Raw genomic sequence first — 55,218 nt, 5'->3', positions numbered from 1 at the left:
CCCAGATCCGCAGCGTAGGGGGACGGGTGCCGTCGGCGACCTCGCGCCCGATGATCTCGTCGAGGGCGACGTGCATCGCCGGGTCCATCACGGCCGGGCCGATGACGTCGAACGTGTGGTCGTGCCAGCCCGTCGCCTTGCCGAGCGCCCGCCGCACCGCGATCCCGACGGCCTCGGGCGTGAAGCCGATGAACGCCGTGTCGCGAGCGACCGCCGCGTCGATCGCCGACGCGAGCTGCTCGACCGACGCGTCGACGGACAGTCCGGTCAGGGCGGCGTTGACGTCGAACAGCGCCTCCTCGGGCTCGAGGAAGAAGTCGCCCGAGACGCTGACGTCGGCCAGCCTCCCGTTCTCGACCTCCAGATCAACCGCGACGAGCTTGCCTCCGAGGACCTTGTATTCACCACGCATGTCAGGGTCAACACCCGCCGGCGGCAGATGCTTCCGTGATCGGGCGCGGGCTCAGTGGCGGCGGGTCGCCCTGACGACCACGTCGTGGACGGTGGTCCCGTGTCCGGGCATGGATCGCTGTGACTCCTGGGCGGTCACGACCTCCCACTGGTCCGGGTCCAGGCGCGCGGTGATGGTGGCAGCCGTCGCCGATGCGGAGGCAGGCGGCTCCACGGACTCGTGCTCGTGGTCGCCGGGTGTCCCGTCATGGTGGAGATGGCCGACGAGCAGGAGGGTCCCGCCCGGCGCGACCCAGGACGCGAGCCGGTCGTAGAAGTCCAGCTGCGGCATCGCCGGGTGTGCGTAGTGGGTGGTCACCAGGTCGTAGCGGCTGTCCGGCTCCCACGTCGACAGGTCGGCCGGCGTCCACGTCACGTTCGCGGAGACGCCTGCGGCCGCGGCGCGCTCGGCGGCACGTTCGAGTGCCTCCGTCGCGATGTCGGCTCCGGTGACGCGCCACCCGCGCGTGGCCAGCCAGACAGCCTCGGCGCCGGCCCCGCAGCCGGCGTCCAGCGCCGTGCCGGGCGTCAGCTCCGCCACCTCGCGGACGAGATGCGGGTTGGGCTCGCCGGCTCCCATGGCCGCGGCCCGGTCGCCCTGCCAGATCCCGTCCCAGTACTCCTGGTCGAACGTGTGCTCCATGTGCGCCTCTCCTCGGGCGGCCGTGCGCCACCCTCACCTCGAGCGTGACGATCGGACGCCCTGAACGCAATCCTTGTTGCCGAATGGCAAAATACTCGGCATGACCGATTCCACGGATCGCACCCTCGACGCCGTGGGGCCGCGGCTCAAGCGACTGCGTCAGCGCCGGGACATCACCCTGGCGGACCTCGCGGACGAGACCGGCATCTCGACCAGCACCCTGTCCCGGCTCGAGGCGGGTCTGCGCCGGCCCACCCTCGAGCAGCTGCTGCCCCTCGCCCGCGCCCACGGCGTCACGCTCGACGAGCTCGTGGACGCCCCGCCGACCGGCGACCCACGTGTCAACCTGCGGCCGATCCCGTCGGGCGACGGCGGCACCGTCGTGCCGTTGAGCCGCCGGGCCGGCGGCATCCAGGCCTACAAGTTCATCCTGCCCGCGGGGCGCGATGACGCCGAGCCCGAGCTGCGCACCCATGAGGGTCACGACTGGGCGTTCGTGCTCAACGGTCGGCTCAGGCTCGTCCTGGGCGAGCACGACCTCACCCTCGAGCCGGGTGAGGCCGTCGAGTTCGACACCAGGACGCCGCACTGGTTCGGTGCCACCAGCTCAGGTCCGGTGGAGTTCCTCAGCCTCGTCGGCAAGCAGGGCGAACGTGCACACGTGCGCGCCGCACCGGTGCGACAGGCCGGGCGCTAGCGGCGGGCTTGCCGATCGGACCCGCTCGTCACTCCTGCACTGTCACCGCGAATCGGCGACGGTACGAGGTGGGCGTCGTGCCGTAGGCACTCACGAAGCGCTGTCGGAAGGTCACCACGCTGCCGAAGCCGCTGCGCGTGGCCACGGCGTCGATGGGCAGGTCCGAGCGCTCCAGGAGTCGGCGGGACTCGTCGAGGCGCCGCGCCAGCAGCCACCGGGCGGGACTGGAGCCCGTGGTTTCGGTGAAGCGGCGGCTGAAGTTGCGCTTGCTCATCCGGGCGTGGGTCGCCATGGCCTCGACGTCGGTGCGCTGGTCCAGGTTCCCCAGGGCCCACTCGATCGTGGCACCGAGCTGCCCGGTGCCGTCGGGCTCGGGCATCGGCCGGCTGATGTACTGCGCCTGGCCGCCGTCTCGGTGCGGTGCCACGACCAGGTGCCTCGCCAGGGTGGCCGCCGCCTCCGAGCCCAGCTCCCGGCGGACGATGTGCAGGCACGCGTCGAGGGCCGACGCGGTCCCGGCGGAGGTCAGCACGTCATCGTGGTCCACGTAGATCGCGTCCGCGTTCACCACGACCGAGGGGTACCGCGTCGACATCCGGTCGGCGGCGCCCCAGTGCGTGACCACGGCCCTGCCGTCGAGCAGTCCGGAGTCGACCAGGGGGAAGGCGCCCAGGCACAGGCCGGCCAGCTGCGCGCCGCGTCCTGCCGCCTCCCGGATCGCTGTCGCCACCTCGTCGCCGGGTGGGCGCAGGTCGGCGTGCCACGACGGGAAGACGAGCAGGTCGGCATCGCGGGCGGCGTCGGGGCCGCTCAGGTCGGCCAGGGTCATCCCCTCGGCCGTCGTCACCCGCGGCTCGGCGCTCCACACGGTGGTCTGCCACGAGTCATCGAGCCCCAGTGACCGGACCTCGGCGAACACGGTCGTCGGCACCGAGAGGTGGAACATGCTGATGCCGTCGAAGGCATGGACGGCGATCTTCATTGTCCTGAATCCATCGGTAGTCGGCATTCGTGCCACTCACGGTACTCCCCGTGGCGAGCGAGGATCGAGTTCCACCCCCGAACACAGGAGATTGCCAGTGACTTCCCAGCGCCGCGCCCTCGTCGTCGTCGACGTCCAGAACGAGTACTTCGACGGCATCCTGCAGATCCAGTACCCGCCGCGCGACGAGACCCTCGCCAACATCACGCGGGCCATGGACGTCGCCACCGAGCTCGCGATGCCCGTGCTCGTGCTCCAGCACGAGATGCCCGAGGGAGCGCCCGTCTTCGCTGTCGGCTCCACCAGCTGGTCGCTGCATCCCGAGATCGAGAGCCGCATGAAGCCCGAGTTCAAGCTGGCCTCGAAGGTGTACGGCAGCGCCTTCACCGGAGAGGGGGTCGCCCAGTGGCTGCAGGAGCAGCAGGTCGACACGATCACGATCGTCGGGTACATGACCAACAACTGCGACATCGCGACGGCCGTCGATGCCGAGGCCCGTGGCATCACCGCCGAGGTCCTCTCCGACGCGTCGGGCGCCATCCATCTCGCGAACGAGGCCGGGAGTGTCTCGGCCGAGCAGCTCCACACGACGCTGATGGTGTTGTTGAACTCCAACTTCGCGGCCGTCGGCGACACCGACTCGTGGATCCAGGCCGCCCGCGCGGGCACGGCCCTGCCCAAGAGCGACCTCGGCACCTCGGCCACCCAGGGAAGCGCCCAGTTCGGCGGGTGAGCTCGCCGGCGGTCATGGTGCGGGATCGCCTTCGCAGCCGTGAAAACGAAGGAACCAGCGGCGTCGCGATGGTGCGACTGCCCGCTGGTTCCGTCGTTGCTGGCGGAGGATAGGGGATTCGAACCCCTGAGAGCTTTCACTCAACCCGCTTTCCAAGCGAGCGCACTAGGCCACTATGCGAATCCTCCGCCGAGGAGTCTACGTGGCGACCGCGACGGCGGGCCAGTCGGGATGGACCCGGCGCCGGGTCAGTCGTCGGTCTGGCCCGGGCACGCCTGCTCGTAGTCCGTCTTCGTGCTCGTCTCGAGGCCGATGTCCTCGGCGCGATCGCGGCCCAGGTTCCACCCGAACAGGCTCGCGTCGTCTCGGCGATCGGGCGACAACGCGCACGCCTGGTCGGCTCCGAGCCGCTCACTCAGGGTCGGGACGGCGTCGTCCGACAGCTGTGAGAGGAAGTACCAGTCGACCTTGCCAGTGGACTCGTAGCGATCGAGGTTGTGGTCGGCGATCCACGCGTCCGGATTGATGGCCGCGATCCCCAGCAGCAGGACCGCGCCGCTGAGCACGCCGAACCGCGGGAGCCACGCGCCGCGCAGGCGCCAGCCCGCGACGAGCGTCGCCAGCACCAGCAGGCCCAGCCAGCCCTCGAAGACGTCGACGAGCAATCGCAGCTGGGTGAAGCCGTAGGCCTCCTGGTAGAGCGCCATCCGGTTCAGCGCCGACGCCACCACCAGCAGCGTCATGACGCACAGTAGTCCGAGCGCTCCGCGCAGCCAGGCGCGGTCGGCCACCGTCTCGCGCGGGGCCTTGCGCGACGCGGCCCAGACGACGAACAGCGTGAGCGCGGTGGCGACCGTGAGCTGGCCGAAGCCCTGGTGGACGTACTCGGCGTAGGTCAGGCCGGTGGTGCGCTCGAAGTAGTCACGCCCGCCGAAGATCGCGGCGGCCTGTGCCACGAGGAACGCGATGAACACGGCGTCGACGACCAGGACCGGGACGAGCCACTCGAACCGCTTCGCCACCGGGCGGTCGTCCCATCGGACCGTGTCGACCTCCGGCGGGTTCAGTGCGAGGTAGGCGCCGGCCAGGGCGATGCCACCGATCGCGATCGCGACGAACAGCCGGACCGCGAAGTCCGCCGAGCCGAGGTCGGGGACGAGCGCGCCGAACCACTGCGCGAACAGGGCGTCGGCCGACATGAACAGGAAGGTGAACACCGTGACTCCCAGCGCCGACCACAGCGCGGTCCGCAGGACGGCGATGCCGTGTCCGGCGCCGGTCAGCATCCGGATCGTCCGCCCGAGCCACGGGATGCCCCGCAGCCCGGCCACCGGCCACGACATGGCCGAGATCACGAACGACGGGACGTTGCGTGCGTCGGTGAGCGCCATCGTGCTGATCGCCCCGCCGGCCATCAGGCACAGGATCACGATCCACTCGGCGTCGCGCAGCAGCGCCGTGGAGGCCAGGGCCGTGCACAGCAGCGCGCAGGCGATCGTGAACGGCTCCCGCCGACGAGGACTCGCCGTCAGCAACAGCAGGCCCGCCGCCATCAGGACCAGGAACACACCCAGCCCGAGGTCGTGGAACGGCAACGCGACACCGGCCAGCACACCGACGCCGATCGCCCAGCCGAGCAGGAGCGGCCGTCCGGGGACACCGCGGTCGGGCCAGAACCCGCCGAACAGCGAGTCCGTCATGGACGGCACGGGCGGCGCGGTGTTCGCCGGCGGATGGGCCGGGAGCGGTGCGGGGGCGGGAGTCTGGGGCACGGGTGTCTCCTTCGGAAGGTCCTCGACGAAGTTCGAGGGATGAGTCGGGAGGGCGACCTGGACGCGGGCGCCGGAGCGGCCCGGCTCGGGGTCGACGAAGCGGATCGATCCGCCATGCAGGTCGGTGACCCAGCGGGCGATCGCCAGGCCCAGGCCGGTGCCGCCGCCGCCCTCGGTCTCGGTCAAGGTGCCGAAGCGCTCGAACGCGCGCTCACGGTCGGCGGGAACAACGCCGGGGCCCTCGTCGGTGACCTCGAGGGTCCAGTCGGTGTCGTCCGCCGTCGCGCGGAGCGACACCGTCCCGCCCGCCGGGCTGTGTCGCACGGCGTTGTCGACGAGATTGGCCACGAGCTGGCCCAGCCTGGCCGCGTCGGCCTCGACGTTCAGTCGTGCCGGCTGGACGTCCACGGCGACCTCGACGTCGCGGTCGCCGTACTGGAACTCCGCGGCCGCCGAGGTGAGCAGCTCGCGCACGTGGACGGTCTCGAGCGTCATCGGTGCGGCGCCGGAGTCGAGGCGCGACAGGTCCAGCAGGTCCGAGACGAGGGCCGACAGCCGCTCCGCCTGCGCCAGCGCGGTCTGCAGTGCGGCCGGATCAGGCTCGCTGACCCCGTCCGCGAGGTTCTCCAGCAGCGCGCACATCGCCGTCAGCGGGGTGCGCAGCTCATGGCTCACGTTGGCGATCAGGTCGCGTCGCTGGCGGTCGACCTGCTCGAGGTCGGCGGCCATCCGATTGAACGCGCGGGCCAGCTCGCCGATCTCGTCGCGGGACGTGTCGGTGATGCGCGTGCGGTGGTCTCCGCGCGCCATCCGGGCGGCGGCGACGGTCATCTGCCGCAGCGGCGACGTCATGCCCGTCGCGAGCAGCTGGGTCACCGCCAGGGCGAGTGCGATCGTGACCGGGATGCTGAGCCAGATCGGCACGCCGCCGGCGGATCCGAACGTGGCCACGAGCGAGGCCACCGTGACGCTGATCGCCACCAGCAGTCCCAGCTTGACCTTGACCGAGTTGATCGGGTCCAGGGGGCGGTTCATCGGTCGCCACCGACCTCGAGCGCGTAGCCGACGCCGTGCACGGTGCGGATCCGCTCGGTGCCGATCTTCGCGCGGAGCCCCTTCACGTGGCTGTCGACCGTGCGCGTCCCGGACGCGTCGGCCCAGCCCCACACGTCGGCCAGCAGGCGCTCGCGCGACAGCACGTCGCCGGGCGTCTCGGCGAGGCAGACCAGGAGGTCGAACTCGGTGGGCGTCAGATGGATCTCGGAGCCGTCCACCCAGACCCGCCGGGCGCCGACGTCCAAACGCAGGCCCTCCCATTCGCGGACCGATCCCTGCGCGGAGGCCGCCAGCTCGGCGGCACGATCGACCCGCCGCAGCAGGGCCGAGACCCGCGCGACCAGTTCGCGCATCCGGAACGGCTTGGTCAGGTAGTCGTCCGCGCCGACCGCCAGACCCACCAGCACGTCGGCCTCGTCGTCGCGCGCGGTGAGCATCAGGACCGGGACGGGCCGCACGGCCTGGATCCGGCGACAGACCTCGTGCCCGTCGAACCCGGGGAGCATCACGTCCAGCACGACGAGGTCGGGATCGTGCTCCTTGAAAGCAGCCACCGCACCGGGACCGTCCCAGGCGCGCGCCACCTCGTACCCCTGCGAGGTCAGCCGCTCGGTGACGGCGGCGCCGATGGTGGGCTCGTCCTCGACGAGCAGGATGCGGCGTGCGGTCATGACGCCACCTCCGAAGGAAGGGCAGAGTACGTCGGCGCCGTCATGCTCCCAACCTAGGAGGCCGGGTCGTCGGGATGCGGGGACGAATCGTGAAGATCCTGTGCAGGTCGCCGACGACGAGGGCCCGAGGCGGCGCGGCGGGGTCGTTCACCCGGCTGGAACCGAACCCGTATGCTGGGAGCAGCCCCTCGCGTGGCGGCACATCACCCAACTCCCCCAGGGCAGGAATGCAGCAAGGGTCAGTGGTCCCTGCCGGGTACGCGAGGGGTCCTTTCGTCTCCGGAGCTCAGCGGTGGACGCGCGCGGCCCGCAGGATCCCGTGGGCGGCCTTGTACGTCCTGAACGCCTTCGACGGCGTGGCGCCGTACTCGATCGTGATCGCCGTGCCGGCCTTGCCGTGGTAGCGGTTGTACCACCCGGTGAGCGTGGGCGAGGTGCCCTTGCCCTGCACGACACCGAAGTGCTTGCGCTGGAGTCCCAGCTGCTTCGCCAGCCGCTTCTCGAACGCGACGTCCTTGTCGGACTTGCCGATGCCGTTGAGCGGTTGGTGGATCGAGGCGATGTAGTCGGGGCGATGCTTCTTCAAGAAGCGCATCATCGCCCGGGTCTCGCGCTCGCTGCCCTTCTTGCTGCCGCCGTACGTGCGTGACCCCTTGGTGCCCCTGATCCAGCCGCTGGTGGGCCAGTTGCGGTTGAGGTCGACGCCGCGGGCGTTGGTGCGGGTGCCGTTCGACCGCCCGTCCGGGTTCATCGAGGGGATGATCCACACGCCGGTCCCGGCTCGCGGCCGCAGTCGCCTGGCCGCGTGCAGCGCGGTGTCGCGCCCGGCGGGCTCGTCGCCGTGCATCTGGCCCAGCACCAGCAGGGTGCGCTTGGCGTTCGGGTCGCCGCGGTACAGCGCGACGATCTTGCGTCCCTCGTGCGTCGTGCCGACCACGACCCGCTTCTTGACGTAGCTGGGCGCGGCCTCGGCCGTCGAGCTGATCAGCACGGGCGCGACCAGACCGGCCGCCAGCACGAGCCCGGCGACGACTGCATGGATCCTCGGGCGCATCGTGCTCACCTTTTCTTCCTCGTGAAGATCGCCTTCACGATCTCGCGGGCCGCGGTGCGGCTGGCCTCGCCGATCGCCTTCTCCATCGGCGACATCCGCCGGGTGGTCCGTCCGCGGGACCGCGTGGTGCTGCGGCCGAGGTCCTTCTCGAGCCTCGCGGACTCCTCGGCGGCGCGCTTGCGCTCGGCCTCGGCGGCGACCACCTCGGCCTCGGCCGCCGCGGCGGTGGCCGAGCGTTCGGCCAGGACCGAGGCGGCACCGCCGCCGGCTGCTCTGGCGGCGTACTTGGTCGTCAGGGGCGACGCCGCGACAGCCGCCTCGAGCACGTCGGGGGCACTGGGATCCATCGATCCCTGGGGCGCCCGGACCCGTGTCCACGCCACCGGCGACGGCGCGCCCTTCTCGTTCATCACCGTGACGATCGCCTCGCCCGTCGCCAGTTGGGTCAGCACCTCCTCGAGGTCGTAGTCCGAGTGTGGATACGTCGACACCGTGGCGCGCAGTGCCTTGGCGTCCTGCGGGGTGTGGGCCCGGAGCTGGTGCTGGACGCGCGAGCCCAGCTGGGCCAGCACGTCGTCGGGCACGTCCTTGGGAGTCTGGGTCACGAAGAAGACGCCGACCCCCTTCGAGCGGATCAGCCGCACGGTCTGCACGACGATCTCGAGGAAGTCCTTGGACGCGTCCTTGAACAGCAGGTGCGCCTCGTCGAAGAAGAAGACGAGCTTCGGCTTGTCCGTGTCGCCGACCTCGGGCAGCGTCGAGAACAGCTCGCGCAGCAGGAACATGAGGAAGGTCGAGAACAGCCGCGGCTGGTCCTGGACGCCCGGCACCTCGAGCAGCGAGACGATCCCGCGGCCGTCGGCGGCGGTGCGCAGGATGTCGGCGACGTCGAACGACGGCTCGCCGAAGAACGCGTCCGCGCCGGTGTCCGCGAAGGTGACGAGCTCGCGCAGGATCACCCCGACGGTGGCGCTCGACAGGCCGCCGATCGCCTTCAGCTCGGGCTTGCCCTCGTCGCTGTCGAGGAACGCCACGACCGCGCGCAGGTCCTCGAGGGTGACGAGCCGCAGCTCGGCCTTGCGCGCGTAATGGAAGACCAGGGCCAGGGACGACTCCTGCGTGGCGTTGAGGTCGAGCACCTTGGCCAGCAGGACCGGCCCGAACGCGTCGACCGTCGCGCGGATCGGCGTGCCCGTGCCACGCCCGCCCAGGGTGAGGAACTCGGTGGCCGAGGCGGTGGGCTGCCAGTCCTGGCCGATGCTGCGGGTGCGCTCGAGCAGCGGCTCGCTGGCGGTGCCCGCCGTGGCGATGCCGGACAGGTCTCCCTTGATGTCGGCGGCGAAGACGGGGACCCCACCGGCGGCGATCTGCTCGGCCAGCACCTGCAGCGTCTTGGTCTTGCCCGTGCCGGTGGCGCCGGCGACGAGCCCGTGCCGGTTCAGCATCCGGAAGGGGATGCGCACGGGCACGTCCGCACGCGGTTCGCCGTCGACGACGAGCGCGCCGATCTCGAGTGCCGCGCCCTTGAAGGCGTACCCCGTGCGGATCTGCTCGATCTGGTCGGACGGAGCTGCTGCCGGTTCGGTCATGGGCTCAGGCTAATCGCGTCCGCGGACAGCGACCCGGTTCCGCGGCGCCGCTCCCTGCGTCGAGACTGCACGTCGGCGCAGGGTGGGCCCCTTAGACTGACCGGGTGATCTTTCGCCGCGTGGGGGACGGGCGTCCGTACCCCGACCATGGACTGAGCCAGGCTCAGTGGGCCGCCATCGCGCCCACCCAGGTCCGCCTCGACGATCTCACCACGACCAAGACCACGCTCGACCTCGAGACCCTCCTCGACGACGACTCGACGTATTTCGGCGATCTGTTCGCCCACGTCGTCGGCTGGAAGGGCGAGCTCTTCCTCGAGGACGGACTGCACCGCGCCCTGCGTGCCGCGCTGCAGCAGCGAACCATGATGCACGCGCGCGTCCACACGATCGGCAAGCAGGCATGAGCAAGTCCATGGAGCGACTCGTCGTCGCCGGAGCCGTCGGCGTCTTCATCGGCGGCGCGTTCCTGGGGGTCAACCTCGCGTTCAGCGAGCCCGAGTCGGTCGCCGAGGAACCCGCCTGCGAGGTCCGCGAGATCGCCCCGGGCGAGGTGCTCAGCAGCAACCTGGTGATGGTCGACGTCTACAACGCCAGCAAGCGCGCCGGTCTGGCCAACCGGGTCAAGATCAACCTCGAGCGTCGCGGCTTCCTCGGCGGCGTCACGAAGAACAACCCCGGCAAGCTGTCGCCGAAGAACGTCGCCGTCCTGTCCGCCGACCCGCAGGACCCCCGCGCCAAGCTGGTCGCGGCCCAGTTCAAGGGCAAGGTCCAGCGCATCAAGCCCGACTTCGTCGTGGACAACGACATCTCGGTGCTGGTGGGGCCGGACTACAGCGGCTTCAGGGACGCGCGCACCAAGCTGCGCACCGACACCGCGGTCACCGTCTGCGTCCCGGCCATCACGCTGCCCTGATCAGCCCTCGAGGCGGGCGATGAGCTGCTCGGTCGCGGTTCCGTAGCCCGCCACGCCCTGACCGATCACGTGCACGTCCGCGACGTCGGCGACGTACGAGTGGTGACGGAACGGCTCGCGCGCCATGACGTCGCTGATGTGCACCTCGGCGACCGGCAGGGCCACCCCCGACAGCGCGTCGCGCAGCACCACCGACGTGTGGGTCAGGCCGCCGGGGTTGATCACGATGCCCGCGCAGTCGTGGCGCGCCTCGTGGATCGCGTCGATCAGGACGCCCTCGTGGTTGCTCTGGACCGCTCGCACCTCGTACCCGTGGGCGACGGCCGCCGCCGTGACGATCGCCTCGACGTCGGCGAGGGTCTCGGATCCGTAGATCGTGGGCTCGCGGGTGCCGAGCAGGTTCAGGTTGGGTCCGTTGACGAGCAGCAGGCGGCGCGTGGTCACGCCGCTCAACCTACCGGCGCCCGCGGTGACGGTTTCCCCGGTTAACCGGGGAAGCCGTCACTTCACGAGGGTTGCGATCCTCGAGAAGTGCCAGAGAACCTCGTGAAGTTGCCGGACGGACGCCGCCGGATGACCCCGGTCCCGTCCTAGCCTCGAGGCATGACCCTCGTCGTCCACGCCTCGAAGTACGGATCAGCCCAGCGGTACGCGGAGTGGATCGCCGAGTCCATCGAAGCCCCGGTGACATCCTCCGACGAGGTCGACGCGCAGCGGCTCGCCGACGAGGACCTCGTCGTGTTCTGCGCGTCCATCTACGGGCCCAAGCTGCGCGACTGCTCGATCCTGCGCGACGCGATGGGTCGGGGGAGCCGCACACGATGGGTCCTCGTGACGGTCGGGTTGAGCGACCCGGCGCTGTCCACGAAGCGCGACGAGCTCGTCGCGGCCAAGTTCGACGAGGACCTGCGCCAGCGGCTCGAGGTCGTGCACCTGCGCGGCGCGATGGATCGCGACCGGCTCTCGCTCGTCGAGAAGTCGATGATGGCCGGGATCCGTACCGCCCTGGCCGCCAAGCGGGACCGGACCGCCGAGGACCAGGCGATGCTCGACGTCCTGGAGCCCGTGCGGGTCGACCTCACCGACCGCGCAGCGATAGCGCCGGTCGTCGAGGCGTGCCTACGCTGAGGAATGCGATTCAGCGTCCACGTCTACAACTTCACGATCCCCGGCGAGCCGGCCTCGCTCGCCCCGACCCTGGCCGAGACGGCACGCCTGGCCGAACAGTCCGGTGCCGACGCCGTCACCTTGATGGACCACTACTTCCAGATGGAGACCGTCGGGAGGTCCGAGGACCCGATGCTCGAGGGCTACACGGGGCTGGGCTATCTCGCCGGCGTCACCGAGCGGGTCAAGCTCGGCCTGCTGGTCACGGGCGTCACCTACCGGCACCCGGGCCTGCTGGCCAAGATCGTCACGACGCTCGACGTCCTGTCGGGCGGCCGGGCCATCCTCGGCCTCGGCGCCGCCTGGTACGAGCGTGAGCACCTCGGGCTCGGCGTCCCGTACCCCTCGATGAAGGAGCGGTTCGAGCGGCTCGAGGAGACATTGCAGATCGTCCATCAGATGTGGAGCGACAACGACGGCGCGTACGAGGGCAAGCACTACCAGCTGGCCGAGACGATCTGCCATCCAGCGCCGATCCAGCGTCCGCACCCGCCGATCATGCTCGGCGGCATGGGTGAGAAGAAGACGCTGCGGTTCGTCGCCGAGTACGGCGACGCGTGCAACCTGTTCCCGGCCGGCACCGACGTCATCCGTCACAAGCTCGAGGTCCTGGACCGGCACTGCGCCGACGTGGGCCGTGACCCCGCCGACATCCTGCGCACCCTGCAGGGTCCGGGGGACGCCGTGAAGGAGCCCGAGAAGTTCCTCGAGGAGATCGCCGCGTACGCCGAGCTGGGCATCCAGTCGGTCTCGGTCTCCCCGCACGGGCCCGACCCGGTGGGCTGGGTGAGCGAGTTCGCCGAGAAGGTCGCGCCGCGACTGGCCGAGATCGGCCGCTGAGCCCGGCCGCCTCACCCGCACCAGCGGTGTGAGGCGGTTTTCGGGGGTACGTTCGTGCCATGGTGGTCCTCGAGGTCGCCCAGGCGCTGGCCGGAGAGGATCCGGCCGGACTCCTGCCTGCGCGACAGCAGATGGCGCTCTCCCTCGGGTGGCACATCGTGCTGGCGTCCTTCGGCGTCGCGTTCCCGGCGATGATCCTCGTCGCGCACTGGCGCGGCGTGTACCGCGACGACCCCGTTGCCTTGACCCTCGCCCGTCGCTGGGCGAAGGTGTCGGCCGTCCTGTTCGCGATCGGAGCGGTGTCCGGGACGGTCCTGAGCTTCGAGATGGGTCTGCTCTGGCCCGGGCTGATGGGTCCCTTCGGGGACGTTCTCGGACTGCCGTTCGCCTTCGAGGGGCTGTCCTTCTTCGTCGAGGCGATCTTCCTCGGCATATACCTGTACGGCTGGGGACGGCTGCGTCCGCGGCTGCACCTGCTGATGATCGTCCCGATGGCCGTCGCGGGGGTCGTGGGCACCTACTGCGTCATCTCGGTCAACGCCTGGATGAACATGCCCGTGGGCTTTCGCATCGAGGGCGGCGAGGTGGTCGACGTCGACCCGTGGGCGGTGCTGTTCAATCCCGGAGCGGTCCTGCAGTTCGCGCACATGTGGGTCGCGGCCTACATGGTCGCTGGATTCCTCGTCGCGGGCGTCTACGCGGCCGGCATGCTCCGGGGGCGCCGCGACCGTCATCACCGGTTGGGCTTCACGGTGCCGTTCGCGTTCGCCAGCGTGGGCGCCGTCGTGCAGCCGTTCGTCGGTCACCTGCTGGGACTGCGCATCGCCGAGGCGCAACCGGCGAAGCTCGCGGCGTTCGAGCTGGCGACCGAGACGGAGAGTCCTTCGCCGCTGCGCCTCGGCGGCCTGCTGATCGACGGGGAGGTTCGGTACTCGCTGGACATTCCCGGCCTGGGCTCGATCATCGCCCGGAACTCCTTCACCGAGCCCGTCGTCGGCCTGAACTCGATCCCGGCCTCCGACCATCCGCCGGTCAACATCACCCACGTCGCGTTCCAGACGATGGTCGGGATCGGGACGCTCCTGGTCGTGGTCGTCTTGGTGTACTGGCTCGCCCGCTGGCGTGGCCACGACCTCACCGCGAACCGGTGGGCGCTGCGCCTGGCCGTCGTCGCCGGCCCGCTGGCCGTCGTCGCGCTCGAGGCGGGCTGGATCGCCACCGAGGTGGGCCGTCAGCCGTGGGTGGTCTACGGCGTGCTCCGGACCCCCGACGCGGCGGGCGACAACCCCGACATCTGGATGCTGCTCGTCGCCACCGCGATCCTCTACACGGCACTGACCGTGGGAGCGGTCACCGTGCTGCGCTCCATGGCCCGGCGGTGGCGTGCGGGTGAGGAGGACCTCCCGAGCCCGTACGGCCCGCAGGACGAGAGCCCGGTGCCGCGGTGAGTCTCGCGGTGGCCGTGGCCGTGGCCCTCTTCGTCGGCGTCATCGCCTACGCACTCTTCGGCGGAGCCGACTTCGGCACCGGCTTCTACGACCTCACCGCCGGTGGGTCCCGGAGCGGGGCCGAGTTGCGGACGCTCGTGGACCACAGCATCGGGCCGGTCTGGGAGGCGAACCACGTGTGGCTGATCTACGTGCTCGTCATGTGGTGGACGGGGTTCCCGGAGTCCTTCGCGGCCGCGATGGACACGCTGATCCTGCCGATGCTCCTCGCGTTGCTGGGCATCGTGCTGCGCGGCGCCGCCTTCGCCTTCCGCAAGTTCGCGGCCACGCTGGGCCAGGCCCGGCTGTACGGGGCGGTGTTCGCCGGGTCGTCGCTCATCACGCCGTTCTTCCTCGGGACCGTGGCCGGCGCGATCGCCTCGGGGCGGGTGCCGATGGACGGAACGGGCGACCGATGGTCCTCGTGGTTGAACCCGACGTCGGTCTTCGGCGGGTTGATCGCGGTGGGGACCTGCGCCTTCCTCGCCGGCGTGTTCCTGACAGCCGACGCGAGCCGCGCCGGCCACTCGGACCTCGCCGAGTCGTTGCGCCGCCGCACGCTGGGTGTGGGGGTCTGCACGGGAGCGGTGGTGTTCGCCGCGCTGGTGCCGATCACACGGGACGCTCCCACCCTCGCCGACGGGCTCGAGGGGCGGGCCGCGCCCCTCATCGTGGCCTCGGCGGTGGCGGGAGCCGCCACGCTGGTGCTGCTGCTGCGCCGGCTCCACCGGCCTGCACGCGTGACCGCGGTGCTCGCCGTCGGATCAGTCGTCGCCGGGTGGGGCGTGGCGCAGTACCCGTGGCTCCTCGTGGACGAGGTCCTGATCGTCGACGCGGCCGGCGCGGACGCGACCCTCGTCGGCCTGCTCGTCGTCGTCGGGCTGGCAGCGCTCGTCGTGCTGCCTCCGCTGGCCTACCTGTTCTGGCTCACCCAGTCGCAGGAGTGGACCGAGCACTGACACGGTCGGGCCCCGGGGAGGGATTCCCCGGGGCCCGATCGCTTCTGCAGGGTCAGCGCTTGACGCGCAGCGTGACCCTCGCGCTGTCACCGCGGACCTGGTCGTTGCCGAGGTAGCGGATCACGAGGCGGTGCTTGCCCACCGCGAGCCGCGGCAGGCGCACCTTGACCTTGCCGTTGCGGACGATCCCGTCGGCCACGACGCGGCCCCGGAGCTTGACCAGGACGCGGCCGTTCGCGGTGGCCGGTGCCGCGACGCGGATCGCGACCTTCGCGCGCTGCTTCGCCTTGATCCGCTTCTTCGCCACCTTCGCGCGGACGGTCGACGCGGCCTTCGCGACCCGCGAGGCCGTGGAGGTCGCCGAGACGGGCTGGTTGCCCGCGGTCGACGCGGTGACCCGGACGCTGATCGCGCGCCCGATGTCGGCCGTCGTGAGCCGGTAGCCGCCACCGGTCGCCCCGCGGATCGGCTGGCCGTCCCGCAGCCACTGGGCCTCGAACGTCGCGGTGTCGTCGTTGCGCCAGGTGCCGCGGTCCACGCTCAGCACCGAGCCGACCGACATCGGGCCGGTCACCTTCGGCCGGGCCGTGTTGACCGGGGCCTTGACGCCCTCGACCTCGACGATCCGGGTGGCCATCGTCTGGTTGCCGTTCGCGTCCGCGACCGAGTAGGTCAGGGCGTACGTCCCGGGCTGCGTGGTGTCGACCTCGCCGACGACCTGGACGTTCTCGGTGACGTCACCGTCCACGGCGTCCGTGGCCTTCACGCCCGTCATCGGGTCGAAGACGGAGCCGAGCTCGACGCTCCCGTTCTCGGGGACGGTCAGCTCGGGCGCGGCGGTGTCCGTCCCGGCCGATCCGGCGGTGAACAGCGAGATCTGGCTGACCTCGCCGGGCAGCTCGTCACCCGAGGCGGCGTCGACGCTCGTGGCGTGCCACGCGTACGTCCGGCCGGCCTCCAATCCGTCCCACGTCACCGTCGCGGGCCAGCCGGACCGCACCGTCTCCTCGCCGATCACGCGGTCCGTCGGGTCGACGACCACGAGGCCGTCGGAGCTGAAGCTCGTCGTGCGCGTCGTGAGGTTGATCGGCAGCCGCGTGTCGTCCTCCGTGCCGTTGTAGCGGAAGCGGTCGTCGTACTCGGTGGCGCCGAAGTTGTCGAGCAGGGCCGAGTAGGTGTCGACGGCGACCTCGCCGGCGTCCAGGTCGAACTGCAGCAGGCGGAAGAACGACGAGCCGAACTGCAGGGGGGTGTTGGTCGGGTAGCCGACCCCCGTGAGCCCCAGCTCGTCCGAGTCCACCTTGTAGAACTGGTAGTCCGCGAGCAGCTCGACGACGTGGTGACCCTTGCGTGCCACGTCGCGACGCAGCTCGATGCTGACGCCGTGCTCGTGACCCGACAGGACGAGCGCGACGTTCGGGTTCTTGCGGATCACGCCGTCCAGGACGTTCCGGCCGTCGTACGAGAAGCCGCTGCCCCGGCCGTCGGGGTTCACGCTGGGCGTCAGGTACGCGTGGGTCAGCACGATCGCGTTGCGGTCGGCGAACTGCTTGAGCACGCCGTCCGCCCAGGCGGCCTCCTCGGCGTCCACGCCGAAGCCGAGCGAGACGACCACGAAGTCCATGTCGCCCTCGCTGAACAGCACGTAGTTGTTGCTGCTGTCGCCGGCCTTCCACGGCTCGTACGTGGCCTTTGCCTCCTGCCAGGCGCTGCTCTGCTCGAGCGCGGCGTAGCGGTCCGGGCCGAAGTAGTCGTTGTAGAGCGCCTCCGGGCCCGTGTCCGAGCCGTAGAGGTTGTCGTGGTTGCCCGGGAGGACCGTGTTGACCATGCCGGCGTCGTCGAGCACCTTCTGCGCCGCGGACGCGACCTCGTACTCGGCGCGCGCGTTCGGCTCGTCCGAGCCGACGTTGTGCCAGTTCTCGATGACGTCGCCGGTGTGAGCCGTGAACGCGATCTTGCGCTCGTCGGCGTTCTCGGCGATCCACTCGGTGGCCTTGCGGTAGGCGTCGCGCCAGACCTGGCGCTCCTCCGGTGTCTCCTGCTCGACGGCGCCCTCCGACAGGTACTGCGTGTCGGTGATGTGCGCGATCGAGAAGTCGTAGTCGCCCGGCTTCTCGAAGGCGTCACGGACCTCGTTCGGCAGGTCGTCCGCGAACGGGTCCTCACCCGTCACGAGCACCGGGACGGTGCCGTCGTGACGGTGCCGGGAGCGCAGCTGACCGGTGAGCTGGACCTGGCCCTCCGCGTTGCCGCGCGAGCGAGCGAGCTCCTCCCACTCCTCGCCGTTCCAGACCCGGAGCACGACCTCGCGCGCGGGATCGGCCCGGCCGCTCCAGACGACCTGCTGGTCGGACGTGGAGGTGACCGGGACGTCGAACTGCTGGAAGGGCAGCTCCGAGGACGACGGCGTGTCCAGGGTCGAGTCGTCACCGGGCGCGACGGCGTCGCGGATCGGCTGCTCGTCGGTGCCCGAGAACTCGCGGGACGTGGGGATCTCGGTGAGCGTCCCCTGTCGGCCGTTGTCGGCGACGACGACGTCGGCCTCGCGGAACGTCGTGCGGACGCGATCGCCCGACGGGTTCGTCGCGTTCGCCGAGAGCCGGACGGACCCGCCGCCTTGCTCCGTCTCGGTGCCGCCCGCCGAGGGCACGTTGCCCGTCGTGAAGGTCGTGGCGTGGCTGATCGTGCCGCCGAAGACGTCGTGACCCTCGACCTTGATCGTGTGCTCGCCGGCCTTCAGGCCCGGACCGATGTCGTCGCCGGGCGCGATCGCGTCGCCGTCCAGTGTGTACTTCACGTCGCGGCCGACACCGGCCTCGTCGGTGAACTCGACGCCGAAGCGAGTGCGCTTGGTGAGGCGCTCACCGGCCGCCGGGGTCGTGCTGCTGACCTTGACCGCGTAGTTCGCGGGACGGCCCGCGAAGGCGTCGCGACCGAGGGCCAGGACGCCGTCGGCGTCGACCGCCTCGCTGAACACCCGCACGCGGCTGATCGTCGAGGGCGAGAAGAACGACGGACGGTCGCGGCCCGAGGCATCGCCGCCGATGACGAGGTTGCGCGCGCCTGCCGAGGGAGAGCTGAGCGCGCCGGTGGCCGGGGTGCTCGCGGCCAGCACGCCGTTGACGTACAGGCGGACCATCTCGCCGTCGTACGTGCCGACGGCGTGGTACCAGCGGCCGCTCTCGATCTGGACGCCCGTGTTGCGGTAGGAGCCGCCGATGTGGGGGTTGAACGAGAGCTTGTCGCCGTACATGACGACCGCGAATCCGCCGGCCTCCTTGGCGCCGCACAGGTTGCCGCGCGTCTCGACGCCGGTGGCCTGGAAGTCGTCGTCGTACTTGAAGACGCACTCGACGGTCATCTCGTTCGCGAGCTTCGGGAACTGGGTCTCGAAAGGGTAGAGGTAGGCCGAGCCGGACCCGTCGAACTGGGCGACCCTCGTGCCCATCGGGCCGTCGTCGCGCACCTGCGGGGAGCCGAAGGTGCGGGCCTCGAGGCCCTGGGCTCCGTCGACCGGGGAGCCGGAGGAGAAGTCCAGGTCGAGGACGTCGGCCTTCGGGGCGGCCGGGCCCTGGCGGTCCGCGTCCGCGAGCGCCGCGGCCTGCTCGGCCGTCAGCGGCTCGCTGTATATGCGGCTGGTGCGCATCGTGGCGTTGCCGAAGAAGTGCCCCTGGTTGGACGGGTTGACGTCGGCTCCGAGCATCATCGAGTCGGCGCCGGACGAGGGGTGCTTGAAGGTTCCCGCCGCCGCGACGTCGCGCACGAGCTCGCCGTCGAGGTAGAGCTTGAGCCGGCTGCCGTCCCAGGTCGCGACGGTGTGGTGCCACGCGCCGGTCGTGATGGGCACGCGGACGCTCTTGTAGCCGCCGCCGACGTGGATCATGAAGTTGACGTCCGTGCCGGACATGACGGTCGCGAATCCGCCGCCCTCCTTCGCGGAGCACAGCGCCGCCTCCCCGCTCGAGCTCACGCGCTCGCCGTCGAAGCGGAACGAGCACTCCAGCGACATGCCCTGGTTCAGCTTCGCGAACTGGGAGCGGAACGGGTAGCCGACCGCGTCGTCCGTGCCGTCGAAGCTCATCACCGATCGGCCGGTGGTCAGGTCGGCGGCCGCCTTGGGCTCGCCGTACACCGTCGGCTCGAGGCCCTGGGAGTGCTCGGCCGGGTCGCCGCCGCGGAAGTCGACGTCGAACACGTCGGCGGTCGGGACCTCGACCGCCTGACGGGCGACGGAGGTCGGGGAGGGCGCGATGCTGGAGATCGAGGACACCGCCGCCTCCGCGAGGCGGGGGGTCGCCAAGGCGGGCGCGGTGCTCAGGGTGCCGAAGCCGATTGCCGCGACGAGCGCGACGCTGGAGGTCGTACGAAGGGATCGCATGGGGGAGTGTGCTCCTACGGGAATGCCATCTGGGACGCACTGAGACTGGCGACGTGAGATTCCTCCCGGTGAACGGCAGGTGAGCACCGAGCGCAGGATGCGTGAGCACTCGGTGCGTTCGGGAATCGTTCGTCCGGCGTTCACCGGCCGCGCGGAGGTCGCGTGGCGGCGTGACTGCGAGCGTCGCACCGCGGCTGGCCGAGATCTGACGGCATGCTTCTCGCACGCGAAGGCGGAAGCCCCCGCCGAGTTCTCACTCGACGGGGGCTCCGATCCTGCTGGCGGTGGCGGTGGGATTTGAACCCACGGTGGGCGTGAACCCACACACGCTTTCGAGGCGTGCTCCTTAGGCCGCTCGGACACGCCACCGCCGAGGAGTTTACGTCAGTGACCCCCGTCCGGCCCAATCGGGGCACCGGAGCCGCTGCGGCCCTAGGGTCGGGACGTGATCTGGGCGCTCGTGGCGGTGTTGGCGGTGGCCGCGGCCGTGCTGGCGTGGAGGGATCCGCGGCGACTGTCGATCGGCCTGTGCCTGACGCTCGCGACCGGGCTCGCGCTGGCGGGGCTCGTGGGCCGGCTCGTGGCGGCCATCGCGGACCCGGACGACCCGATGAGGCTCGCGTGGGCGCTGCTCGGCGCGATCGGACTGGCGTTCGTCGCACTGCTGGCGCTCGGTGTGGCCAGTGTGGCCAACGGCATCGCGATGATCCGCCGCGAGGGACGTCGTCCCGCCCATCTGCTCTCACTGGTGTTCGGCGTGGGGGTGCTCTCCTACTGCGCGCTGATCCTGCTGCTGTGGTGGGTCGACGGACGCCACACCGACGTCGCGCGCGAGCTGTTCCTCTGGCTCGTCGCGCTCGGGGGCCCGCTGGCGTACCTGGCCTTCGTGTTCGTCGCGTTCGTCGGCTACGGACTGCTGTACGAGTGGGCCGCCGGGCGCTGGGCGCGGCCGGTCGACGCGGTGATCGTGCTGGGCGCCGGCCTGCGTGGCGACCAGCCGACGCCGTTGCTGGCCGCGCGCCTCGCCCGTGGTCGCGAGGCACTGGATCGCTCCCGCGCCCGGGGCAAGGACACGCACCTGATCTGCTCAGGGGGTCAAGGGCCCGACGAGATCGTGCCGGAGGCCGTCGCGATGGCGAACCACCTCGCCGCGGTGGGCGTCGATCGCGACCTGCTGTGGCTCGAGGACGAGTCGACCTCGACGGAGGAGAATCTCGAGCTCAGCGCGCGCGTGGCCGCCGCGAACGGGATCGAGGGCGGTCGCTTCGCCGTCGTCACGAACGACTACCACGTGCTGCGCGCGGCGTTGCTGCTGCGCCGGATCGGCCTCGACGGTCACGGCCTCGGCGCGCGGACCGCGCACTACTTCTGGCCCAGCGCGATCCTGCGCGAGTTCGCGGCGATCCTGTGGGAGCACCGCAGGCTGAACATGGCCCTGCTGGCCGTGGCCTGCGTCCCGCTGGTCCTGCTGTTCGTGCGCGCGGTGGCCTCCCTGGCCTAAGGCGCCGCCCCGCCCGGCTGCCCCTCCTCCCACTTGTGGAACGCTTTTCGCGCGTATCGGCGGTCCGAAGGCGAATCGCGTTCCACAAGTGGGCGGGGGCGTAGCAGGGACCCCCAGGTTCAGTCGGGCTGGCTGATCGACAGCATCGTCGAGCTGAACAGGTCGATCTCGTCGTCCATGGAGCGGCCCGAGCCCGACCCACCGAGCAGGCTGGCCAGCTCGGCGGCGGCACGCTCGACGCGGCTCTGGAGCGCGCCCTCGCCGGACGTGCCCCAGTCGTGCGGGCTGGCGAACACCCCGGTCGGCACGATGACCGACTGCAGGTAGGCGAACAGCGGCCGCAGCGCGAAGTCGATCACCAGGGAGTGGCGCGCCGTGCCGCCGGTGGCGGCGAGCAGCACGATCTTGCCGATCAGCGCGTCGTTGTCGAGCGCGTCGACGAACGACTTGAACAGGCCCGGGTAGGAGGCCTTGAACGTCGGCACGACGACGATGAGCGCGTCGGCCTCGCCGACGAGGTCGTACACGTGCTGCAGGCGCGGGGCGGCGAAGCCCGTCAGTGCCGCGTCCGTGATCTCGTGCGCGAACTCGCGCAGGTTGACGACCTCGGTGCTGGTCGTGGAACCGACGGCGGAGCCGGCCGCCGCGGCGAGCCGGTCGGCCAGCATCCGCGTGGTCGACGGATCACCGAGGCCGGCGGAGATGGCGACGATGCGTGTCATGCCGAGACCTCGTCCTTCAGTGCGGCGTCGCGGGCGGCGACACGAGTGGCGTGGGTGGGGGCGTCCGGCACGTTCGCCGGGCGGCGCGCGTCGAACTCGGCGCGCATGGTGGGCAGGATCTCGCCGAGCAGGTCGAGCTGCTCGAGGACCGTCTTGAGCGGCAGGCCCGCGTGATCGACGAGGAACAGCTGGCGCTGGTAGTCGCCGAAGTACTCGGCGAAGTCGAGCGTGCGCTCCAGCACCTGCTGCGGGCTGCCGACCGTCAGCGGCGTCTGGGAGGTGAAGTCCTCCATGCTCGGGCCGTGGCCGTAGACGGGCGCGTTGTCGAAGTACGGCCGGAACTCGTTCACCGCGTCCTGGCTGTTCTTGCGCATGAAGAACTGGCCACCCAGCCCGACGATCGCCTGCTCCGCCGTGCCGTGGCCGTAGTGGGCGTAGCGCTGGCGGTAGAAGTTGATCAGCCGGATGTAGTGCTCCTTCGGCCAGAAGATGTTGTTGGCGAAGTAGCCGTCACCGTAGAAGGCGGCCAGCTCAGCGACCTCGGGCGTGCGGATCGAGCCGTGCCACACGAACGGCGCGACGCCGTCCAGGGGAGCGGGCGTCGAGGTGTAGCCCTGCAGCGGCGTGCGGAACTTGCCCTCCCAGTTGACGACCGGCTCGCTCCAGAGCTTCTGAAGCAGCTGGTAGTTCTCGATCGTCAGCTCGACGGCCTTGCTGATGTCCTTGCCGAACCACGGGTACACCGGCGGGGTGTTGCCGCGGCCGAGCATGAGGTCCATGCGGCCGTCGACGAGGTGCTGCAGCGTGGCGTAGTCCTCGGCGATCTTGACCGGATCGTTCGTGGTGATGAGCGTCGTCGAGGTCGACAGGATGATCTTCTCGGTCTGCGCGCCGATGTAGGCGAGGGTCGTCGTGGGGCTCGACGGGACGAACGGCGGGTTGTGGTGCTCGCCGGTCGCGAACACGTCCAGGCCCACCTCCTCGGCCTTCTTCGCGATGGCGACCGTGTTCTTGATGCGCTCGTGCTCGGTCGGGGTCGTGCCGTTCGTGGGGTCGGTGGTCACGTCGCCGACGGTGAAGATGCCGATCTGCATGCTGCTCATGGTTCCAGTCTCCCAGAAGTTAGTTAAAGATTCAACTAGTGGAACATGAGGCTACGCGAGTTCATTCCCGCTGGTTGTCGGGTTCCCCGGTTAAGTAGGTTCTCTGTCACTTCACGAGGGTTGCTTCCCTCGAGAAGTGACAGGGAACCTCGCGAAGTGAGCCGGCGAGTCGAACGAGGAGGCCTCAGCGGCCGCTCAGTCAGCACGTGCTCTCGACCAGGACTTCGGCGGCGACTGGACGAGGTTTCCCGTCACTTCTCGAGGATCGCAACCCTCGTGAAGTGACGGGAAACCTACTTAACCGGGGAAACCGTCAACGCCCGAAGAACGCCCGCAGCATCAGCGAGGACTCGGCCGGCAGCACGTCGGCGAGCACCTCGGGCCGGTGGTTGAGGCGACGGTCGCGGACGACGTCCCACAGGGAGCCGACCGCGCCGGCCTTCTCGTCCCAGGCCCCGAAGACGAGCCGGTCGACGCGCGAGGACACGAGGGCTCCGGCGCACATGGTGCACGGCTCCAGTGTCACCACGAGCGTGCACCCGTCGAGCCGCCAGCGGCCCAGGGCGCGTGCGGCTTCGCGCAGCGCCACGATCTCGGCGTGGCCGGTGGGATCCGCATCGCGCTCGCGGGTGTTGCGTCCTTCGCCGACGATCGCGCCCTCGTGCACCACCACGGCGCCCACGGGCACGTCGCCATCGGCAGCCGCGTCGCGGGCCAGCTCGAGCGCCCGCCGCATGAACGGGTCCCAGGTCACCCGATGATCGCCTCGAACTGGTCGCCGAAGCCGAGCTTGTCGGCCACGTCGGCGAGCGCCTCGTCGGGGAACAGGTCGTCGTCCTCGCACAGCAGGGCGAGCTCGACGGACGCGACGCCCAGGTCGCTGATGATCTCGAGGTCCCCGACGGGGGAGGAGTCGTCGGTCGGGTCGGGCGCATCGACGAGGTCGGCCAGGTCGGCGGCGATCGACCAGTCCCACGCGGCCGTCGAGTCCGACAGCAGGGCGCGCACGTGGTCGCCGCTGCGTCGCACGATCACGAAGAAGTCGTCGTTGATCGAGGCCAGTCCCAGCACGCCGACGTCGGACGGGAAACGGGTCAGGGCGCCCGTCAGGCCCTCGAAGTCCTCGCCGAGTCGCGGCGGCAGTTCGACCACCGTCCACGCACCCTCGTCGCGGTATGCCGCGATCACGAAGTCAACGTCGTCCTCGGCCACCCTGTGATGGTGACAGACGCCCACGTACGGCCGCTACCCTCGACCCATGCGTGTTCACGTCGCCGATCATCCCCTCATCTCCCACAAGCTCTCGGTCCTGCGTGACGCCAGCACCGACTCGCCGACCTTCCGCCGACTGACCGAGGAGCTCGTCACGCTTCTCGCGTACGAGGCGACGCGCGAGGTCAGCGTCGAGCCGGTCGAGGTGACCACGCCCCTGACGACCGCCGAGGGCGTCCGGCTCACCAGCCCCGGCCCGCTGGTCGTGCCGATCCTGCGCGCTGGGCTGGGCATGCTCGAGGGGATGCAGCGGCTGCTGCCGACCGCCGAGGTCGGCTTCCTGGGCATGATCCGCAACGAGGAGACGTTCCAGGCCGAGACCTACGCCGAGCGTCTCCCGGACCGGCTCGACGGCCGCCAGTGCTACGTCCTCGACCCGATGCTGGCCACCGGCGGGACTCTCGCCATGGCCATCGACTTCCTGGTCCAGCGCGGCGCGAAGGAGATCACGGCGATCACGCTGCTGTCGGCACCCGAGGGGATCGAACGGCTCGAGCGCGACATGGCGCACATCGACGCGCCGATCAACCTGTTCAGCGCCGGACTCGACGAGCGCCTCGACGAGAACGGCTACATCGTGCCGGGCCTGGGCGACGCGGGCGACCGGCTGTACGGCGTCGTCGACTGATGCGCGAGTTCGTCGCGGCGCTCCCGAAGGCCGAGCTGCACGTCCACCACGTGGGCTCGGCCTCGCCCGAGGCCGTGGCGCGACTCGCGGCGCGCCACCCCGACTCGCCGGTCCCGACGGACCCGCAGGCGCTGGCGGACTACTTCACCTTCACCGACTTCGCGCACTTCATCGAGGTCTACCTCTCGGTGGTCGACCTGCTGCGCACGCCCGAGGACATCTGGACCCTGACGCACGAGGTCGGCCGTGACCTCGCCGCCCAGAACGTGCGGTACGCCGAGCTGACGATGACGCCGTACACCTCGATCGCCCGCGGGATCCCCGCCGAGGCCTACGTCGAGGCGATCGAGGACGCGCGTCGAGCCGCCGAGCGCGACTTCGGGCTCGTGCTGCAGTGGATCTTCGACATCCCGGGTGAGTCGGGACTGCCGTCGGCGGACGTCACGCTCGACACCGCGCTGCGGCTGCAGCCGGACGCCCTCGTCGGCTTCGGGCTCGGTGGTCCCGAGATCGGCGTGCCGCGGCCTCAGTTCGCCGACCACTTCGCCCAGGCCCGCGCTGCCGGACTCCACAGCGTCCCGCACGCGGGGGAGTCGACCGGACCCGAGACGATCTGGGACAGCCTCGACCATCTCGGCGCCGAGCGGATCGGGCACGGCATCGCCGCCGCTCAGGATCCCGCGCTGATGGAGCGCCTCGTCGCGGACGGGGTCGCGCTCGAGATCTGTCCGACGTCGAACGTGCGGACCCGGTCGGTCCCGTCGCTCGAGGAGCACCCGCTGCCGACCCTGGTCGAGGCGGGCGTGACGGTGACGATCAACTCCGACGACCCGCCGATGTTCGGCACGACGCTCAACCGCGAGTACGAGATCGCGGCCGAGCTGCTCGGTCTCGACGAGGCCGGGGTGACGGCACTGGCGACGGCGGCGGTCGACGCCAGCTTCGCGCCCGACGACCTCAAGGCGCGCCTCCGTTCCGAGATCGAGGCCGCGGGTTCCTGACCGCGGCACGTAGCGGTTCGCGAATCCACTGGTAGGCGCCCTGAAGCGGGGTGCACCGGGCCACTCGTCTCGCCCACCTGCGGTGGGAACCAGCACGGTCTGCGGCGCTCGACAGGACAGGTGGCGCAGGCACCGGCACAGTGTTCTGGTGGGTGATGAGACGACCGGCGGTGCGCCCGATCCGATTGCCGTGGACGAGCTCGATCCCCGACGTTGGCGGATCCTCGCGGTCACGCTCGTCGTCGGGTTCATGACGCTGCTGGACGTCACGGTCGTGAACGTCGCGGTCCCGTCGATCCGCGAGGGGCTGGGCACCTCGGCCGGGACGGTGCAGTGGGTGGTGTCGGGCTACGCGCTCGCGTTCGGCCTCGTCCTCGTGGCCGGCGGGCACCTGGGCGACGCGTACGGTCGGCGCCGGCTCATGACCGTCGGCCTGATCGTCTTCGTGCTGGCCAGCGCGGCAGTCGGTTTCGCGCCCACCGCGGGACTGGTCGTCGCGGCCAGACTGGCCCAGGGCGCGGCGGCGGGTCTGCTCACGCCGCAGGGTGCGGGGCTGATCCAGGAGCTGTTCTCCGGTGAGGAGCGCGGGCGCGCCTTCGGCTACTTCGGGCTGACCGTCTCGGTCGCGTCTGGGATCGGTCCGGTGCTCGGTGGCGGGATCATCGCGCTGGCCGGAGACGACCTGGGGTGGCGGCTGATCTTCCTGGTCAACGTCCCCGTGGGCCTGGTCGCGCTGCTCGCGGTGCGCCGGCTGGTGCCCGTCGCTCGTGACGACGTCGAGCGCGAGCACGTCGACATCGTCGGTGCCGTGATCCTGGGACTCACCGTGCTGTGCCTGCTCTACCCGCTCATCGCGGCCGAGTCCGGGGAGCGCCTGCCGCTGCTGCTCGTGCTGGCGGTGCCTCCCCTGGCGTGGTGGTTCGTGCGCTGGGAGCGCGCGGTCCGGTCGCGCGACCGAGCGCCGCTGCTCGACGTCGGCATGCTGGGCGAGCTCCCGAGCTACGGCAGCGGCGTGCTGATCGGCACGTTGTACTTCGCGGGGTTCACGGGCGTCTTCCTGACGGCGTCGGTCTGGTTGCAGGAGGTGAGGGACCTGAGCCCCCTGCACACCGGCATCCTGCTCACGCCGTTCGCCATCGGTGCCGCGCTCACGTCGACTCCAGCGGGTCGCCTGGTGACCCGGGTCGGCCACCGGGTCGTGATCTGTGCCCTCGTGGTCCTCATGGCCGGGTTCGCCGCGATCGCGCTGGTGGTGCCGGAGCAGAGCAACACCGCGCTCTGGTGGACCTTGGCCCCGCTGCTGTTGCTCGCAGGGTTGGGCGGTGGAGGCGTCGTGTCACCGAACCAGACGCTCACGCTGCAGGACGTGCCGCCGAGTGTGGGCGGTGCGGCCGGGGGAGCATTGCAGACGGGTCAGCGCATCGGGTCGGCGTTGGGGACCGCCGCCCTGATGACGGTCTACGGCCTCACCGCGTCTGCCACGGACGGTGACGCCGCACTGCGGGTCGCGCTGCTCACCTCGGTCGCCGTGCTGAGCCTCGCGTTGACCGTCGTGGTGCGCGCGCACCTACGAGCCCGGAACGAGCGCAGCGACGGCTGACATGTGAAGCGCTCCCCACCCGGAGCCGGCCCCTGAGGGCTGAAACAGGTGGGGAGCGCTGCACATCTGGCCCGCCGAAGCGGGACGGCGGTCAGTCGAGCGACTTGATGATGTCCTCGACGCGGTCCTTCGCGTCGCCGAAGAGCATCTGCGAGTTCTCGCGGAAGAACAGCGGGTTCTGGACGCCGGCGTAGCCCGCGGCCATCGAGCGCTTGAACACGATGACGTTCTTGGCCTCCCACACGTGCAGGACCGGCATGCCCGCGATGGGGCTGTTCGGGTCCTCGGCGGCCGACGGGTTGACCGTGTCGTTGGCGCCGATGACCAGGACGACGTCGGTCTCGGGGAAGTCGTCGTTGACCTCGTCCATCTCCAGGACGACGTCGTACGGGACCTTGGCCTCGGCCAGCAGCACGTTCATGTGACCGGGCAGGCGGCCGGCGACCGGGTGGATGCCGAACCGGACGTCGACGCCCTTCGCACGCAGGCGCGCGGTCAGGTCGGCGACGGGGTACTGCGCCTGCGCGACCGCCATGCCGTAGCCCGGCGTGATCAGGACGCTCTTGGCGCTCGACAGCAGGTCGGCCGCACCCTCGGCGGTGATCTCGCGGTGCTCGCCGTAGTCGGTGTCGTCGCTGGGGCCGGCCTCGATGCCGAAGCCGCCGGCGATGACGGAGATGAACGAGCGGTTCATCGCCTTGCACATGATGTACGACAGGTAGGCACCCGACGAGCCGACGAGGGCGCCGGTGATGATCAGCAGGTCGTTGCCGAGCAGGAAGCCCGACGCGGCCGCGGCCCAGCCGGAGTAGCTGTTGAGCATCGAGACGACGACCGGCATGTCGCCGCCACCGATCGACGCCACCAGGTGCCAGCCGAGGGCCAGCGCGACGAGGGTCACCAGGATCAGCAGCCACAGGGCGGGGCTGATGACGAACCAAGCCGTCAGGATGACGAACGCGGCGAGTGCGCCGAGGTTGATCCAGTTCTTGCCCGGCAGGACGAGCGGGGCGCTCTTCATCTTGGCGCTCAGCTTGAGGTACGCCACGATCGAGCCGGTCAGGGTGACGGCGCCGATGAAGACGCCGATGAAGACCTCGGCGTTGTGGATGTCCAGCAAGGTTCCCGCGTCACCGGGCAGGTTGTCCGGGTAGTCGCGGTACTGCAGGTACCCGTTCCAGCCGACCAGCACGGCGGCCAGGCCGACGAACGAGTGCAGCAGGGCGATGAGCTCGGGCATGCCGGTCATCTCGACGAGCTTGGCGCGCCACAGGCCGATCGCGGCACCGATCGCCATGGCGACGACCAGCAGGACGAGTCCGGTGTTGTCATCGGCCTCGAACACCAGGATGAACGTCGCGACGAGCGCGATCGCCATGCCCGAGATGCCGAAGGTGACGCCGTGGCGTGCGGTCTCGTGCTTGCTCAGTCCGGCGAGGCTGAGGATGAACAGCAGGGCCGCGACGAGGTACGCGGCATTGGCCAGGGAAAGGGCGGTCATGTCAGCCTCTCACTTCGAAAACATGCTGAGCATGCGTCGGGTCACGGCGAAACCGCCGAAGACGTTGATGCTGGCGACGAGCACGGCCACGAAGGCCAATGCTCGGACCACCGTGTCGGAGTCGGTGATCTGGAGCATGGCGCCGACGACGATGATGCCGCTGATCGCGTTGGTGACGCTCATCAGCGGGGTGTGCAGCGCGTGGTGGACGTGGCCGATCACGTAGTAGCCGATCACGATCGACAGCGCGAGCACGGTGAAGTGCTGCGGCAGCTCTCCGGGCGCGGTGGCCAGGACCCACAGGAACGCCAGCACGCCGACGGCCAGCGCACCGATCTTGACCGCGGGGCTCACGGGCTTCTTCGGCTCGGGGGCCGGGGCGGGCTCCTTCGCGGCGGCGGGCGCGGGGGCGGCCGAGACCTGGACCGGCGGCGGCGGCCACGTCTTCTCGCCGTCACGCACGACGGTGACGCCGCGCTGGACGACGTCGTCGAAGTCCAGGACCATCTGGCCGTCCTTGCCCGGCGTCAGCAGCTTCATCAGGTTCACCAGGTTGGTGCCGTAGAGCTGAGAGGCCTGGGTGGGCAGGCGGCCGGCGAGGTCGGTGTAGCCCAGGATCGTCACGCCGTTGTCGGTGACGACCTTCTGGCCGGCGACCGAGCCCTCGACGTTGCCGCCCTGCGCGGCGGCCATGTCGACGATGACGCTGCCGGGCTTCATCGACGCGACGTCGGCCGCCGTGAGCAGGCGCGGAGCGGCCCGGCCCGGGATGAGAGCGGTGGTGATGACGATGTCGACGTCGGCCGCCTGCTCGGAGTACATCTCGGCGGCGCGCTGGTCGTACGCCTCGCTGGTGGCCTTGGCGTAGCCGTCGGAGGAGACCTCCTTGTCCTCATCGGGCACGACGACCTCGAGGTACTCGCCGCCGATGGACTTGACCTGGTCGGCGACCTCGGGTCGCGGGTCCGTGGCGCGGACGATCGCGCCGAGGCTGGAGGCGGCACCGATCGCGGCAAGGCCGGCGACACCGGCGCCCGCGACGAGCACCTTGGCCGGCGGCACCTTGCCGGCGGCGGTGACCTGACCGGTGAAGAAGCGGCCGAACTCGTGGGCGGCCTCGACCACGGCGCGGTAGCCCGCGATGTTGGCCATCGAGGACAGCACGTCCATGGACTGGGCCCGCGAGATGCGCGGCACGGCGTCCATCGCCATCACGGTGATCGGGCGCGTCGCCAGCTTCTCGACCAGGTCCGGGTTCAGGCCCGGGCTGATCATGCTCACGAGCGTCGCACCGTCGAGCATGAGGGCGATCTCGATCTCGTTGGGCGCGTTCACCTTGAGGATCACGTCGCTGGCCCACGTGTCCGGCTTGTCGCCGATCGTGGCGCCTGCGTCGACGTAGGCGGCGTCGCTGAAGCTCGAGGCCTCACCGGCACCGTGCTCGACGGTGACGAGGTATCCGAGGGTGATCAGCTGCTTCACCGTCGCCGGCGTCGCTGCGACACGGGTCTCGCCCGGCGCGGATTCCTTGACGACGCCGATTCGCATGGAACCGAATTCGGTCTGAGGGGTGCTCATCCCGCCGAGGATAGCCAACCGTCTCGGGGATCGGGACGTGGCCCACAGTATGTGGACAGTCGAGTGAGGGGCGAGAGAAAAATCGACATCGACCATGGCGCATGTCAGATACCGACGGTATCTTGACGGCCATGTCCTCTCTCTCGGCACGCCAGTTCAGCGGCAAGGTCGCGCTCATCACCGGAGCCGCACGCGGCATCGGTGCCCACGTGGCCCGCGCCTACGTCGCCCACGGCGGTCGGGTGGCCCTGGTCGGCCTCGAGCCCGAGCTGCTCACCGCGCTCAGCGACGAGCTCGGCGAGGCGGCCGCCTGGTGGCAGGCGGACGTGCGCGACAGCGAGGCGGTGAAGACGGCCGTCGATGCCGCCGCCGTCCACTTCGGTCGCCTCGACCACGTGGTGGCGAACGCGGGCATCGCGTCCTACGGCACGGTCCGCCAGATCGACGACGCGGCGTTCGAGCGGGTCGTCGACGTCAACCTCAACGGGGTCTTCCGCACGGCCAAGCACGCCGTTCCCCACCTCGAGCGCACGAAGGGCCACCTCCTGGTCGTCTCGTCGCTCGCGGCGTTCTCGAACATCGCCGGGCTGAGCGCCTACGCGGCGAGCAAGGCGGGCGCCGAGGCGCTCGGGATCTCGCTCAAGCAGGAGGTCGCGCACCTGGGCGTCAGCGTCGGCATCTGCCATCCCTCGTGGATCGACACCGACATCGTCCGCAACGCGGAGGCCGACCTGCCGACGTTCAAGGCGATCCGCCAGAAGCTGCCGTACCCGGCGAACACCACGACGGACGTCGAGACCTGTGCCGCGGCCATTCTCGTGGGCCTGGCGAAGCGCAAGAGCCGGGTCTACGTGCCCAAGGGCGTGCTGCTGGCGAACTGGACGAAGGCGTTCGTGAACTCGCCGGCCACGTGGCCCTACGTGCGACGGCTGTCCCGCTCGTCCGTGCCGTCGCTGGAGTCGGAGGTCGAGGCGCTCGGCCGCTTCCACCACGCGCACACGCCGATCACCGAGAAGCCCTGAGATCAGTCGCCCTCGGTCTGCACCGAGGCCGCGAGCGACACCATGTGACCCAGCCGCGCGATCTCGGACGGCAGGAACTCGGGGCCTCCATGGCGCCCGACCACGACGAGGAAGCCCAGGCCGTTGCGCGTCTCGCCAGGGGCGCCGGCCAGCACCGTGGAGTCCCACGCCGGCAGCTCGGGAAGGCTTCCGGCCGCGCCGGTCGACAGCCAGTCGTCGCACTCGGGCACCAGGCGCGGCGCGGTGGGGGAGCCGAACAACAGCGCCGCTCCGTCCTCACCCGGTCCGATCGCCATCGCCCAGTCCGTGCGGAACGTGGCCGGGATGACCTCGACCAGCCGCTCGATCGCGAGGTCCGGCTCGTCGGTGAACGCCTCGACCGCCTCGAGGTCCATGCTGAGGTTGGCGCCGGCCGTGTAGCGGCTGATCCAGTGGACGTGCACGCCCTCCAGACGGTGGCACGCGGTGATCAGCGCGTCGGGCATGACCGTCGGGGGCAGCTCGAGGAGCACGTCGTCGACCGCGAAGCCGTCCGACCGGTGCTCGACGATCTCGATCGCCTCGATGTCCGCCCCGGCCTCACCGAGGGCGGTCGCGAGTGCGCCGAGGGAGCCCGGGACGTCCGGGAGCTCCACGCGCAGCAGGAACGCCATGGCCCTCATTGTTCCGCGTCCGGGTTGCGAGGGTGTTACGCGGGCCACACCGTGACACGCCGCACGCCCCGTGGGCCTCTAGGCTGGCGTCCGTGGAGCACGCACGCGGGACCGAGGGACTACGGCTCGTCGGGACGTCCGAGCTCGTCGCCGAGCCGCCGATCCGGATGCTGGGTGACCTCGTCGTCCGAGGCGGCCGCACCCAGGTCGGCGCCTTCACGAGCCTCGCCCACGGCATGGAGTCCCAGTCCGCCACCATCGGCCGCTACTGCGAGTTCGCGCCCGATGTCCTCGTCGGCGCCACGGGGCACCCGCTGACGTGGCTCGGGGTCAACTCCTTCCAGTACAAGCACGCCACCTGGGGCTGGCACCCGTCGGCGGACCGGTCCGAGGTGATCGACCCCGAGGCCGGGGGCCGGGCGTCGTTCCGCGGTGAGCCGTCGGTGATCGGCAACGACGTCTGGATCGGCGCGAAGGTCGTGGTCCTGCGCGGTGTCACGATCGGCGACGGAGCCGTCGTGGCGGCCGGCGCGGTGGTCACCGAGGACGTCGCGCCCTACTCGATCGTCGGCGGGATCCCGGCCCGCCCGATCCGCGACCGGGTCGATCCGCAGACCCGCGAGCGACTGCTGGAGCTGGCGTGGTGGCGCTTCTCGCCCAACCAGCTGGCCGGGGTGGCGTTCGACGACCTTCCCCGGGCGATCGAGCAGGTCGAGGAGCGACTTCCCGGTCTCGAGCCGTACGAGCCGGGCTTCGAGCCGATCCGGCCGCCCGCCCCCGAGCGCGACAAGCGCTCGCGCTGGCGACGTTGAAGGCCGATACTGGCCAGATGCGAGCCATCTGGAAGGGAGCGATCAGCTTCGGGCTGGTCAACGTGCCGGTCAAGCTCTACTCCGCCACCCAGAGTCACGACGTGTCCCTGCACCAGGTCCACGACGAGGACGGCGGGCGCATCCGGTACGAGCGACGCTGCGAGATCTGCAAGGAGATCGTCGCCTACAAGAACATCGACAAGGCGTACGACTCCGGCGAGAAGACCATCGTGCTGACGGACGAGGACCTCGCATCGCTGCCCGCCGAGCGCAGCCACGAGATCGACGTCGTCGAGTTCGTGCCCGCCGACCAGATCGACGTCCTCCGGCTGGGATCGCCGTACTTCCTCGAGCCCGAGGAGAAGGCGCTCAAGCCCTACACGCTGCTGCGCCAGGCGCTCGAGGACACCGAACGGACGGCGATCGTCACGTTCGCGCTGCGCAACCGCACCCGCCTGGGTGCCCTGCGGGTGCGCGACGACGTCCTCGTGCTGCAGGTCCTGCTCTGGGACGACGAGGTCCGCGCCGCCGACTTCCCGGTCCTGGAGAAGAAGACCAAGGTCACCGAGAAGGAGCTGGCGATGGCCGGCCAGCTGATCGAGTCGCTGGCCGGCGACTTCGACGCCGCCGCCTTCACCGACGACTACCAGGAGCAGCTGCGCACCCTCATCGAGGCGAAGGAGAAGGCCGGTGAGGGCATCGACACCGAGTCGACGTTCGCCGAGAAGGAGGACGAGGGCGGCGAGGTCGTCGACCTCATGGAGGCCCTGCGGCGCAGCGTCGAGGCTCGCAAGGGCGAGTCCTCGGACAAGCCCAGGAAGAAGGCCGCGAAGAAGAAGTCCTCGGCCTGACCGTCAGACGGTCTGGACGCCGCCGATGTCCCCGGGGAACTCGTGGACCGAGCGGTGGCGGTTCTCCACGACCCACGTCGCGACCGTGTGCAGCTTCTGGTTGTGGTTCTGCGAGTAGCGGCGCAGCACCTCGAACGAGCGGTCGGGATCGATGTCGAACCGCTCCATCAGGATGCCCTGCGCCTGACCGATCACCTTGCGGGCGTCGATCGCGACGAGCAGGCCCTGCTCCTGGTGGGCGTTGGCGAGTGCGATGGACGCGTGCCGGGCGAAGATCTGCGCCGTCGCGAGGTCGTTGCCATCGAAGGCGCCCGGAGCGTCGGAGTAGAGGTTGAGGGATCCGTAGCGACGCTCACGCGTCTCGAGCAGCACGCTCATGGCGCTGTGGATGCCCAGCTCCGCCACTGCCGGACCCCACTTCACCCACCGCGCGTCGGTCTCGACATCGGGGACCAGGAAGCTGGCGCCGGTCTCGAGGGCGTCGAGGCACGGGCCCTCGTCCAGCTCGTACTGCAGGTCGTGCGACCGGATGACCCGGTCGGACGACGAAGCGGCGGTCTCGACCCGGGCCCGACTGTGGACGAGCATGATGCCCGCCTCGTCGCTGCCAGCCGCGATCTGTGCGTACTGGGTGATCAACTCGACGGTCTTCTCGGTCGTGGGCTGCTCATGCAGGGCAAGAGCGGCCTCCGAGAAGAAGTCCGGCACGTCCACGAGCGCTCCTTCAGAATGTGAGGTACACACGATACGTCGAGGGAGGTCCAGTCCATGCCATCGCGGTCGACGCAGACGGTTTCGGTGGATGGTCGACTCCTGCGCCTGACCAACAGCGACAAGGTCATCTACCCCGCCTCGGGCACCACCAAGGCGGAGGTCATCGCGTACTACGCCCAGGTCGCCCCGTGGCTGTTGCCGCACCTGGCCGGCCGGCCGGTCACCAGGAAGCGCTGGGTCGACGGCACGGGGCCCGGTGCCCAGGTCTTCTTCGAGAAGAACCTGCCGGACTCCGCGCCGGACTGGATCCGCCGGGTGGCGATCAAGCACCGGTCCCGCACGAACACCTATCCGATCTTCGAGTCCGTGGCGGACCTGGCGTGGGCGGGACAGGTGGCCGCGCTCGAGCTGCACGTTCCGCAGTGGCAGGTCGATGCGACGGGCGTCGCGCAGAACCCGGACCGGCTCGTGATCGACCTCGACCCGGGACCGGGGACGGGGCTGCCCGAGTGCGTCCAGGTCGCCCACGCCGCACGCGAGCTGCTCGCCGACATCGGCCTGGAGTGCATCCCCGTCACGAGCGGCAGCAAGGGGATCCACCTGTTCGCGCACCTGCAGGGGGAGCACGACTCCGACTACGTGAACGCGTTCGCCAAGCAGGTGGCGCAGGCGCTCGAGGCGACGATGCCCGAGCTGGTCGTCAGCGACATGTCCAAGGCCAAGCGGCAGGGCCGGGTCCTGGTGGACTGGAGCCAGAACAACGGCAACAAGACGACGATCTCGCCGTACTCGCTGCGGGGCCGCGAGGAGCCGACGGTCGCCGTGCCGCGCGACTGGGACGAGATGGACGAGAACCTGCGACACCTGACGATCGACGAGGTGCCCCCGCGCCTGGCCGAGCGGGGCGACCCGATGGCGGCTCTCGCGGCGCCGGTCTCGGACCGGCTCACGACCTACCGGTCGATGCGCAACTCCTCCAGGACGCCCGAGCCCGTGCCCGACTCGGTCGTCGCCGGCCGGACGGGCGACCCCATCTTCGTCATCCAGGAGCACCACGCGCGGCGGCTGCACTGGGACTTCAGGCTGGAGCGCGACGGGGTGCTGGTGTCGTGGGCGCTGCCGAAGGGGGTGCCCGAGTCCTCGTCGGGCAACCACCTCGCGGTGCAGACCGAGGACCACCCGATGGAGTACGCGACCTTCGCCGGGACGATCCCGAAGGGCGAGTACGGCGCGGGCGACGTCACGATCTGGGACCACGGCCACTACGACCTCGAGAAGTGGAACGACCACGAGGTGATCGCGACACTGCACGGCACCGAGCCCGGGGGCCTGGGTGGATCGCGACGCCTGGCGTTGATCAAGACGGGCGAGAACTGGCTGATCCACCAGATGAAGGACCAGGCGCCGGGCGCCTGGACCGAGTCCGGCCGGCCGGCGCGCACGTCGTCCACGAAGGCCACGACGGCCACGAAGGCCGGCGCACGCGCCGGGTTCGTGCCGCCCATGCTGGCGGTGCTGGGCGGCACCCGCGACGCGTCGGGGGACGACTGGGCGTACGAGCTGAAGTGGGACGGAATCCGTTGCGTCGCGGTGGTCCGCGACGAGACGGTCCGGCTGTTCTCGCGGAACCACAACGACGTCACCGTCAGCTATCCCGAGCTGGCCGAGGAGCTGGCCGGGCTCGGCGCGGACGTCGTCCTCGACGGCGAGATCGTCGCGCTGGACGAACGCGGCGTGCCCAGCTTCGGGCGGCTGCAGCAGCGGATGGGAGTGACCAAGCCGGCCGACGTCGAGCGCCTGCGTGCGAGGGTGCCGGTGCGGTTCATGGTGTTCGACCTGCTGGAACGCGACGGTGAGTCGCTGCGCGATCTCACGTACGACGAGCGCCGCGAGGCGCTGGAGGAGGCCGGGCTCGAGGGTGACCTGGTCCAGGTCCCACCCGCCCACGGCGGGTCGCTCGAGGACGCCGTCGCGCTGAGCAGGCAGCACAAGCTGGAGGGCGTCGTCGCCAAGCGTCGTGCCTCGACGTACGACCCGGGGGGACGGTCGACGGACTGGCTCAAGATCAAGAACCAGAGCGCGCAGGAGATCGTGATCGGCGGCTGGCGTCCCAGCAGCAGCGGCAGTGGGATCGGGTCGCTGCTCGTGGGTGTGCCGGTCGAGGGCGGCCTGCGCTACCTGGGCCGCGTCGGGACGGGCTACAGCGACGCGGAGCGACGGAAGCTGCGGTCCCTGCTCGACCCGCTCGAGCGCAAGACGTCGCCGTTCGTCGACGAGGTCGAGAAGGCCGCGTCGCGCGACGCGACGTGGGTGACGCCGAAGCTGGTCGGTGAGGTCGTGCACGGAGACTGGTCGCCCGCCGGCCTGCTGCGCCATGCCAGCTGGCGGGGGCTGCGCCCCGACAAGGACCCCTCCGAGGTGGTCATCGAGGCGGCGGCCGACTAGCGAGGGCCGCCGTCGTGCGCAACGATGGGGGTCCGACCACACCTGTGCGAAGGGAGCCATCGTGGGCAAGGGCAAGAAGAGCGTGAAGAGTCACGTCGACACCGTCGTCGATCAGTTGCCGGACAAGTCAGAGCTGCTCGATCTCAAGGAGCAGCTGGTTGACCGGCTTCCGGACAGGAACGAGTGGATGGCGTTGCGCGACGAGCTCCTGCAGCGACTGCCCGACAAGTCCGAGCTGCTCGACCTGCGTGACGGCCTCGTCGAGAAGCTGCCGGACCCGGTGGTCGACAAGCTGCCGGTCGAGAAGAAGAAGCGTTTCGCGGGCGTCAAGAAGGTCGCCCTCGTGGGCCTCGTGACCGCGGGCATCGCGGGCGTCGTGGCGTTCGTCAAGGCCAAGATGGCCGACGAGCCGACCTACACGGCCTCGACCTACACCGCGCCTGCGGCGCCGACGAGCACGGTGAACCCGCCGCCGCCGACCAGCACCACCACGCCGCCTCCGGCGGTGTGAGACCACGACGAGGGCCCCGGGGATTTCTCCCCGGGGCCCTCGTCGTTGGTACGTGTTCAGTGCTTGAAGGCGTCCTTGACCTTCTCGCCGGCCTGCTTGACGTCGGACTTGGCCTGATCGCCCTTGCCCTCGGCTTCCAGCTGCTCGTCGTCGGTCGCCTTGCCGGTGGCTTCCTTCGCCTTGCCCTTCAGGTCGTCAGCGGAGTTGCCCAGCTTGTCGTCGAGTCCCATTGACTCTCCCCTTCCGGTCGACTGGTGTTACTCCATGCCAACACGGAACGGCACGCTCCGCATCCGGGGCCCCGAGGGAACGAGAAACCCCCGGCGACCTGGTGGTCGACCGGGGGTGTCTGGCGCGCCCGTAGGGATTCGAACCCCAAACCTTCTGATCCGTAGTCAGATGCTCTATCCGTTGAGCTACGGGCGCACGCCCTTGCGGGCCTCAACGATCCTACCCCGACCCCTCGCCGGGAGTGAAATCGGGTAACGGGTGAGTTCGGACACCACATCGAATAGGTTGGAATGGATGTCCGATCCGACTCGTCCACCCATGCGCCGCGACGCCCTGGCGAACCGCGAGCGCATCATCGACACGGCCGAGACCTACTTCCGCGAGAACGGCCTCGACGCGCCGCTGCAAGGACTCGCCGCCGCGGCGAACGTGGGCGCCGGCACCCTCTACCGCAACTTCGCCTCGCACGCGGACGTCATCCGGGCGCTCTACGACCGCTACGTCAACTACTTCGACGAGCTGGCCGTCCGGGCACTCGGTCTGCCGACGGGCTGGGCCGGCATCGAGCTGGTGCTGGACGAGTGCATGGCGTACCTCGTCCACAAGGCCATCGTCGCCGAGGTCATGCGCCGGCAGGCGAACAACGATCCGGACTACCGCCCCAGCGCACGCTGGATCGGCCCGATCGACGAGATCGTGGCGCGCGCGATCGCGGAGGGCAGCGCCCGTCCCGATCTCGTCGCGGCCGACCTCAGCGCTGCGGCGATCATGCTGGGCGGCGTGCAGCCGTTCGCTCCGGTGCATCACGAATGGATCTCGCAACGCATGCTGGCGCTGTGCCTCGACGGGATGAGGGCCCACCCGCACCAGGCGACGAACCTGCCGGAGGTGCCCGAGGGATTCGACGGAACGACCGACTCGATCATCAAGCGCGAGCCCTGATTCGTCGGGAGCAGGTCGGTGTAGGTATCCTGATCCGGTTGTCTGGAGATGTCGCATAGTGGCCTAGTGCGCCCGCCTGCTAAGCGGGTTGAGGTTCAAACCTCTCGAGGGTTCAAATCCCTCCATCTCCGCCACCCAAGGTGGGAGCAGGTGAGCCTGCTCCCACCTTGTGCGTCTGCTGGTGTCTCGAGCAGGACCACGGCGGAGCTCGCTCCGCTCGGCTGGTGACGTGTGCAGTCCGTCGGGTTGGTCCCGCCGCTCACTGCCATTCGGACGGATCGAAGCGCCGGTACCCGTTCGCGGTGTTCAGCCGGTCGTAGACGTCGCGGATGAGGTCTGCGCGCTGGCGGTGGTCGACGAGCTGGAGCGGGATGGCCGTGATCGCGCCCGCCCCGTCGGTGAAGCGCAACAGTCCCTCGTCGACCGCGACGGCCTCGACGCCCTTCCACGTGCCAGCGCCCTGACGCCCCCGTGCGCGGTACCCGGCCGGGTCGAGGGTCAGCACCGTCGGGGGTCGCAGGTTGACCACGCCGGCGAGCAGCAGGGCGACGACGGGCACGACCGCCCACAGGAGGCCACCGGTCAGGAAGGCGAGCAGCACGCCCACGGCGGCCACGATGAAACACACGCCGGCGAACACCATCAGGTGCGCCCGGTCGAGTCGGTAACGAGTCACGCAGAGGGGGCGGGATTCGAACCCGCGGCTGACATCACTGCCAGCGACCGCTTTCAAGGCGGTTCCGATCGGCCACTCCGGCACCCCTCCAGGTCCGCCGCCGAAGCGCCGGAGCCTGGGTCGATTCTCGCATCCGAGGCGGCTACGTCACTTCAGGGGCGCGGTGCGGGCCGGCTCGGATCGCACCGACTGCTGGACGGCGCGGGCCGCACGCCCTCCGTGCGGGGTCAGGAACAGGAACCGGATCACGAGCCCGATGACCAGGCCGATGATCGCGCTGTAGGCCGTGGAGAGAGCGAAGTACGACGGATAGGCCCGCGGGTCGATGAGCGACACGGCCACGATCACGGTGCCGACGACGGCGAAGACGCACACCCACCAGCCCTCGCGGTAGCGGGCCCGCATCGACGTGCCGACGACCAGCGCCGGGAAGCCGATGAGGAACTCGTACGGGCGGGGCACGCCGCCGACGTTCTGGCGCAGCCACACGATCGTGTCGTCGAGCAGGCTCTGCAGGGCGGGGGACCCGGCAGCCCGCACGAAGCTGCCGTAGAAGAACAGGCCGACGGCGATGACGGCGATGACGACCAGCAGCTTGAGCTGGCCGCGGCCCAGCCCGTGCAGGCCGGAGCCGAGGCGCCACACGATCGACAGGACGAGCGTCACCGAGACCGCCATGACCAGGAGCGTGAACGCCCGCACGTCCACGGACGCGTTCCAGGCCGCCACGCCGGCAGCGCCGCTGAGGGCGAGCGCGAGCATCACGAAGTACTCGCGCAGCACCCCGGGCAGCGAGCGGGCGGGAAGGGTGAACATCACGGCGGACACCGCGGCCAGCACGGCGGTCGCGCCGGCCGCGGCGGCCAGCAGTCCGTTCACGCCGCTCACGAGGGCGCTGAGCGCGAGCAGGCCCGCCAAGGCAACCCAGATGCGCATGTACCCGCCGACGCGATGGGTCAGGATGAGCGAGAACGTCACGAGCAGCACCGCGGCGGACGGGCGCCACAGCCAGGACGGCGCCCCGACGTCGGTGATGGCGGTGACCGATCCGGCCGTGCTCAGCAGCCACAGCAGGAAGGTGCCCAGGACGAGCAGGCGCGCCCATCGCGCGGAGGCCAGTCGCGGCTCACGGGTCGCGACCTCGTACGGAGTCGGGACCGACGTGTCGAGGCGTCGGCGTCCGGGCTGCGTGGTCGTCACGGCTGAGGAATCCTCCGGTTGGTCAGCGAGGGATTGACCTCGCGGGAGCGCCGCACGGCATCGAGCTCGAGAACCGCGGTGACCAGCTCGTTCCCCCCGGCGGCTTCCTCCACGATAGTTCCCCACGGATCGGCGACCAAGGAATGGCCGCTGTAGCGGTCGCCACCCTGGCCCGCGGCGGCGGCCCACACGGTGTTCTCGAGTGCTCGTGCCGCCAGCAGCGTGCGCCAGTGATGGACCTTGTGCTCGCCCGCGACCCACGCCGCCGGGACGACGAAGGCATCCGCGCCGCGGTCGACCAGGAGCCTGCCCAGCTCGGGGAAGCGCAGGTCGTAGCAGGTCATCAGCCCGACGGTCAGGTCCCCGACGGGCACGACGACGGGTGCGATGTCGCCTGCGCGCAGGCGGTCGGACTCGCGGTAGCCGAAGGAGTCGTAGAGGTGGATCTTGCGGTACGTGGCGGCCAGGTCCCCGTCGGGCCCGGCGACGACGAGGGTGTTGAACGGCAGCTCGTCGGTCCGCTCGAACATGCCGGCCACGACCGTCGCGCCGAGGCGACGGGCCTCGGTCGTCACCAGGTCGACGAAGGGGCCGTCGAGTGGCTCCGCGACCGCGGCGAGGTCGTGCTCGGGGTCGCCGAAGTCGTGCATCGTGGCCTCCGGCAGCACGACGAGGTCCGCGCCGTCGACCTCCCGGAGTCGCTCCTGCACGAGGGAGCGGTTCGTCGCCGAGTCCAGGGTCGCCGCGAGCTGCACGAGGGTCACACGCATACCCACCAGTGTGCCGGTGACTACGGTGGGACACATGCGAGCCGTGATCGTCGAAGAGCCCGGAGGCCCCGAGCGCCTCGCCATCGGGGACGTCCCCGCGCCCGAGGCGGGACCCGGCGAGGTCGTGGTGCAGGTCGCCGCAGCCGGGGTGAACCGCGCCGACCTGTTGCAACGGCAGGGGCACTACCCACCGCCGCCCGGCACCACCGACGTCATCGGCCTCGAGTGCTCAGGCGTCGTCGCGGAGGTCGGCGAGGGCGTCACGGGCGTCTCGGTCGGCGACGAGGTCTGCGCCCTGCTGAGCGGCGGAGGCTACGCCGAGCGCGTCGTCGTCCCGGCGGGACAGGTCGTCCCGGTCCCGGCCGGAATCGACCTGATCGCCGCCGGTGCCGTGCCCGAGACCTACGCGACCGTGTGGTCCAACGTGTTCATGCTGGCCGGGCTCCAGCCGGGTGAGACCCTGCTCGTGCACGGCGGTGCCAGTGGCATCGGCACCACGGCGATCCAGTTGGCCAAGGCGTTCGGCGCCACCGTGATCACCACGGTCGGCAGCGCCGAGAAGGCCGAGGTCGTCCGCGAGCTGGGTGCCGACGTCGTCGTGAACTACCGCGAGGACGACTTCGTGCAGGCGTGCGAGCAGGCCGGGGGAGCGGACGTCGTCCTGGACATCATCGGCGGCAGGTACCTCGCCCAGAACGTCGCGTCGCTGGCGCGGGGCGGGCGCATCGTCGTGATCGGGATGCAGGGCGGCCTCAAGGGCGAGCTCAACCTGGGCGCGCTGCTGGGGAAGCAGGGCACGATCTCCGCGACCTCGCTGCGGTTCCGCCCGCCCGAAGAGAAGGCCGAGATCATGGCGCGGCTCGTCGAGCACGTGTGGCCGCTGATCGAGGCCGGCACGGTCGGACCGATCGTGCACCGCACGGTGCCGTTCGAGCAGGTCGCCGACGCCCACCGGGTCCTCGAGGAGTCCTCCCACGTGGGCAAGGTCGTCCTCGAGATGGGCGCCTGACGCCGGTCTGCCGCATGTGGCCGCGCGGCCTAGGGTGGTGGCCATGACCGACGACCGGATCATCGACCCCGACGGACATCCCGTGGCTCCGCCGCAGGAATCCTCCCCGACGCCGCTGACCGAGCTGGTCGAGCAGCCAGCCAAGGTCATGCGCATCGGCGGCATGATCCGCCAGCTGCTCGAGGAGGTGAAGTCGGCACCCCTCGACGAGGCCAGCCGATCGCGCCTGCGCGAGATCCACGTCCAGTCCATCGACGAGCTCAAGGACGGTCTCGCGCCCGAGCTGATCGCCGAGCTCGAGCGGCTCAGCCTGCCGTTCGACGCCGAGGCGCCCAGCGAAGCCGAGCTTCGCGTCGCCCAGGCCCAGCTCGTCGGCTGGCTCGAGGGGCTCTTCCACGGCATCCAGGCCGCGCTCTACGCCCAGCAGGTCCAGGCCCAGAGCCAGCTCCAGAACATGCGCCTCGCCCTGCCCGGCGGGCAGGGTGACGAAGGCAACGCGGCAGATCAGTCCGCACCTGCCGAAACCGGGGGCATGTACCTCTAGGCTGGGGCCATAGGAAAGAGGAGATGGCAATGAAGCCGACACTCCCCCCGTGTGCCATGGCACCGGAGATGTACCAGGACGAGATCCTGTTGTCCCCGCCTTCGCGGCGCGATGTCACCGCCGACGAGTGGCGCGACTACCTCACCAAGCGAGCGAGCGCCCATCGCCGGTGCGCCGGTTGCGACGTGTTCGACGCGTGCCTCTACCGGGCCGTCGTCGACGTCGACGTGACGGGCTTCCTGGCCTGCACGAGCGAGGCCGAGCGACGCCGCCTGCGGCGCGATCTCGGCATCGAGGTGCAGGTCGACTCGAGCCCGTACGGCACGGCCCGGGTCGGTGGCGGCCCCGTCGACCATGCCGAGGTGCTCGGCGCGCGCAAGGCGCACCCGGACGACACGTGCCGCCAATTGGCCGAGCGTCTCGGCTGCTCGACCTCCACGGTCAAGCGTCACCTGCGCCAGGAGCGCGAGGGACGGGGTGCGGTCGTGGCGACGATCGACAAGCCGACGATGGGTCAGGTCCTCGACGCGTTCGACCGGCTCGACACCTCGCGTCGCGTCTGACCCGGTTCAGAACCGTCGGTCCACCTGCACCCGCTCCGGCGTGTGCAGGCGGACCATCGTGCGGGTGACGTTGGCCGGCACCCGTGCCCGCGTCAGCAGCGATCCGCCGATCATCAGCCCGAAGCCGACCGGCACCGACCAGACGGCGGGCTGACCCATGAAGGTGCCCCACCAGCCGTCGACGTCGAGGGCGAGCGTGACGATCGGTGCGGTGGCCGCACACACGCCGCCGCCCACCAGCCCGGCGATCGCCCCCACGGCCGTCAGGCCTCGCCACCAGATCCCCAGGATCAGCAGGGGGCAGAACGTCGACGCGGCGAGCGTGAAGGCGAAGACGACCGAGTTCGCGACGGGGATCGCCTCGGCGGCGAACGCGAGCCCCAGCGGGACCGCGACGCACGCGGCGGCGGCGATCCGCAGGGCCGCGATCGACGAGAGCCGTCCCCGCCACGGGCCGTGGTCGCTGAGTCCCTGGCCCACGACTCCGGCGAGCGCCATCGTGACGCCCGACGAGGTCGACAGGAACGCGGCGAACGCCCCCGCGGTGATGAGGGCGGTCAGCAGCTCGCCACCCGCGCCGCCGATGAGTCTGCTCGGCAGCTCCAGCACCACGGTGTCCGCGCGACCCGAGCCGACCAGGTCCGACGCGTAGACGCGGCCCAGCACGCCGTAGAACGTCGGCAGCAGGTAGAACGCCGAGATGAGCACCAGCACGATCAGCGTCGTTCGCCGGGCCGCGTGGCCGTCGGGGTTGGTGTAGAAGCGCACGACGACGTGCGGCAGGCCCATCGTGCCCAGGAACGTCGCGACGATCACGGCGTACGTGGAGTAGATCGACTCGGGGGTCGCGGCCCCCAGGGGCGCCCACCAGTCGTCGCTGGCCTGCGCCGCCGGCCGGCCGTCGCGCGACCAGGCGAGCAACAGGAACATCAGCGGGACCAGCAGCGCCGTCAGCTTGAGCCAGTACTGGAACGCCTGGACGAACGTGATCGATCGCATGCCGCCCAGCACGACGTTGAGCGTCACGATCGCGGCGACGAGCACGGTGCCCACCCAGCGCGGTGCGTCCAGCACCGTCTGCAGGGTCAGCCCGGCGCCCTGGAACTGCGGCAGCAGGTAGAGCCAGCCGACACCGACCACGAGCAGCGTGCAGACCCGCCGCACCGCCAGCGACTGCAGGCGGACCTGGGCGAAGTCGGGGATCGTGTACGCACCCGAGCGGCGCAGTGGCGCGGCGACGAACACCAGCAGCAGCAGGTACCCGGCCGTCCAGCCGATCGGGTACCAAAGCATGTCCGCGCCATACGTGAGGACGAGTCCCGCGACCCCGAGGAAGGAGGCGGCCGAGAGGTACTCGCCGCTGATGGCGGAGCCGTTCAGCGCCGGGGAGACCGACCTCGAGGCGACGTAGAAGTCGCTGGTCGTGCGACTGAAGCGCAGGCCGAAGACGCCGATCCCAAGTGTGGTGATCGCGACCAGGGCGACGGCGACGATGCCCCAGGTCGGGTTCACGTCCCGGGCTCGCTCGGCTCGACCAGCTCGGTGAACAGGCGTTCGGCGCGCTCCGCGTGGCGCACGTAGAGCCAGCCGACGAGGATGACGGCGCCGTAGACGCCGAAGCCCAGGACGAGCCACGGCACCGGGATCCCGAACACCTCGACGTCGTTGAGCCCCGGCACCCACCAGAACAGCAGGGGCAGGCTCACGATCGTCAGCAGGAGCGTGATCGTGACCGTCAGGGCCGCCCGCAGCTGCGAGCGGATGAGGGACTGCATGTAGACCTCGCCGACACCCGTCGCCTCGTCGATCTCCTGGCCGACCGTGCTGCGCACGTGCGCGGGGGCCGACGACAGGGGACTGGTGATGCGGACCCGTTCAGCAGGTCCGCCCTCGTCGCTCACGGGGTGTGCTCGCCGATCAGCTCGCGCAGGGCGCGTGTGTGACGACGGGCGACCTGCAGCTCGCTCGTGCGGCCGCCCACGGCGGGGACGACCACGCTGGCACGGCCCGAGGACATGCGGACCTCGAGGATGTGGGCACGGTTCACGACGAGGCTGCGGTGGATGCGCAGGAACCCGGCGGACGCCCACTCCTCCGCGAGCGATCCCAGCGGCGTGCGGATCAGGTGGCTGGACCCGTCGAGCGTGTGCAACCGCACGTAGTCGCCCTGGGCCTCGGCGTGCGTGACCTGCGAGCGTGAGACGAACCGGGTGACCCCGGCCAGCTCGACGGCGATCGTGTCGTCGGGGTCGCCCGCGCCGGTGACCGCGTCGGCCACGGCGCGGCGGACGCTCTCGCGCAGCCGCTCCTCGCGGATCGGCTTGAGCAGGTAGTCGACGGCATTGAGGTCGAACGCCTCCACTGCGTGTGCGTCGTGGGCCGTGACGAAGATGATCTGCGGCGGCGACTTGAACTTGTCCAGGAGCCGCGCGATGTCGATGCCCGTCAGGCCCGGCATGGCGATGTCGAGGAAGAGCAGGTCGATGTCTCCGACGTCCAACCGGCGCAGCGCCTCGGTGCCCGAGCGCGCCGTGTCGATCGTGCCGATCCGGTCGTCGCGACCGAGCAGCCACACCAATTCGTCCAGCACCGGTTGCTCGTCGTCGACCACCAGCGTCCGCAGGGCCCGCGCCATGCCTGTGAGCCTAGGCATTGCGAGCTGAGTTGCACGTTCTGACCGCTCGTCGCGGCGTGTCGCGGGTCGGACGTGCAACTCAGCGGTTTCAGTCGGTGATGCCACGGGCGTGCAGTGCGTCGCCCGTGTCACGGGCACGGGCGACGACCCGCAGGACCAGCGGCGTGGTGCGGGCGCGGATGCTGCGCTCCAGGCCGCGGGCGCGGGCGGCGTCGCGGGTCTCGGACGCCAGCTCCAGCGTGCCGGGCAGGGCGCGCAGGGTCAGCGAGAACACCAGTCCGACGCGCTCGGGGTCGACGCCGAAGCGCCGGAACGGCCCGAGCGCCCTCACGATCGTGTCCAGCAGGTCGTTGACGGCGGTCGTGGCCGTCAGGACGGTCGCCGCCAGGATCAGCGCCGTCAGGTCGCCGACCACCTCGACGGCGCGCGGCCAGCCGTTCTGCCAGGCGTTGAAGCCCAGCAGCAGGGCCGCCACGACCGCGAAGCGCCGCAACGCGCCCACGATCGAACCGAGCGAGAGGCCGGCCACGGCCGCCAGCGCCAGGGTGAACGCGACGAACCCGACGGCCGTCCACGGACCGTGGACCGCGAGGACGAGGATGCTCAGGACGAGCAGTCCCACCAGTTTCGGCCCGGGTGTCAGCCGGTGCAGCAGGGACGAGCCGGGCTGGTGAAGCCCCAGGGGCGTGCTCACGAGACCAGGGCCCGGTAGTGGGCGACCGCCGACTCGGCCGGGCCGTCGAAGGCGACCTCGCCCCGGTGCACGACCAGCGCACGGTCGCACCGTGACGCCAGGTCGAGGTCGTGCGTGACCAGGACCAGCTGCTGCTGCAGGCCCAGCAGCACGTCGCCCACGTGGCGGGTGTTCGCCAGGTCGAGCAGGGTCGTGGGCTCGTCCGCGACGACGACCTGCGGGTCGGTGGCCAGCACGGTCGCGATCGCGAGCAGCTGCCGCTGCCCACCCGACAGTGCGTGGACGCTGCGGTCGGCGAGGTCGGCCAGTCCGAAGCGCTCGAGGACGGCCAGGGCGGCGGCCTCGCGCTCGGTCTTGTTCCTGTGGCGCTTGCGCAGGGACAGCGCCACGTCCTCGGCCACGGTCGGCATGACGAGCTGCGCCGACGGATCGGTGAACACGAACCCGACGAGGCGGCGCACCTCGCGACCCTCGCGACGGGTGTCGAGTCCGTCGACCGTCACGTGTCCGCTCGTGGGCTCGACCAGGCCGTTGAGCAGGCGCGCCAGCGTGGACTTGCCCGAGCCGTTCGAGCCGATCACGGCGATGCTGCGCTCATCGAGCCGCAGCGATGTCGGCTGCAGGCGTCCCTCGACGGCTGCCTCGACGAGCTCGATCACTTACGGCGGGCGGGCAGCAGGTCGGGGAAGGCGCGGTGCACCGCGGTGGCGACGGTGGCCATCGCGAGGTTCTTGATGACGTCGCCGGGCCAGAAGACGACGTCGATGCCGGCGGCGTCGCGCAGGTCCGTGGGGATGCGCCAGGCCATGCCGAGGATGCCGAAGGTGTGGATGAAGACGGCGCTGGAGAACAGTCCGGCGGCGAAGATCAGCGGGACGCTCGTGGCCACCTTGGCCCGGGGCAGGCGCTCGACGAGGAAACCGCACAGGGCGGCCGCGAACGGGAACCCGATGAGGTAGCCCATCGTCGGACCGGCGAAGACGCCCAGGCCGGCGGCGCCACCGGAGAACACCGGGAGGCCCGCGGCCCCGACGGCGAGGTACAGCAGCACGGCCAGGAAGCCGCGCTTGGCACCCAGGACAGCGCCGGACAGCAGTACCGCGAAGGTCTGCAGCGTGATCGGCACGATCCCGGCGCCGACGTGGATCGCCGGGAGCAGTGCGCACGCCGAGATGAGCGCGGCGAATGCGGCGACCAGGGCGAGGTCGGTGGAGGTGAGGCGGCGGCTGGCCGTGGCGGTGGTGGTCATTGAACTCTCTCCTGAACGGTGTTCACCTGAACGGCGTTCAGGCTAGCCGATAGGGTGACCGCATGGCCAACTCCCTCCATGATGTCGTCTCCGGCGCACTGCGAGTGCTCGACGAGTTCGGCCTCGAGTTCTGCTCGATGCGACGCGTCGCGGGCGAGCTGAACGTCCAGCCCAGCGCGCTGTACCACCACGTCCCCGACAAGCAGACGCTCCTGGCGCTCATGGCCGATCGCATCGTGCGCGACGTCGAGGTCGGGACGGATCCGGCGCAGGCTGCCCACGCACTGCGCGAGGCCGTGTTGTCCGTGCGCGACGGCGCTGACGTGGTGGCCACGGCCTCGGCCTTCCGGCTGGGCGACTCGCGCATCGAGACGGAGCTGGCCGAGCTGACCTCGCCCGACCTTGCGCGCACCCTGCTGCTCTACGTCTTCGGCCACACCCAGGCGACGCAGATGCACCGCCAGGCCGCCCAGGTCGGCATCCTCGCGGAGGATCCCGACCTCGACGCGTCGTTCGCTCGGGGGCTGGCACTGATCCTGCGCTGAAGCGGGCTCGGGGCACGCGCGCGTTGGCCGGGGCACTCCTCGCTGTACGCTATTGGGAATGACATTCATTTCGAGTAGGGAGCGATGATGACGCGGTGGCGTGAGATGCGGGTGGCGGCGGCAATCCTGGTGGCGGGATCCGTCCTGAGTGCCTGTGGTGACGGCGGTGACGGCACGGAGTCGGGCGGGTCCGAGAGTGCGAGCGAGCAGCCGAGCCGCGAGGTCAGCGGGCCGCGGCTCGTGGTGACCACCGACGACGGGGTGCTGGTCCTCGAGCGCGACACGCTGGAGCCGGTCGGCGACGCCCTGCCCGCGACCGGCTTCACCCGGGTGAACGCCGCCGGGGACGGGCGCCACGTGTTCGTGTCCACCGAGGACGGGTTCCAGCTGCTCGACACGGGCGTCGAGGCCGAGGCACATGGGGACCACGCCCACTACCGGGTCAAGGCCGATCCGGACTACGGCGACACCTTCGAGGCCGCCGAGCCCGGCCACGTGACGATCAGTGACGGCCGGACCGTCCTGTTCGGTGACGGCGACGGATCGATCCAGGTGCTCGACTCCGAGGACCCGACCGAGGTCATCGCCACCTCCGAGGTGCCCGACCCGCACCACGGCGTGGCCGTCCACCTCGCGGGCGACCTGCTGCTCACCGAGGGCACGGCTGACAGCCGCTCGACGGTGGTCGTGCGGGACGGGATCGACGGGGACGAGAAGGCACGACTGGACGACTGCCCCGGCGTCCACGGCGAGGCCACCGCTGCTGACGGCCGGGCCGTCGTGGGCTGCGAGGACGGGGTCGTCGTCGCCGACCACGGAGAGCTCACCAAGGTCGACAGCCCCGATGCCTACGGCCGGATCGGCAACCAGGCGGGCAGCCCTGCGTCGACGGTCGTGCTGGGCGACTACAAGGTCGATCCCGACGCCGAGCTGGAGCGCCCCGAGCGCATCAGCCTGATCGACACCGAGAGCCGCGAGCTGCGCCTCGTGGACCTCGGCACGAGCTACACGTTCCGCTCGCTGGGTCGCGGCCCGTCGGGTGAGGCACTGGTCCTGGGCACCGACGGCGCCCTGCGCGTCATCGATCCCGAGTCCGGCAAGGTCACCGACCGGATCGTCGTCATCGACGCGTGGAAGGAGCCCCTCGACTGGCAGAAGCCCCGCCCCACCCTCGAGGTGGACGGGGACACCGCCTGGGTGACCGAGCCGGCCACCCAGGCGGTGCACGAGGTCGACCTGGCGGCGGGCCGGGTCGCGCAGAGCGTGCAGCTGCCCGGCGTCCCCAACGAGATCGTCTCTGCCGGGGCGCACTGAGCGGGCGCCCCTTGTGCGCCTACCAGGAGGCGTGCAGGGGGCGACCCTCGTCGTAGCCGGCGCTGGACTGCAGCCCCACCGTGGCGCGGTCGGCGAACTCGGCGAGCGACCGAGCTCCCGCGTAGGTGAACGACGACCGCACGCCAGCGGTGATCTGGTCGATCAGGTCCTCGACGCCCGGGCGCTCGGGATCGAGGAACATGCGCGAGGTCGAGATGCCCTCCTCGAACAGGGCCATGCGAGCGCGCTCGAAGCCGGCCGCGTCACGGGTCCGGTTGGCCACGGCGCGCGAGGACGCCATGCCGAAGGACTCCTTGTAGGCACGGCCGTCGGCCCCCTGCATGAGGTCGCCCGGGCTCTCGTGGGTGCCGGCGAACCACGAGCCGATCATGACGCTGCCGGCACCGGCCGCCAGGGCGAGCGCGACGTCACGGGGCCAGCGGACCCCGCCGTCCGCCCACACGTGCGCGCCCAGCTCGCGCGCGGCCTGCGCGCACTCCAGGACGGCCGAGAACTGTGGGCGGCCCACGCCGGTCATCATCCGGGTCGTGCACATCGCGCCGGGGCCGACGCCGACCTTGGCGATGTCCGCGCCGGCCTCGACGAGGTCGCGCACGCCCTCGGCCGAGACGACGTTGCCCGCGGCGATCGGCAGACGACGGCCGGTCGCGGCCTCGTGCGCGTCACGCACCTCGCGCACGATCGGCAGCGCGTCGAACATCTTCGCCTGGTGGCCGTGGGCGGTGTCGACGACGAGCACGTCGACGCCGATCCCGATGACGGCCTCGGCCTTGCCGCGCACGTCGCCGTTGATGCCGATCGCGGCACCCACGACGAGGCTCCCCTGCGGGTCGACGGCAGGACTGTAGATCGTCGAGCGCAGCGCGCCCTTGCGCGTGAGCACGCCGGCCAGCGCGCCGCCGTCGACCACGGGGGCGAACGGCACGTGCTGGTCGGACAGCTGGTTGAACAGCTCGCGCGGGTCACCACCGGCCGGAAGCACGAACGGGTCGGTCAGCATGACCTCGCGCACCTGGGCGAACCGGTCGATCTCGGCGCCCTGCTGGGGCGTGAAGACGCCGACGACCTTCATCTCGGGACCATCGAGGGACTCGACGACGACCGCGCCGCCGTGCGAGCGCTTCGGGACGAGGCTCAGCGCCTCGCCGACCGTCATGTTCGGGGTCAGCACGACCGGCGTGTCGTACACGGTGTGCGCGGCCTTGACCCGGTGCACGGTGTCGGCCAGGACGTCGACGGGGATGTCCTGCGGCAGGATCGCGATGCCGCCGCGACGCGCGACCGTCTCGGCCATGCGCCGGCCTGAGATCGCCGTCATGTTCGAGACGACGAGGGGCAGCGTGGCGCCGGTGCCGTCACTGGTGCTCAGGTCGACGTCGAACCGCGACGCGACGTCCGAGCGGCCGGGCACCATGAAGACGTCGTTGTACGTCAGGTCGTGGCTGGGCTGAAGATCGTTGAGAAACCTCACCGGGCAAGTCTACGGACCCTCAGTCCACCGTGGTCGGCGTGAACTTCGGGATCCGCAGCGTCACCTTCGTGCCCAGGCCGGGAGCCGTCTCCACCACCAGCCCGTGATCGTTGCCGTAGACCGTCCGCAGGCGCTCGTCGACGTTCGCCAGGCCCACCGACGGCGAGCTGGTGCGGCCGGCCAGGGCGGCTCGCACCGTCTCGGGGTCCGAGCCGACGCCGTCGTCCTCGATCGAGATGAGGCACTCGGCCCCCGCGTCCTCGGCGATCACGGTCAGGGTGCCGGGGCCGGGCTTGCGCTCGAGGCCGTGCCGCACCGCGTTCTCGACCAGCGGCTGCACCGTCAGGAACGGCACGGTGAGGCTCAGCACCTCGGGCGCGATCCGGGTGATGACCTTGAGCCGGTCGCCGAAGCGCGCCTTCTCCAGCACCAGGTAGCGCTCGATCGACCGCAGCTCCTCGGCCAGCGTCGTGTAGTCGCCGTGCTGGCGGAACGAGTACCTCGTGAAGTCGGCGAACTCGAGCAGCAGCTCGCGCGCCCGCTCGGGGTCGGTGCGCACGAAGGACGCGATCGCGCCGAGGGAGTTGTAGATGAAGTGGGGCGAGATCTGGGCCCGCAGGGCGCGCAGCTCGGCCTCCATCAGGGCGGTGCGCGAGGCCGACAGCTCGGCCAGCTCGAGCTGGCTCGACACCCATCCCGCGACCTCGGTGGCGGTGCGCGCCATGCCGGCGGAGGCGCTGTCGTCGACCACGACGATGCTGCCCACGACCCGTCCTTCCACCGACAGCGGCGCCACGATCACGCGGTTCGAGGCCTGGGTCCGCCCATGTTCGAGTGCCACGGCCAGGAGCTCGGCCGTCTGGTCGGTCTGGTCGGGACCGGCCCAGCCGAGGGGTCCGTGGGTGTCGGTGATCGCCACGTTGCGTGCGCCGATCAGCTGGCGCAGGTGCGGCAGGGCCCGGCTCACGCTCTCGGAGTCCAGGCCTGCGCGCAGCGCGGGCGCGGCCAGGGCGGCGGTGTGCAACGTCTCGTACGTGGCACGGTCCTCGGCCGATCCGAGGCTGCGGCGACGGCTCAGCAGCGCCCACCGCGTCAGGATCGCGAGCCCGACCAGCACGGCGCCGACGCCGAGCGCGATGACCACTTCCATGGTCCCGTCAGTCCAGCGACAGGAGGATGGCGTCCGGCGGATCCGGCTCGGAGGCCAGCGCCGACTTGTCGACGACCGCGCGGACGCAGCGGGTCTCGTGGCGCAGGCGCAGCTTGGCGGCTCCGGTGGCGTACTCGCGCCACAGGTCGTGCACGGCGCCCAGCGCCGACTCGGGCACGGAGGCGCGGCGGGTCTGCTCGGCGAAGCGGACCAGGTGCGGCAGGTCCAGCTCCTCCCACGCGTTGAACGTCTCGACGTCGGGCGGCCCGAACAGGCCGGACGCCGAGAACGTGTCGACGGCCGGCTCGGGGGCGTCGCGGTCGCCGGTGATGGCGCGCAGCCGTCGCATCCACGGGATGGAGTCGTCGTACCGGCGGCTCATGCTCGACAGGAGCCCACCGGGCACGAGGACGCGTGCGTACTCGGCCAGCGCGGCGGGCGACTCCTCGAAGAACGGAGTGATGACGACGTCGAAGGTGCCCGAGCGCAGCGGCAGACGGTCCCCGCTGGAGCGGATGTAGGTCAGGTCGGGGTTGCGGACCTGGTCGACGTCGTCGCCCAGCACCGTGACGTCGTGACCCTGCTCGGCCAGCTCGTAGGCGAGACCGCCGTCGCCCAGGTGCAGCACGGTGGACAGACGATCACCGACCATCCACTTCGCTGCGCGCGCTGCAGGGATGACGTCCACGTTCCCGAGGCTACCTCCGGGCGACGCCCGGGGCGGAGTGCATCGCTGGGTACGCTGCCTGCGTGTCAGATCCCTTCATCGCCGCCGCCTCCCTCGAGGGTGTCCCGTCGGCCTTCCGGGCCGCGCGCGACGGGATCGACGCCGTCCTGCGCGACCGTGGACTGCGCCGCAGCACTCCCGACGACACCGCACGCTCGCTGCTGATCGGCGCGTGGGCGACCGCGACCCTGGAGGGCAGCGAGGTCAGCCTCGACGAGCTGGGCTCCGGTGGTGGCGACGCGACCGCTCGGGCCGCCGTGCGGCTGTCGACCGAGCTGCTCGGCCTGCTGCCGACCTGGCAGCGGTCGCCCGTGCAGGCCCTCGCGCGCATCCACGCGCTCGCGGCCGCGGGATCTGTGCCGGACACCGACCTGGGCAGGCCGGTCAACCCCGAGGGCACGGCGCGACTGACGCAGCTGGCCAAGATGGTCGGCGGTCCCACCGAGGCACCGGCCCTCGTCGTCGCCGCGCTGGTCCACGCCGAGATCGTGGCCGCCGGCGCCTTCGTCTCGCACAATGCGGTCGTCGCACGAGCGGCCGAGCGCCTGGTCCTGGTGGCGCGCGGCGTCGATCCCGCCTCGGTGACCGTGCCCGAGGCCGGCCATGTCGCGGCGGCCCCGGACTACTTCGAGGCGTTGGGTGCCTACTCGACGCACGAGACCGGCGTGCACCGCTGGCTGCTCTACGCCGCCGAGGCGTTCACGCGCGCGGCCGAGGCCTCGCCTCTCGCCTCGTCCTGAGCACAGGACGACGGCGTCGGGGCAGGCCCGACGCCGTCGCTGAAGCCCGGATTCCCGGCTACCAAGCGTGCTGTGCCAAACACCGCCGCGGGGTCGCTGTCTCGATGAATCGTGCGGATGTCCCGGGACGATTGCCCTGTAGGAAGGGAGGTCGCCGCGTGGGTACCGGAATGCGGGCTGCTCTGGAGTTCTGCCCCCAGCGTGCCTCACTGTGAGTCAGATCACAACCCCGCGGTGGGCCGGCGCCGGACGGCGGCGCCGATGCCCACGGCGACGAGCGACGCGGACGCCGCGAGCGCGCCCAGGGCCATCGCCTTGCCCGTCGTGGTCTCGGGCACGAGGCGCGGACGCAGGGACGTGGGCCGTTCGAAGGTCAGGATCGGCCATCCCGCCTCGGTCGCCCGCCGGCGCAGTCCCTTGTCGGGGTTGACCGCGAACGGGTGCCCGACCGCCTCGAGCATCGGGACGTCGGTCTCGGAGTCGGAGTAGCCGAAGCTGCGGGACAGGTCGTACCCCTCGCGCTCGGCCAGCTCGACCATCGCGGTGACCTTGTTGGGTCCATAGGAGTAGTGCAGGATGTGGCCGGAGTAGCGACCGTCGACCTCTTCGAGCTGCGTCGCGATCGCGTGGGTCGCGCCCAGCATCTCGGCGATCGGCTCGACCATCTCGGCGCCCGAGGCCGAGACGATGACGATGTCGTGACCGGCCTCGCGGTGCTCCTCGATGAGGCTCAGCGCCTCGGCGTACACGAGCGGCTCGATGACGTCGTGCAGGGCCTCGCTGACGATCTGGCGCACCGTGACGACGTCCCAGCCGGTGACGAGCGCGCTGATCTCGGCGCGCATCTTCTCGAGCATCTCGTGCGACGCGCCGCCCGCGCTGAAGACGAGCTGGGCGTAGGCGCTGCGCAGGACCGAGCGCCGGTTGAGCAGCCCCTCGGCGAAGAGGGACTTGCTGAACGCGAGCGTGCTCGACTTGGCGATGATCGTCTTGTCGAGGTCGAAGAAGGCGGCGGGCCGTCCCGCGGGGGTCGCCATGCCCCCAGCCTAGGCGGTCGCACCGACCGGCCGTGGCAATCCGTCCACAGGGCGAGTGTGATGTTCTCGCGTGTCCACAGGCCTCCCGCGGCCCCTGCCCACGGGTCGGCCGCGCCGACAGGCTGGTGCGCATGGATGATCGCGCCCCTTCCGACCTGCCCCTCGTTGTCACGACCGACCCGGCGTTCGCCGAGAGCGCGAGGCGGTGGTGCGCCGCTGCCGGGCGCGAGGCCGAGACGGCCGAGGACGTCGAGCGGGTACGTCGCGCGTGGCGCTCGGCGCCCGTGGTGCTGGTGGACGGTCGGCGGGTGGACGCGCTGCTGGGCGTCGACCTGCCACGGCGCGACGACGTCGTGGTGGTCGCCGCGGATCCCGGGCGGACGTGGCGATCG

The 55,218-nt window shown here is 70.8% G+C and carries 55 protein-coding genes, 5 tRNA genes, 1 other RNA gene and 1 pseudogene (1 of these 62 only partly in view); 27 read left to right on the top strand and 35 right to left on the bottom strand.

Annotated elements, in window-relative coordinates; all coding sequences use genetic code 11:
* Positions 1-412, bottom strand: the beginning of a protein-coding gene (locus RT323_RS04955) for a biotin/lipoate A/B protein ligase family protein (protein WP_313405512.1). 638 nt of this gene lie to the left of the window's left edge; the window shows 412 of its 1,050 coding nt (coding positions 1-412); its start codon is at positions 410-412; its stop codon lies off the left edge, out of view.
* Between the two features lie 51 nt (positions 413-463).
* Complete coding sequence (locus tag RT323_RS04950; protein WP_313405510.1) at positions 464-1,093, bottom strand: class I SAM-dependent methyltransferase; 630 nt, start codon at positions 1,091-1,093, stop codon at positions 464-466.
* A 100-nt stretch (positions 1,094-1,193) separates the two neighbouring features.
* Here RT323_RS04950 and RT323_RS04945 point away from each other — a divergent pair, with 100 nt between their 5' ends.
* A complete protein-coding gene (locus RT323_RS04945; RefSeq protein WP_313405509.1) occupies positions 1,194-1,790 on the top strand; it encodes an XRE family transcriptional regulator in 597 nt (198 codons plus the stop codon).
* A 28-nt stretch (positions 1,791-1,818) separates the two neighbouring features.
* Here the strand turns inward: RT323_RS04945 and RT323_RS04940 are convergent, their stop codons facing one another.
* Complete coding sequence (locus tag RT323_RS04940; RefSeq protein ID WP_313405507.1) at positions 1,819-2,772, bottom strand: helix-turn-helix domain-containing protein; 954 nt, start codon at positions 2,770-2,772, stop codon at positions 1,819-1,821.
* Between the two features lie 97 nt (positions 2,773-2,869).
* Between RT323_RS04940 and RT323_RS04935 the strand changes: the two genes are divergently transcribed.
* Entirely contained in the window at positions 2,870-3,505 is a 636-nt protein-coding gene (locus RT323_RS04935; protein ID WP_313405506.1) for an isochorismatase family protein, read from the top strand.
* 100 nt (positions 3,506-3,605) lie between these two features.
* Here the strand turns inward: RT323_RS04935 and RT323_RS04930 are convergent.
* From RT323_RS04930 to RT323_RS04920, 3 genes are all read right to left on the bottom strand, one after another.
* Positions 3,606-3,693 (bottom strand) — tRNA-Ser (locus RT323_RS04930).
* 60 nt (positions 3,694-3,753) lie between these two features.
* A complete protein-coding gene (locus RT323_RS04925) occupies positions 3,754-6,312 on the bottom strand; it encodes a DUF4153 domain-containing protein (protein ID WP_313405504.1) in 2,559 nt (852 codons plus the stop codon).
* On the bottom strand, positions 6,309-7,004 hold the full coding sequence (locus RT323_RS04920) for a response regulator transcription factor (protein ID WP_313405502.1): 696 nt from the start codon (positions 7,002-7,004) through the stop codon (positions 6,309-6,311). The genes RT323_RS04925 and RT323_RS04920 overlap by 4 nt, the downstream gene beginning before the upstream one ends.
* Before the next feature lie 179 nt (positions 7,005-7,183).
* Here RT323_RS04920 and ffs point away from each other — a divergent pair.
* An RNA gene (gene ffs / locus RT323_RS04915) (signal recognition particle sRNA small type) lies at positions 7,184-7,280 on the top strand.
* 10 nt (positions 7,281-7,290) lie between these two features.
* On the opposite strand, the gene RT323_RS04910 is transcribed toward ffs, so the two are convergent.
* Positions 7,291-8,058: a DUF2817 domain-containing protein gene (locus tag RT323_RS04910; protein ID WP_313405534.1), complete on the bottom strand. Its 768-nt coding sequence runs from the start codon at positions 8,056-8,058 to the stop codon at positions 7,291-7,293.
* Between the two features lie 5 nt (positions 8,059-8,063).
* Complete coding sequence (locus tag RT323_RS04905) at positions 8,064-9,647, bottom strand: helicase HerA-like domain-containing protein (RefSeq protein WP_313405501.1); 1,584 nt, start codon at positions 9,645-9,647, stop codon at positions 8,064-8,066.
* Between the two features lie 104 nt (positions 9,648-9,751).
* Here RT323_RS04905 and RT323_RS04900 point away from each other — a divergent pair, with 104 nt between their 5' ends.
* Both RT323_RS04900 and RT323_RS04895 read left to right on the top strand, forming a co-directional pair.
* Positions 9,752-10,054, top strand: coding sequence for a type II toxin-antitoxin system VapB family antitoxin (locus RT323_RS04900; RefSeq protein ID WP_313405499.1), 303 nt, complete (start codon positions 9,752-9,754; stop codon positions 10,052-10,054).
* Positions 10,051-10,563: a LytR C-terminal domain-containing protein gene (locus RT323_RS04895; RefSeq protein ID WP_313405497.1), complete on the top strand. Its 513-nt coding sequence runs from the start codon at positions 10,051-10,053 to the stop codon at positions 10,561-10,563. Before RT323_RS04900 ends, RT323_RS04895 begins: the two co-directional genes overlap by 4 nt.
* Here RT323_RS04895 and aroQ read toward each other — a convergent pair whose 3' ends face one another.
* On the bottom strand, positions 10,564-11,007 hold the full coding sequence (gene aroQ, locus RT323_RS04890; RefSeq protein WP_313405496.1) for a type II 3-dehydroquinate dehydratase: 444 nt from the start codon (positions 11,005-11,007) through the stop codon (positions 10,564-10,566).
* 159 nt (positions 11,008-11,166) lie between these two features.
* Here aroQ and RT323_RS04885 point away from each other — a divergent pair, with 159 nt between their 5' ends.
* The 4 genes from RT323_RS04885 to RT323_RS04870 are packed head-to-tail and all read left to right on the top strand — an operon-like array spanning position 11,167 to position 15,016.
* Positions 11,167-11,691, top strand: coding sequence for a flavodoxin domain-containing protein (locus RT323_RS04885; protein WP_313405495.1), 525 nt, complete (start codon positions 11,167-11,169; stop codon positions 11,689-11,691).
* A 3-nt stretch (positions 11,692-11,694) separates the two neighbouring features.
* Positions 11,695-12,570 carry an LLM class F420-dependent oxidoreductase gene (locus tag RT323_RS04880; RefSeq protein WP_313405494.1) on the top strand — a complete coding sequence of 292 codons (876 nt, stop codon included), beginning with the start codon at positions 11,695-11,697 and terminating at the stop codon, positions 12,568-12,570.
* Between the two features lie 59 nt (positions 12,571-12,629).
* Entirely contained in the window at positions 12,630-14,018 is a 1,389-nt protein-coding gene (locus RT323_RS04875; protein WP_313405492.1) for a cytochrome ubiquinol oxidase subunit I, read from the top strand.
* Positions 14,015-15,016 (top strand): cytochrome d ubiquinol oxidase subunit II, encoded by a 1,002-nt coding sequence (locus tag RT323_RS04870; RefSeq protein WP_313405490.1) that lies wholly within the window; start codon positions 14,015-14,017, stop codon positions 15,014-15,016. Before RT323_RS04875 ends, RT323_RS04870 begins: the two co-directional genes overlap by 4 nt.
* A gap of 52 nt (positions 15,017-15,068) precedes the next feature.
* Here RT323_RS04870 and RT323_RS04865 read toward each other — a convergent pair whose 3' ends face one another.
* On the bottom strand, positions 15,069-19,394 hold the full coding sequence (locus RT323_RS04865) for a LamG-like jellyroll fold domain-containing protein (RefSeq protein ID WP_313405489.1): 4,326 nt from the start codon (positions 19,392-19,394) through the stop codon (positions 15,069-15,071).
* Between the two features lie 279 nt (positions 19,395-19,673).
* A tRNA-Ser gene (locus RT323_RS04860) sits at positions 19,674-19,763 on the bottom strand.
* A 76-nt stretch (positions 19,764-19,839) separates the two neighbouring features.
* Here RT323_RS04860 and RT323_RS04855 point away from each other — a divergent pair.
* Positions 19,840-20,895, top strand: coding sequence for a YdcF family protein (locus RT323_RS04855; RefSeq protein WP_313405487.1), 1,056 nt, complete (start codon positions 19,840-19,842; stop codon positions 20,893-20,895).
* Positions 20,896-21,014: 119 nt separating this feature from the next.
* Here RT323_RS04855 and RT323_RS04850 read toward each other — a convergent pair whose 3' ends face one another.
* The 4 genes from RT323_RS04850 to RT323_RS04835 form a co-directional block, all read right to left on the bottom strand.
* The gene (locus tag RT323_RS04850) at positions 21,015-21,617 is read right to left on the bottom strand and encodes a CE1759 family FMN reductase (protein WP_313405485.1); all 603 of its coding nucleotides are present in this window, start codon (positions 21,615-21,617) and stop codon (positions 21,015-21,017) included.
* On the bottom strand, positions 21,614-22,711 hold the full coding sequence (locus RT323_RS04845) for an LLM class flavin-dependent oxidoreductase (protein WP_313405533.1): 1,098 nt from the start codon (positions 22,709-22,711) through the stop codon (positions 21,614-21,616). The genes RT323_RS04850 and RT323_RS04845 overlap by 4 nt, the downstream gene beginning before the upstream one ends.
* A gap of 322 nt (positions 22,712-23,033) precedes the next feature.
* The gene (gene tadA, locus RT323_RS04840) at positions 23,034-23,456 is read right to left on the bottom strand and encodes a tRNA adenosine(34) deaminase TadA (RefSeq protein ID WP_313405532.1); all 423 of its coding nucleotides are present in this window, start codon (positions 23,454-23,456) and stop codon (positions 23,034-23,036) included.
* Positions 23,457-23,470: 14 nt separating this feature from the next.
* Complete coding sequence (locus RT323_RS04835) at positions 23,471-23,932, bottom strand: tRNA adenosine deaminase-associated protein (protein ID WP_313405483.1); 462 nt, start codon at positions 23,930-23,932, stop codon at positions 23,471-23,473.
* A 46-nt stretch (positions 23,933-23,978) separates the two neighbouring features.
* Between RT323_RS04835 and upp the strand changes: the two genes are divergently transcribed.
* From upp to RT323_RS04820, 3 genes are all read left to right on the top strand, one after another.
* Positions 23,979-24,620, top strand: a complete 642-nt coding sequence (gene upp / locus RT323_RS04830) for a uracil phosphoribosyltransferase (protein ID WP_313405481.1) — start codon at positions 23,979-23,981, stop codon at positions 24,618-24,620.
* Positions 24,620-25,621: an adenosine deaminase gene (locus tag RT323_RS04825; protein WP_313405479.1), complete on the top strand. Its 1,002-nt coding sequence runs from the start codon at positions 24,620-24,622 to the stop codon at positions 25,619-25,621. Before upp ends, RT323_RS04825 begins: the two co-directional genes overlap by 1 nt.
* A gap of 148 nt (positions 25,622-25,769) precedes the next feature.
* Positions 25,770-27,221, top strand: coding sequence for an MFS transporter (locus tag RT323_RS04820; protein WP_313405478.1), 1,452 nt, complete (start codon positions 25,770-25,772; stop codon positions 27,219-27,221).
* Between the two features lie 91 nt (positions 27,222-27,312).
* Here RT323_RS04820 and pntB read toward each other — a convergent pair whose 3' ends face one another.
* Positions 27,313-28,722 (bottom strand): Re/Si-specific NAD(P)(+) transhydrogenase subunit beta, encoded by a 1,410-nt coding sequence (gene pntB / locus RT323_RS04815; RefSeq protein WP_313405476.1) that lies wholly within the window; start codon positions 28,720-28,722, stop codon positions 27,313-27,315.
* Positions 28,723-28,731: 9 nt separating this feature from the next.
* Entirely contained in the window at positions 28,732-30,270 is a 1,539-nt protein-coding gene (locus RT323_RS04810) for a Re/Si-specific NAD(P)(+) transhydrogenase subunit alpha (RefSeq protein WP_313405530.1), read from the bottom strand.
* 161 nt (positions 30,271-30,431) lie between these two features.
* Between RT323_RS04810 and RT323_RS04805 the strand changes: the two genes are divergently transcribed.
* Positions 30,432-31,322: an SDR family oxidoreductase gene (locus tag RT323_RS04805; RefSeq protein WP_313405475.1), complete on the top strand. Its 891-nt coding sequence runs from the start codon at positions 30,432-30,434 to the stop codon at positions 31,320-31,322.
* A gap of 2 nt (positions 31,323-31,324) precedes the next feature.
* Here RT323_RS04805 and RT323_RS04800 read toward each other — a convergent pair whose 3' ends face one another.
* Positions 31,325-31,975 (bottom strand): ACT domain-containing protein, encoded by a 651-nt coding sequence (locus tag RT323_RS04800; RefSeq protein WP_313405473.1) that lies wholly within the window; start codon positions 31,973-31,975, stop codon positions 31,325-31,327.
* A gap of 92 nt (positions 31,976-32,067) precedes the next feature.
* Between RT323_RS04800 and RT323_RS04795 the strand changes: the two genes are divergently transcribed.
* On the top strand, positions 32,068-32,787 hold the full coding sequence (locus RT323_RS04795) for a DapH/DapD/GlmU-related protein (RefSeq protein WP_313405471.1): 720 nt from the start codon (positions 32,068-32,070) through the stop codon (positions 32,785-32,787).
* A gap of 17 nt (positions 32,788-32,804) precedes the next feature.
* Positions 32,805-33,638, top strand: a complete 834-nt coding sequence (locus RT323_RS04790) for a Ku protein (RefSeq protein ID WP_313405469.1) — start codon at positions 32,805-32,807, stop codon at positions 33,636-33,638.
* 3 nt (positions 33,639-33,641) lie between these two features.
* On the opposite strand, the gene RT323_RS04785 is transcribed toward RT323_RS04790, so the two are convergent.
* Positions 33,642-34,352 (bottom strand): GAF and ANTAR domain-containing protein, encoded by a 711-nt coding sequence (locus RT323_RS04785; RefSeq protein ID WP_313405467.1) that lies wholly within the window; start codon positions 34,350-34,352, stop codon positions 33,642-33,644.
* A gap of 54 nt (positions 34,353-34,406) precedes the next feature.
* Between RT323_RS04785 and RT323_RS04780 the strand changes: the two genes are divergently transcribed.
* Together RT323_RS04780 and RT323_RS04775 are read left to right on the top strand one after the other, a co-directional pair.
* Positions 34,407-36,797, top strand: coding sequence for an ATP-dependent DNA ligase (locus RT323_RS04780; protein ID WP_313405465.1), 2,391 nt, complete (start codon positions 34,407-34,409; stop codon positions 36,795-36,797).
* A 61-nt stretch (positions 36,798-36,858) separates the two neighbouring features.
* Positions 36,859-37,308, top strand: coding sequence for a hypothetical protein (locus tag RT323_RS04775; protein ID WP_313405463.1), 450 nt, complete (start codon positions 36,859-36,861; stop codon positions 37,306-37,308).
* Positions 37,309-37,364: 56 nt separating this feature from the next.
* Here RT323_RS04775 and RT323_RS04770 read toward each other — a convergent pair whose 3' ends face one another.
* Positions 37,365-37,538, bottom strand: a complete 174-nt coding sequence (locus tag RT323_RS04770; protein WP_313405461.1) for a CsbD family protein — start codon at positions 37,536-37,538, stop codon at positions 37,365-37,367.
* Positions 37,539-37,658: 120 nt separating this feature from the next.
* Positions 37,659-37,734, bottom strand: a tRNA-Arg gene (locus tag RT323_RS04765).
* A 99-nt stretch (positions 37,735-37,833) separates the two neighbouring features.
* On the opposite strand from RT323_RS04765, the gene RT323_RS04760 reads away from it, so the two are divergent.
* Together RT323_RS04760 and RT323_RS04755 are read left to right on the top strand one after the other, a co-directional pair.
* A complete protein-coding gene (locus RT323_RS04760) occupies positions 37,834-38,481 on the top strand; it encodes a TetR/AcrR family transcriptional regulator (protein ID WP_313405459.1) in 648 nt (215 codons plus the stop codon).
* A gap of 44 nt (positions 38,482-38,525) precedes the next feature.
* Positions 38,526-38,615 (top strand) — tRNA-Ser (locus RT323_RS04755).
* A gap of 125 nt (positions 38,616-38,740) precedes the next feature.
* Here RT323_RS04755 and RT323_RS04750 read toward each other — a convergent pair.
* The 4 genes from RT323_RS04750 to RT323_RS04735 form a co-directional block, all read right to left on the bottom strand.
* On the bottom strand, positions 38,741-39,157 hold the full coding sequence (locus tag RT323_RS04750) for a hypothetical protein (protein ID WP_313405457.1): 417 nt from the start codon (positions 39,155-39,157) through the stop codon (positions 38,741-38,743).
* 1 nt (position 39,158) lies between these two features.
* A tRNA-Ser gene (locus tag RT323_RS04745) sits at positions 39,159-39,247 on the bottom strand.
* Between the two features lie 57 nt (positions 39,248-39,304).
* Entirely contained in the window at positions 39,305-40,357 is a 1,053-nt protein-coding gene (locus RT323_RS04740; protein WP_313405455.1) for a hypothetical protein, read from the bottom strand.
* The gene (locus RT323_RS04735) at positions 40,354-41,127 is read right to left on the bottom strand and encodes a carbon-nitrogen hydrolase family protein (protein ID WP_313405453.1); all 774 of its coding nucleotides are present in this window, start codon (positions 41,125-41,127) and stop codon (positions 40,354-40,356) included. Before RT323_RS04735 ends, RT323_RS04740 begins: the two co-directional genes overlap by 4 nt.
* Positions 41,128-41,161: 34 nt before the next feature.
* Between RT323_RS04735 and RT323_RS04730 the strand changes: the two genes are divergently transcribed.
* Genes RT323_RS04730 through RT323_RS04720 form a run of 3 tightly spaced genes read left to right on the top strand, consistent with a single transcriptional unit; the run spans position 41,162 to position 43,243 of the window.
* A complete protein-coding gene (locus RT323_RS04730; protein WP_313405451.1) occupies positions 41,162-42,136 on the top strand; it encodes an NAD(P)H-quinone oxidoreductase in 975 nt (324 codons plus the stop codon).
* Positions 42,137-42,179: 43 nt separating this feature from the next.
* Positions 42,180-42,680: a bacterial proteasome activator family protein gene (locus RT323_RS04725; protein ID WP_313405449.1), complete on the top strand. Its 501-nt coding sequence runs from the start codon at positions 42,180-42,182 to the stop codon at positions 42,678-42,680.
* Positions 42,681-42,709: 29 nt separating this feature from the next.
* Entirely contained in the window at positions 42,710-43,243 is a 534-nt protein-coding gene (locus RT323_RS04720; RefSeq protein ID WP_313405447.1) for a WhiB family transcriptional regulator, read from the top strand.
* Positions 43,244-43,249: 6 nt separating this feature from the next.
* Here RT323_RS04720 and RT323_RS04715 read toward each other — a convergent pair whose 3' ends face one another.
* The 6 genes from RT323_RS04715 to RT323_RS04690 all read right to left on the bottom strand — a co-directional run bounded on the left by RT323_RS04715 (position 43,250) and on the right by RT323_RS04690 (position 47,821).
* Positions 43,250-44,755 (bottom strand): cation acetate symporter, encoded by a 1,506-nt coding sequence (locus RT323_RS04715; RefSeq protein ID WP_313405445.1) that lies wholly within the window; start codon positions 44,753-44,755, stop codon positions 43,250-43,252.
* A complete protein-coding gene (locus RT323_RS04710) occupies positions 44,752-45,144 on the bottom strand; it encodes a hypothetical protein (RefSeq protein WP_313405443.1) in 393 nt (130 codons plus the stop codon). Before RT323_RS04710 ends, RT323_RS04715 begins: the two co-directional genes overlap by 4 nt.
* On the bottom strand, positions 45,141-45,878 hold the full coding sequence (locus RT323_RS04705; RefSeq protein WP_313405441.1) for a LytTR family DNA-binding domain-containing protein: 738 nt from the start codon (positions 45,876-45,878) through the stop codon (positions 45,141-45,143). The genes RT323_RS04710 and RT323_RS04705 overlap by 4 nt, the downstream gene beginning before the upstream one ends.
* Before the next feature lie 88 nt (positions 45,879-45,966).
* Positions 45,967-46,572, bottom strand: a complete 606-nt coding sequence (locus RT323_RS04700; RefSeq protein ID WP_313405439.1) for an energy-coupling factor transporter transmembrane protein EcfT — start codon at positions 46,570-46,572, stop codon at positions 45,967-45,969.
* Positions 46,569-47,231 (bottom strand): ABC transporter ATP-binding protein, encoded by a 663-nt coding sequence (locus tag RT323_RS04695; protein WP_313405438.1) that lies wholly within the window; start codon positions 47,229-47,231, stop codon positions 46,569-46,571. Before RT323_RS04695 ends, RT323_RS04700 begins: the two co-directional genes overlap by 4 nt.
* On the bottom strand, positions 47,228-47,821 hold the full coding sequence (locus tag RT323_RS04690) for a biotin transporter BioY (RefSeq protein ID WP_313405436.1): 594 nt from the start codon (positions 47,819-47,821) through the stop codon (positions 47,228-47,230). Before RT323_RS04690 ends, RT323_RS04695 begins: the two co-directional genes overlap by 4 nt.
* A 62-nt stretch (positions 47,822-47,883) precedes the next feature.
* Here RT323_RS04690 and RT323_RS04685 point away from each other — a divergent pair, with 62 nt between their 5' ends.
* Entirely contained in the window at positions 47,884-48,366 is a 483-nt protein-coding gene (locus RT323_RS04685; RefSeq protein ID WP_313405435.1) for a TetR family transcriptional regulator, read from the top strand.
* Between the two features lie 87 nt (positions 48,367-48,453).
* On the top strand, positions 48,454-49,680 hold the full coding sequence (locus tag RT323_RS04680) for a hypothetical protein (protein WP_313405434.1): 1,227 nt from the start codon (positions 48,454-48,456) through the stop codon (positions 49,678-49,680).
* A gap of 19 nt (positions 49,681-49,699) precedes the next feature.
* On the opposite strand, the gene RT323_RS04675 is transcribed toward RT323_RS04680, so the two are convergent.
* From RT323_RS04675 to RT323_RS04665, 3 genes are read right to left on the bottom strand one after another with little or no spacing between them, the layout of a single operon-like run.
* Positions 49,700-51,172: a GuaB1 family IMP dehydrogenase-related protein gene (locus RT323_RS04675; RefSeq protein ID WP_313405432.1), complete on the bottom strand. Its 1,473-nt coding sequence runs from the start codon at positions 51,170-51,172 to the stop codon at positions 49,700-49,702.
* A gap of 19 nt (positions 51,173-51,191) precedes the next feature.
* Positions 51,192-52,322, bottom strand: a complete 1,131-nt coding sequence (locus RT323_RS04670) for a histidine kinase (protein ID WP_313405430.1) — start codon at positions 52,320-52,322, stop codon at positions 51,192-51,194.
* A 7-nt stretch (positions 52,323-52,329) separates the two neighbouring features.
* On the bottom strand, positions 52,330-53,010 hold the full coding sequence (locus RT323_RS04665) for a class I SAM-dependent methyltransferase (protein WP_313405428.1): 681 nt from the start codon (positions 53,008-53,010) through the stop codon (positions 52,330-52,332).
* A 62-nt stretch (positions 53,011-53,072) separates the two neighbouring features.
* Between RT323_RS04665 and RT323_RS04660 the strand changes: the two genes are divergently transcribed.
* Complete coding sequence (locus RT323_RS04660; protein WP_313405426.1) at positions 53,073-53,789, top strand: oxidoreductase; 717 nt, start codon at positions 53,073-53,075, stop codon at positions 53,787-53,789.
* Positions 53,790-54,010: 221 nt separating this feature from the next.
* Here RT323_RS04660 and RT323_RS04655 read toward each other — a convergent pair whose 3' ends face one another.
* The gene (locus RT323_RS04655) at positions 54,011-54,826 is read right to left on the bottom strand and encodes an HAD family hydrolase (protein WP_313405424.1); all 816 of its coding nucleotides are present in this window, start codon (positions 54,824-54,826) and stop codon (positions 54,011-54,013) included.
* A gap of 131 nt (positions 54,827-54,957) precedes the next feature.
* Between RT323_RS04655 and RT323_RS04650 the strand changes: the two are divergent.
* Positions 54,958-55,218 (top strand): annotated as a pseudogene (locus tag RT323_RS04650) (hypothetical protein); the annotation flags it as partial.

The organism is Aeromicrobium sp. (assembly GCF_032084975.1).
Lineage (GTDB): Bacteria > Actinomycetota > Actinomycetes > Propionibacteriales > Nocardioidaceae > Aeromicrobium.
Note: the sequence above shows the minus strand (reverse complement) of the source record. Positions and strands in the feature narration are given on the sequence as shown.

Excerpts from the sequence above, each read along its gene's own strand:
- RT323_RS04865 (WP_313405489.1), bottom strand. The coding sequence starts at position 19,394 with ATGCGATCCCTTCGTACGACCTCCAGCGTCGCGCTCGTCGCGGCAATC.
- RT323_RS04925 (WP_313405504.1), bottom strand. The coding sequence starts at position 6,312 with ATGAACCGCCCCCTGGACCCGATCAACTCGGTCAAGGTCAAGCTGGGA.
- RT323_RS04780 (WP_313405465.1), top strand. The coding sequence starts at position 34,407 with ATGCCATCGCGGTCGACGCAGACGGTTTCGGTGGATGGTCGACTCCTG.
- RT323_RS04945 (WP_313405509.1), top strand. The coding sequence starts at position 1,194 with ATGACCGATTCCACGGATCGCACCCTCGACGCCGTGGGGCCGCGGCTC.
- RT323_RS04845 (WP_313405533.1), bottom strand. The coding sequence starts at position 22,711 with ATGCAGATCGGCATCTTCACCGTCGGCGACGTGACCACCGACCCCACG.
- RT323_RS04885 (WP_313405495.1), top strand. The coding sequence starts at position 11,167 with ATGACCCTCGTCGTCCACGCCTCGAAGTACGGATCAGCCCAGCGGTAC.
- RT323_RS04805 (WP_313405475.1), top strand. The coding sequence starts at position 30,432 with ATGTCCTCTCTCTCGGCACGCCAGTTCAGCGGCAAGGTCGCGCTCATC.
- RT323_RS04810 (WP_313405530.1), bottom strand. The coding sequence starts at position 30,270 with ATGCGAATCGGCGTCGTCAAGGAATCCGCGCCGGGCGAGACCCGTGTC.
- tadA (WP_313405532.1), bottom strand. The coding sequence starts at position 23,456 with ATGCGGCGGGCGCTCGAGCTGGCCCGCGACGCGGCTGCCGATGGCGAC.
- RT323_RS04940 (WP_313405507.1), bottom strand. The coding sequence starts at position 2,772 with ATGAAGATCGCCGTCCATGCCTTCGACGGCATCAGCATGTTCCACCTC.
- RT323_RS04705 (WP_313405441.1), bottom strand. The coding sequence starts at position 45,878 with ATGGCGCGGGCCCTGCGGACGCTGGTGGTCGACGACGAGCAACCGGTG.
- RT323_RS04760 (WP_313405459.1), top strand. The coding sequence starts at position 37,834 with ATGTCCGATCCGACTCGTCCACCCATGCGCCGCGACGCCCTGGCGAAC.
- RT323_RS04880 (WP_313405494.1), top strand. The coding sequence starts at position 11,695 with ATGCGATTCAGCGTCCACGTCTACAACTTCACGATCCCCGGCGAGCCG.
- RT323_RS04685 (WP_313405435.1), top strand. The coding sequence starts at position 47,884 with ATGGCCAACTCCCTCCATGATGTCGTCTCCGGCGCACTGCGAGTGCTC.
- pntB (WP_313405476.1), bottom strand. The coding sequence starts at position 28,722 with ATGACCGCCCTTTCCCTGGCCAATGCCGCGTACCTCGTCGCGGCCCTG.
- RT323_RS04875 (WP_313405492.1), top strand. The coding sequence starts at position 12,630 with ATGGTGGTCCTCGAGGTCGCCCAGGCGCTGGCCGGAGAGGATCCGGCC.
- RT323_RS04950 (WP_313405510.1), bottom strand. The coding sequence starts at position 1,093 with ATGGAGCACACGTTCGACCAGGAGTACTGGGACGGGATCTGGCAGGGC.
- RT323_RS04895 (WP_313405497.1), top strand. The coding sequence starts at position 10,051 with ATGAGCAAGTCCATGGAGCGACTCGTCGTCGCCGGAGCCGTCGGCGTC.
- RT323_RS04670 (WP_313405430.1), bottom strand. The coding sequence starts at position 52,322 with ATGGAAGTGGTCATCGCGCTCGGCGTCGGCGCCGTGCTGGTCGGGCTC.
- RT323_RS04825 (WP_313405479.1), top strand. The coding sequence starts at position 24,620 with ATGCGCGAGTTCGTCGCGGCGCTCCCGAAGGCCGAGCTGCACGTCCAC.
- RT323_RS04770 (WP_313405461.1), bottom strand. The coding sequence starts at position 37,538 with ATGGGACTCGACGACAAGCTGGGCAACTCCGCTGACGACCTGAAGGGC.
- RT323_RS04690 (WP_313405436.1), bottom strand. The coding sequence starts at position 47,821 with ATGACCACCACCGCCACGGCCAGCCGCCGCCTCACCTCCACCGACCTC.
- RT323_RS04725 (WP_313405449.1), top strand. The coding sequence starts at position 42,180 with ATGACCGACGACCGGATCATCGACCCCGACGGACATCCCGTGGCTCCG.
- RT323_RS04680 (WP_313405434.1), top strand. The coding sequence starts at position 48,454 with ATGACGCGGTGGCGTGAGATGCGGGTGGCGGCGGCAATCCTGGTGGCG.
- RT323_RS04735 (WP_313405453.1), bottom strand. The coding sequence starts at position 41,127 with ATGCGTGTGACCCTCGTGCAGCTCGCGGCGACCCTGGACTCGGCGACG.
- RT323_RS04905 (WP_313405501.1), bottom strand. The coding sequence starts at position 9,647 with ATGACCGAACCGGCAGCAGCTCCGTCCGACCAGATCGAGCAGATCCGC.
- RT323_RS04800 (WP_313405473.1), bottom strand. The coding sequence starts at position 31,975 with ATGGCGTTCCTGCTGCGCGTGGAGCTCCCGGACGTCCCGGGCTCCCTC.
- RT323_RS04730 (WP_313405451.1), top strand. The coding sequence starts at position 41,162 with ATGCGAGCCGTGATCGTCGAAGAGCCCGGAGGCCCCGAGCGCCTCGCC.
- RT323_RS04720 (WP_313405447.1), top strand. The coding sequence starts at position 42,710 with ATGAAGCCGACACTCCCCCCGTGTGCCATGGCACCGGAGATGTACCAG.
- upp (WP_313405481.1), top strand. The coding sequence starts at position 23,979 with ATGCGTGTTCACGTCGCCGATCATCCCCTCATCTCCCACAAGCTCTCG.
- RT323_RS04790 (WP_313405469.1), top strand. The coding sequence starts at position 32,805 with ATGCGAGCCATCTGGAAGGGAGCGATCAGCTTCGGGCTGGTCAACGTG.
- RT323_RS04920 (WP_313405502.1), bottom strand. The coding sequence starts at position 7,004 with ATGACCGCACGCCGCATCCTGCTCGTCGAGGACGAGCCCACCATCGGC.
- RT323_RS04850 (WP_313405485.1), bottom strand. The coding sequence starts at position 21,617 with ATGACACGCATCGTCGCCATCTCCGCCGGCCTCGGTGATCCGTCGACC.
- RT323_RS04655 (WP_313405424.1), bottom strand. The coding sequence starts at position 54,826 with ATGGCGACCCCCGCGGGACGGCCCGCCGCCTTCTTCGACCTCGACAAG.
- RT323_RS04910 (WP_313405534.1), bottom strand. The coding sequence starts at position 8,058 with ATGCGCCCGAGGATCCATGCAGTCGTCGCCGGGCTCGTGCTGGCGGCC.